The organism is Enterobacter ludwigii, assembly GCF_001750725.1.
Taxonomy (GTDB): Bacteria; Pseudomonadota; Gammaproteobacteria; order Enterobacterales; family Enterobacteriaceae; genus Enterobacter; species Enterobacter ludwigii.
In genome coordinates this window covers 975,097-1,031,475 of record NZ_CP017279.1, presented here as the reverse complement: position 1 = coordinate 1,031,475, position 56,379 = coordinate 975,097, and the positions used below count along the sequence as shown (strand labels likewise).

At 50.0% G+C, this 56,379-nt stretch carries 61 protein-coding genes (2 of these 61 cut by a window edge); 26 read left to right on the top strand and 35 right to left on the bottom strand.

All coding sequences use genetic code 11. The features are described from left to right. The 6 genes from BH714_RS04890 to BH714_RS04865 form a co-directional block, all read right to left on the bottom strand. Window positions 1-599, bottom strand: the start of a protein-coding gene (locus tag BH714_RS04890) for a phage terminase large subunit family protein (protein ID WP_040017187.1). The gene continues 1,324 nt to the left of window position 1, outside the view; 599 of the gene's 1,923 nt are visible here — the first part of the coding sequence; it begins with the start codon at window positions 597-599; its stop codon lies beyond the left edge, outside the window. Further along, the gene (locus tag BH714_RS04885) at window positions 574-1,119 is read right to left on the bottom strand and encodes a terminase small subunit (protein WP_040017186.1); all 546 of its coding nucleotides are present in this window, start codon (window positions 1,117-1,119) and stop codon (window positions 574-576) included. The genes BH714_RS04890 and BH714_RS04885 overlap by 26 nt, the downstream gene beginning before the upstream one ends. Window positions 1,120-1,476: 357 nt before the next feature. Continuing rightward, window positions 1,477-1,890, bottom strand: a complete 414-nt coding sequence (locus BH714_RS04880) for a hypothetical protein (RefSeq protein ID WP_040017185.1) — start codon at window positions 1,888-1,890, stop codon at window positions 1,477-1,479. A gap of 43 nt (window positions 1,891-1,933) precedes the next feature. After that, window positions 1,934-2,467, bottom strand: coding sequence for a hypothetical protein (locus BH714_RS04875; protein ID WP_040017184.1), 534 nt, complete (start codon window positions 2,465-2,467; stop codon window positions 1,934-1,936). Then, window positions 2,464-3,000 carry a lysozyme gene (locus BH714_RS04870; RefSeq protein WP_040017183.1) on the bottom strand — a complete coding sequence of 179 codons (537 nt, stop codon included), beginning with the start codon at window positions 2,998-3,000 and terminating at the stop codon, window positions 2,464-2,466. Before BH714_RS04870 ends, BH714_RS04875 begins: the two co-directional genes overlap by 4 nt. Next, entirely contained in the window at window positions 3,000-3,215 is a 216-nt protein-coding gene (locus tag BH714_RS04865; RefSeq protein WP_040017182.1) for a class II holin family protein, read from the bottom strand. The genes BH714_RS04870 and BH714_RS04865 overlap by 1 nt, the downstream gene beginning before the upstream one ends. A 103-nt stretch (window positions 3,216-3,318) precedes the next feature. Between BH714_RS04865 and BH714_RS04860 the strand changes: the two genes are divergently transcribed. Further along, the gene (locus BH714_RS04860; RefSeq protein WP_040017181.1) at window positions 3,319-3,909 is read left to right on the top strand and encodes a hypothetical protein; all 591 of its coding nucleotides are present in this window, start codon (window positions 3,319-3,321) and stop codon (window positions 3,907-3,909) included. 294 nt (window positions 3,910-4,203) lie between these two features. Here BH714_RS04860 and BH714_RS04855 read toward each other — a convergent pair whose 3' ends face one another. Genes BH714_RS04855 through BH714_RS04840 form a run of 4 tightly spaced genes read right to left on the bottom strand, consistent with a single transcriptional unit; the run spans window position 4,204 to window position 6,400 of the window. Next, window positions 4,204-4,809, bottom strand: a complete 606-nt coding sequence (locus BH714_RS04855) for a hypothetical protein (RefSeq protein WP_040017180.1) — start codon at window positions 4,807-4,809, stop codon at window positions 4,204-4,206. Window positions 4,810-4,821: 12 nt separating this feature from the next. Then, entirely contained in the window at window positions 4,822-5,841 is a 1,020-nt protein-coding gene (locus tag BH714_RS04850; RefSeq protein WP_040017178.1) for a DUF968 domain-containing protein, read from the bottom strand. Beyond that, a complete protein-coding gene (locus BH714_RS04845) occupies window positions 5,841-6,209 on the bottom strand; it encodes a RusA family crossover junction endodeoxyribonuclease (RefSeq protein WP_040017177.1) in 369 nt (122 codons plus the stop codon). The genes BH714_RS04850 and BH714_RS04845 overlap by 1 nt, the downstream gene beginning before the upstream one ends. Next, window positions 6,200-6,400 (bottom strand): hypothetical protein, encoded by a 201-nt coding sequence (locus BH714_RS04840; RefSeq protein WP_040017176.1) that lies wholly within the window; start codon window positions 6,398-6,400, stop codon window positions 6,200-6,202. The genes BH714_RS04845 and BH714_RS04840 overlap by 10 nt, the downstream gene beginning before the upstream one ends. Window positions 6,401-6,733: 333 nt before the next feature. Between BH714_RS04840 and BH714_RS04835 the strand changes: the two genes are divergently transcribed. After that, the gene (locus BH714_RS04835; RefSeq protein WP_040017175.1) at window positions 6,734-8,626 is read left to right on the top strand and encodes an AAA family ATPase; all 1,893 of its coding nucleotides are present in this window, start codon (window positions 6,734-6,736) and stop codon (window positions 8,624-8,626) included. Between the two features lie 81 nt (window positions 8,627-8,707). On the opposite strand, the gene BH714_RS23460 is transcribed toward BH714_RS04835, so the two are convergent. The 9 genes from BH714_RS23460 to BH714_RS23455 form a co-directional block, all read right to left on the bottom strand. Continuing rightward, complete coding sequence (locus BH714_RS23460; RefSeq protein WP_080765197.1) at window positions 8,708-8,935, bottom strand: hypothetical protein; 228 nt, start codon at window positions 8,933-8,935, stop codon at window positions 8,708-8,710. A 24-nt stretch (window positions 8,936-8,959) separates the two neighbouring features. After that, the gene (locus BH714_RS04830) at window positions 8,960-9,208 is read right to left on the bottom strand and encodes a DinI-like family protein (protein ID WP_040017173.1); all 249 of its coding nucleotides are present in this window, start codon (window positions 9,206-9,208) and stop codon (window positions 8,960-8,962) included. A gap of 190 nt (window positions 9,209-9,398) precedes the next feature. Next, window positions 9,399-9,827, bottom strand: a complete 429-nt coding sequence (locus tag BH714_RS04825) for a DUF2513 domain-containing protein (RefSeq protein WP_040017172.1) — start codon at window positions 9,825-9,827, stop codon at window positions 9,399-9,401. A gap of 133 nt (window positions 9,828-9,960) precedes the next feature. Continuing rightward, window positions 9,961-10,272, bottom strand: coding sequence for a hypothetical protein (locus tag BH714_RS04820; protein ID WP_069973197.1), 312 nt, complete (start codon window positions 10,270-10,272; stop codon window positions 9,961-9,963). A gap of 2 nt (window positions 10,273-10,274) precedes the next feature. Continuing rightward, on the bottom strand, window positions 10,275-10,694 hold the full coding sequence (locus BH714_RS04815) for a PerC family transcriptional regulator (protein ID WP_040017171.1): 420 nt from the start codon (window positions 10,692-10,694) through the stop codon (window positions 10,275-10,277). A gap of 14 nt (window positions 10,695-10,708) precedes the next feature. Further along, window positions 10,709-11,254, bottom strand: a complete 546-nt coding sequence (locus tag BH714_RS04810) for a replication protein P (RefSeq protein ID WP_080765196.1) — start codon at window positions 11,252-11,254, stop codon at window positions 10,709-10,711. Continuing rightward, complete coding sequence (locus BH714_RS24260) at window positions 11,166-12,224, bottom strand: DnaT-like ssDNA-binding domain-containing protein (RefSeq protein WP_040017168.1); 1,059 nt, start codon at window positions 12,222-12,224, stop codon at window positions 11,166-11,168. The genes BH714_RS04810 and BH714_RS24260 overlap by 89 nt, the downstream gene beginning before the upstream one ends. Window positions 12,225-12,260: 36 nt before the next feature. Continuing rightward, entirely contained in the window at window positions 12,261-12,815 is a 555-nt protein-coding gene (locus BH714_RS04800) for a toxin YdaT family protein (RefSeq protein ID WP_040017167.1), read from the bottom strand. 2 nt (window positions 12,816-12,817) lie between these two features. Beyond that, window positions 12,818-13,048 (bottom strand): transcriptional regulator, encoded by a 231-nt coding sequence (locus BH714_RS23455; protein ID WP_040017166.1) that lies wholly within the window; start codon window positions 13,046-13,048, stop codon window positions 12,818-12,820. 89 nt (window positions 13,049-13,137) lie between these two features. On the opposite strand from BH714_RS23455, the gene BH714_RS04795 reads away from it, so the two are divergent. From BH714_RS04795 to BH714_RS04780, 6 genes are all read left to right on the top strand, one after another. Next, a complete protein-coding gene (locus tag BH714_RS04795; RefSeq protein WP_080317437.1) occupies window positions 13,138-13,575 on the top strand; it encodes a helix-turn-helix domain-containing protein in 438 nt (145 codons plus the stop codon). Window positions 13,576-13,779: 204 nt separating this feature from the next. Next, on the top strand, window positions 13,780-13,902 hold the full coding sequence (locus tag BH714_RS24420) for a hypothetical protein (protein WP_254915531.1): 123 nt from the start codon (window positions 13,780-13,782) through the stop codon (window positions 13,900-13,902). Between the two features lie 70 nt (window positions 13,903-13,972). After that, window positions 13,973-14,155, top strand: coding sequence for a DUF1482 family protein (locus BH714_RS04790; RefSeq protein WP_040017165.1), 183 nt, complete (start codon window positions 13,973-13,975; stop codon window positions 14,153-14,155). A 176-nt stretch (window positions 14,156-14,331) separates the two neighbouring features. Then, complete coding sequence (locus BH714_RS23450; RefSeq protein WP_052445444.1) at window positions 14,332-16,812, top strand: 3'-5' exonuclease; 2,481 nt, start codon at window positions 14,332-14,334, stop codon at window positions 16,810-16,812. A gap of 52 nt (window positions 16,813-16,864) precedes the next feature. Then, window positions 16,865-17,110, top strand: a complete 246-nt coding sequence (locus BH714_RS23445) for an excisionase (RefSeq protein WP_071785721.1) — start codon at window positions 16,865-16,867, stop codon at window positions 17,108-17,110. Further along, window positions 17,091-18,218 carry a site-specific integrase gene (locus BH714_RS04780; RefSeq protein ID WP_040017164.1) on the top strand — a complete coding sequence of 376 codons (1,128 nt, stop codon included), beginning with the start codon at window positions 17,091-17,093 and terminating at the stop codon, window positions 18,216-18,218. Before BH714_RS23445 ends, BH714_RS04780 begins: the two co-directional genes overlap by 20 nt. Before the next feature lie 156 nt (window positions 18,219-18,374). Here BH714_RS04780 and BH714_RS04775 read toward each other — a convergent pair whose 3' ends face one another. After that, on the bottom strand, window positions 18,375-19,676 hold the full coding sequence (locus BH714_RS04775; RefSeq protein ID WP_236918386.1) for an MATE family efflux transporter: 1,302 nt from the start codon (window positions 19,674-19,676) through the stop codon (window positions 18,375-18,377). Window positions 19,677-20,245: 569 nt separating this feature from the next. On the opposite strand from BH714_RS04775, the gene BH714_RS04770 reads away from it, so the two are divergent. Beyond that, the gene (locus BH714_RS04770) at window positions 20,246-20,845 is read left to right on the top strand and encodes a helix-turn-helix domain-containing protein (RefSeq protein WP_052445443.1); all 600 of its coding nucleotides are present in this window, start codon (window positions 20,246-20,248) and stop codon (window positions 20,843-20,845) included. A gap of 142 nt (window positions 20,846-20,987) precedes the next feature. On the opposite strand, the gene BH714_RS04765 is transcribed toward BH714_RS04770, so the two are convergent. The 3 genes from BH714_RS04765 to icd all read right to left on the bottom strand — a co-directional run bounded on the left by BH714_RS04765 (window position 20,988) and on the right by icd (window position 23,690). Continuing rightward, window positions 20,988-21,524 carry a helix-turn-helix transcriptional regulator gene (locus BH714_RS04765; RefSeq protein ID WP_040017163.1) on the bottom strand — a complete coding sequence of 179 codons (537 nt, stop codon included), beginning with the start codon at window positions 21,522-21,524 and terminating at the stop codon, window positions 20,988-20,990. 81 nt (window positions 21,525-21,605) lie between these two features. Next, window positions 21,606-22,025 (bottom strand): porin family protein, encoded by a 420-nt coding sequence (locus BH714_RS23975; protein ID WP_155397200.1) that lies wholly within the window; start codon window positions 22,023-22,025, stop codon window positions 21,606-21,608. Window positions 22,026-22,439: 414 nt separating this feature from the next. Further along, complete coding sequence (icd, locus tag BH714_RS04755; RefSeq protein WP_040017161.1) at window positions 22,440-23,690, bottom strand: NADP-dependent isocitrate dehydrogenase; 1,251 nt, start codon at window positions 23,688-23,690, stop codon at window positions 22,440-22,442. A 117-nt stretch (window positions 23,691-23,807) separates the two neighbouring features. Here icd and rluE point away from each other — a divergent pair, with 117 nt between their 5' ends. The 8 genes from rluE to BH714_RS04715 all read left to right on the top strand — a co-directional run bounded on the left by rluE (window position 23,808) and on the right by BH714_RS04715 (window position 31,615). After that, window positions 23,808-24,461 carry a 23S rRNA pseudouridine(2457) synthase RluE gene (gene rluE, locus BH714_RS04750; RefSeq protein ID WP_032681233.1) on the top strand — a complete coding sequence of 218 codons (654 nt, stop codon included), beginning with the start codon at window positions 23,808-23,810 and terminating at the stop codon, window positions 24,459-24,461. Window positions 24,462-24,470: 9 nt separating this feature from the next. Continuing rightward, window positions 24,471-24,944, top strand: a complete 474-nt coding sequence (locus BH714_RS04745; RefSeq protein WP_020884456.1) for an NUDIX hydrolase — start codon at window positions 24,471-24,473, stop codon at window positions 24,942-24,944. Window positions 24,945-24,984: 40 nt separating this feature from the next. After that, entirely contained in the window at window positions 24,985-26,097 is a 1,113-nt protein-coding gene (gene mnmA / locus BH714_RS04740) for a tRNA 2-thiouridine(34) synthase MnmA (RefSeq protein WP_032670452.1), read from the top strand. 27 nt (window positions 26,098-26,124) lie between these two features. Further along, window positions 26,125-26,754, top strand: coding sequence for a high frequency lysogenization protein HflD (gene hflD / locus BH714_RS04735; RefSeq protein WP_014169611.1), 630 nt, complete (start codon window positions 26,125-26,127; stop codon window positions 26,752-26,754). A gap of 19 nt (window positions 26,755-26,773) precedes the next feature. Next, window positions 26,774-28,144, top strand: coding sequence for an adenylosuccinate lyase (gene purB, locus BH714_RS04730; RefSeq protein ID WP_020884458.1), 1,371 nt, complete (start codon window positions 26,774-26,776; stop codon window positions 28,142-28,144). Between the two features lie 122 nt (window positions 28,145-28,266). After that, window positions 28,267-28,938 (top strand): two-component system response regulator PhoP, encoded by a 672-nt coding sequence (phoP, locus tag BH714_RS04725; RefSeq protein ID WP_032670531.1) that lies wholly within the window; start codon window positions 28,267-28,269, stop codon window positions 28,936-28,938. Further along, window positions 28,939-30,402: a two-component system sensor histidine kinase PhoQ gene (gene phoQ / locus BH714_RS04720; protein ID WP_032681238.1), complete on the top strand. Its 1,464-nt coding sequence runs from the start codon at window positions 28,939-28,941 to the stop codon at window positions 30,400-30,402. It abuts the gene before it with no gap. Window positions 30,403-30,493: 91 nt separating this feature from the next. After that, a complete protein-coding gene (locus BH714_RS04715; RefSeq protein WP_040017159.1) occupies window positions 30,494-31,615 on the top strand; it encodes a ribosomal protein uL16 3-hydroxylase in 1,122 nt (373 codons plus the stop codon). A 57-nt stretch (window positions 31,616-31,672) separates the two neighbouring features. Here the strand turns inward: BH714_RS04715 and pepT are convergent, their stop codons facing one another. After that, on the bottom strand, window positions 31,673-32,896 hold the full coding sequence (pepT, locus tag BH714_RS04710; RefSeq protein WP_040017157.1) for a peptidase T: 1,224 nt from the start codon (window positions 32,894-32,896) through the stop codon (window positions 31,673-31,675). Between the two features lie 233 nt (window positions 32,897-33,129). Here pepT and potA point away from each other — a divergent pair, with 233 nt between their 5' ends. The 4 genes from potA to potD are packed head-to-tail and all read left to right on the top strand — an operon-like array spanning window position 33,130 to window position 36,941. Beyond that, a complete protein-coding gene (gene potA, locus BH714_RS04700; RefSeq protein WP_171032980.1) occupies window positions 33,130-34,281 on the top strand; it encodes a spermidine/putrescine ABC transporter ATP-binding protein PotA in 1,152 nt (383 codons plus the stop codon). Then, window positions 34,265-35,122 (top strand): spermidine/putrescine ABC transporter permease PotB, encoded by an 858-nt coding sequence (potB, locus tag BH714_RS04695; protein ID WP_020884651.1) that lies wholly within the window; start codon window positions 34,265-34,267, stop codon window positions 35,120-35,122. The genes potA and potB overlap by 17 nt, the downstream gene beginning before the upstream one ends. After that, the gene (potC, locus tag BH714_RS04690; protein WP_014169603.1) at window positions 35,119-35,910 is read left to right on the top strand and encodes a spermidine/putrescine ABC transporter permease PotC; all 792 of its coding nucleotides are present in this window, start codon (window positions 35,119-35,121) and stop codon (window positions 35,908-35,910) included. Before potB ends, potC begins: the two co-directional genes overlap by 4 nt. Further along, window positions 35,907-36,941 (top strand): spermidine/putrescine ABC transporter substrate-binding protein PotD, encoded by a 1,035-nt coding sequence (gene potD / locus BH714_RS04685; RefSeq protein ID WP_014169602.1) that lies wholly within the window; start codon window positions 35,907-35,909, stop codon window positions 36,939-36,941. The genes potC and potD overlap by 4 nt, the downstream gene beginning before the upstream one ends. Window positions 36,942-36,988: 47 nt before the next feature. Here potD and BH714_RS04680 read toward each other — a convergent pair whose 3' ends face one another. Beyond that, a complete protein-coding gene (locus BH714_RS04680; RefSeq protein WP_032681240.1) occupies window positions 36,989-38,218 on the bottom strand; it encodes an EAL and HDOD domain-containing protein in 1,230 nt (409 codons plus the stop codon). A gap of 237 nt (window positions 38,219-38,455) precedes the next feature. Between BH714_RS04680 and BH714_RS04675 the strand changes: the two genes are divergently transcribed. After that, window positions 38,456-40,387: a methyl-accepting chemotaxis protein gene (locus tag BH714_RS04675; protein WP_040017156.1), complete on the top strand. Its 1,932-nt coding sequence runs from the start codon at window positions 38,456-38,458 to the stop codon at window positions 40,385-40,387. A gap of 46 nt (window positions 40,388-40,433) precedes the next feature. Here BH714_RS04675 and cobB read toward each other — a convergent pair whose 3' ends face one another. The 5 genes from cobB to lolC are packed head-to-tail and all read right to left on the bottom strand — an operon-like array spanning window position 40,434 to window position 45,373. After that, window positions 40,434-41,255 (bottom strand): Sir2 family NAD+-dependent deacetylase, encoded by an 822-nt coding sequence (cobB, locus tag BH714_RS04670; RefSeq protein ID WP_014169599.1) that lies wholly within the window; start codon window positions 41,253-41,255, stop codon window positions 40,434-40,436. A 14-nt stretch (window positions 41,256-41,269) separates the two neighbouring features. Beyond that, window positions 41,270-42,181, bottom strand: coding sequence for an N-acetylglucosamine kinase (gene nagK / locus BH714_RS04665; RefSeq protein WP_040017155.1), 912 nt, complete (start codon window positions 42,179-42,181; stop codon window positions 41,270-41,272). Between the two features lie 54 nt (window positions 42,182-42,235). Continuing rightward, window positions 42,236-43,480 carry a lipoprotein-releasing ABC transporter permease subunit LolE gene (gene lolE / locus BH714_RS04660; protein WP_014169597.1) on the bottom strand — a complete coding sequence of 415 codons (1,245 nt, stop codon included), beginning with the start codon at window positions 43,478-43,480 and terminating at the stop codon, window positions 42,236-42,238. Further along, window positions 43,480-44,181, bottom strand: a complete 702-nt coding sequence (gene lolD / locus BH714_RS04655) for a lipoprotein-releasing ABC transporter ATP-binding protein LolD (protein ID WP_025204445.1) — start codon at window positions 44,179-44,181, stop codon at window positions 43,480-43,482. The genes lolE and lolD overlap by 1 nt, the downstream gene beginning before the upstream one ends. Further along, a complete protein-coding gene (gene lolC / locus BH714_RS04650; protein WP_032681244.1) occupies window positions 44,174-45,373 on the bottom strand; it encodes a lipoprotein-releasing ABC transporter permease subunit LolC in 1,200 nt (399 codons plus the stop codon). The genes lolD and lolC overlap by 8 nt, the downstream gene beginning before the upstream one ends. A gap of 256 nt (window positions 45,374-45,629) precedes the next feature. Here lolC and BH714_RS04645 point away from each other — a divergent pair, with 256 nt between their 5' ends. The 3 genes from BH714_RS04645 (at window position 45,630) to ldtC (ending at window position 51,413) form a co-directional block, all read left to right on the top strand. Beyond that, window positions 45,630-46,703, top strand: coding sequence for an acyltransferase family protein (locus BH714_RS04645; protein WP_040017154.1), 1,074 nt, complete (start codon window positions 45,630-45,632; stop codon window positions 46,701-46,703). Window positions 46,704-46,851: 148 nt separating this feature from the next. After that, window positions 46,852-50,298 (top strand): transcription-repair coupling factor, encoded by a 3,447-nt coding sequence (mfd, locus tag BH714_RS04640; protein WP_020884658.1) that lies wholly within the window; start codon window positions 46,852-46,854, stop codon window positions 50,296-50,298. Window positions 50,299-50,447: 149 nt separating this feature from the next. Then, a complete protein-coding gene (gene ldtC / locus BH714_RS04635; protein ID WP_040017153.1) occupies window positions 50,448-51,413 on the top strand; it encodes a L,D-transpeptidase LdtC in 966 nt (321 codons plus the stop codon). Window positions 51,414-51,492: 79 nt separating this feature from the next. Here ldtC and bhsA read toward each other — a convergent pair whose 3' ends face one another. Then, window positions 51,493-51,750: a multiple stress resistance protein BhsA gene (gene bhsA, locus BH714_RS04630; RefSeq protein WP_013097102.1), complete on the bottom strand. Its 258-nt coding sequence runs from the start codon at window positions 51,748-51,750 to the stop codon at window positions 51,493-51,495. A gap of 244 nt (window positions 51,751-51,994) precedes the next feature. Between bhsA and comR the strand changes: the two genes are divergently transcribed. Next, the gene (comR, locus tag BH714_RS04625) at window positions 51,995-52,630 is read left to right on the top strand and encodes a TetR family copper-responsive transcriptional repressor ComR (RefSeq protein ID WP_040017152.1); all 636 of its coding nucleotides are present in this window, start codon (window positions 51,995-51,997) and stop codon (window positions 52,628-52,630) included. A 60-nt stretch (window positions 52,631-52,690) separates the two neighbouring features. On the opposite strand, the gene BH714_RS04620 is transcribed toward comR, so the two are convergent. From BH714_RS04620 to nagZ, 4 genes are all read right to left on the bottom strand, one after another. After that, window positions 52,691-53,230 carry a glycine zipper 2TM domain-containing protein gene (locus BH714_RS04620; RefSeq protein ID WP_008500779.1) on the bottom strand — a complete coding sequence of 180 codons (540 nt, stop codon included), beginning with the start codon at window positions 53,228-53,230 and terminating at the stop codon, window positions 52,691-52,693. A 192-nt stretch (window positions 53,231-53,422) separates the two neighbouring features. After that, the gene (locus BH714_RS04615) at window positions 53,423-54,727 is read right to left on the bottom strand and encodes an NAD(P)/FAD-dependent oxidoreductase (protein ID WP_025204449.1); all 1,305 of its coding nucleotides are present in this window, start codon (window positions 54,725-54,727) and stop codon (window positions 53,423-53,425) included. A 236-nt stretch (window positions 54,728-54,963) separates the two neighbouring features. Continuing rightward, on the bottom strand, window positions 54,964-55,506 hold the full coding sequence (gene ycfP / locus BH714_RS04610) for an alpha/beta hydrolase YcfP (protein WP_013097106.1): 543 nt from the start codon (window positions 55,504-55,506) through the stop codon (window positions 54,964-54,966). A gap of 34 nt (window positions 55,507-55,540) precedes the next feature. Next, on the bottom strand, window positions 55,541-56,379 hold the 3' portion of the coding sequence (gene nagZ / locus BH714_RS04605) for a beta-N-acetylhexosaminidase (protein ID WP_040017151.1). 187 nt of this gene lie beyond the right edge of the window; only the last 839 of its 1,026 coding nucleotides appear in the window; the start codon falls outside the window, past its right edge; its stop codon occupies window positions 55,541-55,543.

The following is a 56,379-nucleotide window of genomic DNA, read 5'->3' as shown; positions in this document are numbered from 1 at the left end:
CGTTTATCACCCAGAAACGTTGGAGAGCCCTCTTTCTCGATATCCTCGTCAAATGCCGCCAGCTCGTCATAACCCGCCACATCAACAGATTTTTCACGGTAGTTTTTTGCAGCTTTACCACCGAGGCACCAGAAACCGCGACCATTCGAGAAACGTTTCATGCTCAACGTGTTGTCCCGGTGTTTTTTACCGTACCAGGGTGCCAGCGCCAATAGCGTGGGGATATCCCTGATTGTCGGTTCGACATGGGACTTCATGAAGTTCTCTGCATCACCGTCGGTAGGTAACCAGATAAGTGAGTTACGTTGTTTATGCTGGATGAAATACGCATACACGCCGAGCAGCATTTTTGAATAGCCTACACGGGCAGACTTAACGACATTGACCTCACGGATATAGTCATTACCCATCGCATTCATTATCGCACGCTGAAACGGCAGCGTTTCCCAGCGCCCTTCCTGATAAGCAGACTCTTTCGGGAGGTAATAATTTTCGTCTGCCCACTCTACCGCCGTTTGCGGCTCTGGCCGGTACAGCGAACGGAGCCCCGAGCGCGCGGAGTGCTGTAGCCCCTTAACCTGACTGTTCGATATATTCACTCAGCAACCCCGGTATCATTTCATCCAGCGCAGCTGCTTTGTTCATGGCTTTTATGATGTCCTTCTTGAGGAAATCAATATGTCGATTTTCCAGTTCCGGAAAGCGCCGCTGAACCGACAGAGGTATTCCATCAAGGATACTGGCAATTTCTCCGGCTATCCGCGACAGCACGAACGTGCAGAATGCGGTCTCCACCACCTCAGCGGACTCTTTTGCATTTTTTAGTTCCTGAGCATCAGCCTGGGCTCGGGTAAGCCGATGGCGCTCATAATCAATCGTGCCAGGCTGGAGGTCTGATTCTGAATCAACTCTCAGCTGTTCAACCTCTTTGCGCAGCTTTTCGTTTTCTATCGCTGCGTCCCGGCCGGAATACCATTCAATTGCGGCGGCAGAGTCATAAAGCACTTCATTCCCTTTACCGCCACCTCGCACAACTGGCATTCCCTGATCCTGCCAGTTCTGGATCGTGCGGATGCTGACACCAAAAATCTCTGAAAGGCGTTTTTTATTGACCTCCATGACGAACTCCAGGCGAAAAACAGGGTAAGGAAACCATGCCGGGTAAAATGACTACTACCAGGCTTTAACACTTCCTTTCTTTTGGTTGGTTATACCCATCAAATACAATTACTTACAAAGAAGAAGAACGGAAACGGCAAAATCCTGAAAATTTTCATAAATAGCGAGAACCTGCGAGGTCGCCGCCCCGTAACCGAGCAGATTGCCGGAAAGGACCCGTGAAGCCCTAAACGCCCGTAGGTACGGGCGTCACAATCCAATGGTTAAGTGCGGGGTTCAGATATTATCTCTGGGACATAAGCTGCCTTATCTCCTTGTGATATAAGCCCTTCCGGTCGGAAGGTGAACTAATAACTTTTATTTTTTAAACACAAATTTCTCGTTTGCAATTCCCATACAGGCTGCTCCCAATTCTTCACTATGTAATTTTCCGTTTAAATATTTATTTGTGTTGTTATAAATAATTCCCCAGCATTCATTTACTACTGGGTTCGTTATCAACCCTTCGGTGTTAAACCAAGCGTAGCTACATATCCCAAGCAGATCCCTTAGTTTTTTACAATCAGCATCGTATTTTTGCAATTCATGAATAAACATTATTTCAGGCATTTGTGTTAGTTGATAAGCGTAATCGCCGACCGCCTTTTTGAATTCTAACTTCACCTTCAATTCATCTTGCTTTTTCCATCGAAATATTGCCCAAGCTGCAATTACTGCCGTGATGGCAGTAAAGATTGCTGAGACCCCAGACCAAAATGTTTGCCATTCCATAATCTACCCTCGCAATTAATTTGGGTGATTATACTATGAAATATTACCCTTGACCTTTTCTCTCAGCTCTATCTACTTCGATTTGCTTAATCCCGTGAAGTTGATTGTTGCCTTTCTCAATGACTGCGAGCAGTGGTCTAATCCAGAGTATGGCCTGGCAGTACGTCATTGAGCTGGCGGCAGCGGTACTATCATCGGCTGCGTCAGTTCCGTCGGTATCGGCGTACATGGCGCTGGAACGTAAACGGTACGCGTATTCGAGCAGCCCACCAGCAATGTCAGCAGGAACAGGCAAATCACAGGTTTTTTCACGTCGGAGTATCTCCCGGTATTCAATTACGGTATCTTCGGTGCTGGTGTCGATAAGGGAGTTAAGCCTGTTGACATGTTCAGCAACCTGATTGAATCGATGGAAGTTGAATGCCTGGGTGGCGATCACCAGCCCCTGCAATGAGTTGTCACTTCGCAGAACGTCGTTATCGCTCTGAAGGCTACTGGCTTCGGAGCAACTCTTAAGGAGAGCGACCGAAAGGCCAGCAATAACGACAACGCCGATAAGACCCGGATTAATTTTCATTGGTCCAGCCCCCAGCACGCCAGCGCGCTTTCCTGGTCCCGTCGCTCAACCTGGCCATAGCAGCCATTCTTCTGGCCTTTGGTTAGACGACAATCACGGCCACCGTCTTTAATCCACCAGCGAATTGCCTCGCATGCACCTATGCGGTCACCTGCATTGATGCGCCGATAGAATGTCGAAGGGAAGCATTTACCGGGACCAATGTTGTACGGGCAGAAGGATGCGATACCCACCTTCTGTGGCTCTGTCAGAAGCACTTTGATATTGCGATCAACCCAGGCTAATGCCTTATCGCGTTCGATAGCGTTAACCTTCCGGCATTGCTCCTCACTGGCCGTCATGCCTTTAACAACACGCCTGCCATCGATAACGGTCACGCCGTGACATAAAGACCAGACCCCACCCGGATCAACAACGGCCACCAGCGCATTGCCTTCTTTCTCGCTGATGAATTGGTCGAAAATGAGTGGAGCAGATGCCCCTGACGCGATTAGCGCCAGCACTGCTGCGCTGAGCTTTGCTTTGTTCGACATCATTCACCCCGCGCAGCTTTGCGGCGATCCGCTTTGATTTGGAAGTACAGACTCGTTAACCAGGTCAGCAAACCAAACATGAGGCTACCGAGCACACCAATGGCCGCCCATTGAGATGGGGAGACTTTATCGAGGAGCTGAAGCAACCAGTATCCAGTCCCCCCTCCAGATGCTCCGTATGCTATTCCCGTCGTAATTTTTTCCATTGGATACATACTCCACCTCCGTTCTGTCGAGGCGTTTGGTAAAATAGCCAAGTAATTAGCTATATAATTAGATATATTACCCACACAGTGTCCCATGCATGGAGATTTCGATATGGCCGTTGTTAACCCGCTTGATAAGATAATTGATGATATTGAACAAACTAAGAATGATGGATACAAAAATTTAGACATTGAAAAAATGCTTATGTATCTTGAGAATTTAAAGCAAGAAAATGTTTATGATCATGATGTTCAGATGGAATTACTTAAGAGCAGCAATACAAGTCAAATTGAAATTGCCAAAATGAACCATGCTGCAAGCCTGGAGGCTTTTCGTTCAGTAATAACTGTCGGAGCAAATGCTGCCAGAGCGTTTATGATTATAAATGGCGGAGCAGCAATAGCTCTACTCGCTTTTTTAGGTAATGTTTGGAATAAAGATTCAAGTCCAGATGTATTGTCATCAATCTTAGGATCACTTTTAATTTTCTGTATCGGCGTTCTGTGTTCCGGTGTTTGCTCAGGGTTTACTTATCTTGCGCAATATTGTTATGCAACTTCGGAATTAGGGTCAGACAGCAAATGGAAGATGGGAGGCGATGTTAACAATATCATCGCAATTTTGTCAGGAGTTTCTTCTTTGATTCTTTTTGGCGTTGGTGCTTATGTAACTTATGCCTCTATGGGTAATCAATTTGGTTGAAGTTGCCATCATTTTGGTTAATTAACTTTTTGCCTTTAATCTTACGTTTCAAATAGAATTATGCGACGACGCTAAGACAGGGGTACTGATGCAATGCACCTTCGCGAATACCCCTGTCGTATCGCCGTAAAGCAAAAGCCCCGACTGGCGGGGCTCTCGTTATATTCAAATTGTCGCTTAAGTTTGCTGCCATCGCGGCGCAGCTCTGCCAAGCATGAATGAATTATCTAAATTCCTGGCTCGTTATCAATACATAAATTGAAATTGAGCACTAAAAGCTAAAAAACTAATAACTCATCTCAGTTCAGCCAGGAGTTTCCGCGTAGATAAAAAGACCTTCGCCCTGAATATTTCCAGGCACCAGCGTACACGTTTTCTCGCCTCCCAGTCCGTTAACCACGGCGCGACCGACTGTAATTCCCGCGTAATATCTGAGATTTTTTTGCGTGTGGTGTAGTACTGCAGGCCGACGATATAAACCGGATCATTTACATCAAGCGCCTGCAGAACTGACTGCTCGACAAAATCAACGTCATCATTATGCATTGCTTCATCAATGATGCTGGTGGCTGGCTGCGGCCAAAGGATAGCGTGAGCACGATTAAGCGCCTGCGGACCTCTGAATCCTTCACCCCGAGCTTGTTCGAGTGCAGCTGTAAAGCGAGACAATGCCTTGTCGGACCATCGACCGCCCTTGAGGACATCCCAGCAGGCATGTGCACGGGGTAGACGTGGAGCAGTTCCACCGCGTACACCTTCTCCCCATGTTGTAAGCAATGACTTAATCCAGGCCGCCTGAATATCGGTCAGGAGCATGCTTTTACCCAGCCAGCTTTTTCGCGGCGCAGTCGCTGCTTTACCCAGCGCTTCGATATGATTACGGCGTTGACGTGGTGTCATCCTGTTCGCTCCTTACGCCAGAACGCCGAGCGCGTAGGCCCGGTCCAGCACTCTAATGATCATTTCCAGCTGCGAGCCATATTTACGCTCGAATGCCAGGCGGTCGTTATGCAGTTCGGTATGATGTTTTCGGCAAAGTGGAATGGAGAAGATGTCGTGCGCTTTTGTAGCAATGCCACCCTGCCCCCATCCGATTAAATGATGCGGGTCGTCTGATTGCTGCTGGCAGCATTCGCAAGGCTGTGTTTTCATCCAGTTCAGATAATCGCGGCTTTCCCAGCGCAGACGCTTTGGACGACGCATGAAAGACTGAGGCGGCGCGGGATCCACCACCACATCCATCAGCGGTTCTGTCAGCGCATCAGGCAGGTCAAACGCTGAAACTAAATCCCCAAGGATGCTGGTGGCCGGTACTGCAGGCGTAATATCGCTTTCGCGCCCAATCTCGCTTTCTTCGGGTAAACGAAGCACTTCCCGAGCACAACATTCTGGTAAAGCATCCGTTACTGACTTACGAACAGCCCACCAGCTGAGTTCCGCGAGGGAAATCTCGCGACTTTTGTCGATACCGAGAGAAACACGAATAGAATCCAGAATAAAGGCAATTACGTTTCTGCGTGCCAGTTCTGCCAGCGCCTCGGTATGCTGCTCTCGCAGTTGGTTGTCGCAATAGCCACAAAGCAGGATAGACCCTGGCTCATGGTGCATGATGGTTAGTTCGTGATAGTGGTAATCACTGTAAGCGTACTGGCAATTTCCGCCGCCGTACTTCAGCAACCAGTAATCAAGCCCGCTTATTCCACCGGCTGCAATCAGGACCTTTTCATTCAAGAAGAAGCTTCGCAGCTGCTCGTTGTCTTCCAGTGGCTGCCGCGCATCCGGAACACGACCAGTTTGATACCCGGCCATACTTTCTGGCTGGCGCTCGATCAGGATTCTGCCTGCTGTGAATAACTCCATCAGCTCCCTGCCCGGCTTCAACAGCACGACACCAAGTTCTCTCGCAATCACAGGTTGAAGAAGCGCACGCATCACTCGCTCTCCCTGATAATGATCTGCCCGTTCTCGCCCCAGAGCTTTGTTATCCTTGAATCCCAGATATGTGTGTCGTCTTCGAAGAGTGCATCCATCAAAGACTTCATCAGGTTATCAAGATCGGGTTTACCCTGATGGGGCTTCCCGTTCATCTCTGCGCGCTTTTTCTTGCTCCAGCTCCTCGGCATTGGAAGAACGAAGGTAACGTGTGAATTCGAGTCGGGCATGCAAATGCCCAGGAGCCGAACGTGATCGCAAAAGGCCCGATAACGCATAACTTCAGGGCGCTTCTTCCATTTGTCGGCACGCGTCATGCGTGGCTTACCCATCGGGAGGATGTTGTAGACTGTCACGATCACCCCCATGCCCGGGAACGCATACTTTGCGCTGTCTTAGCTGAGGATTTTTGCTGAGGTAGTAATGCGCTGACTATCCAAAAACGAGGGTCAATATCGAGACTTTTCTCGACGGGGACGCCTTTAGACTTATAGCGCGCCACCAGCTCATTGGCTTCTTCGGTTGTCAGCCCGGTATGAGTGAACCAACTTTTCTTCATGCCGCCTCCTGAAGGAGTGACATCAAAAGAAAATTGCTGGCCCTTTGAAGGGTCAGTAAGGATTTATTCTTGTTTGGTGTTTGCGCCATGGTATCTCTCCAGTGGCGCAGCAGGTATAGGGTGTTCAAGCCTATGACTGGAATATAACACAACTAGTAAGGGACGTTACCCTCTCCCAGCATAAATGTGTTAAAAACTAATAAGAAAAGCTCTAATAAATGACCCTATTTCGCCTTAAACACACAAAACTTCATGGACGGTAAGTTGCCAACAATTTATAGTTTGGATTCATCTTGAAACGTTCATTAATAATGATGATATTGGATTATTAGCATGCAAATAATTTCATTTAAAGTATCACAATTTCGTTCTATCTCTGGTGAAATAACCACTGATGGGCTAAATGGCATAACTATTGTTGGTAAAAACAATAGTGGAAAATCTAACCTACTACATGCAATGAGGGTTTTTTTTGAAGGAAAATATAAAAGTCACTTATATAATTACGACAGTGATATCCCCGATAATCTAAAATCAGGTCAAACAAGCTTTGCTGTTAAATTTCTATTTGAAGATAATGAACTAAATGACGTATCAGACCATTTAATAGATCAAGATGACTCAGATGATGAAGATGATAGTTTAATTGAAGAAAACACTTCAGAAAACAGCTTATCGCTTGATAAGCCTGATATTGAAATCGCTGATGAACAAGAATTAAATCAACCACAAAGGGGAAGAAGAACATTAAGTTTACGAGATAGATACCTGCAATTATTTGATATGATTGAAGACTCTAGGCTATCAACACCACAAAATGAAGTAACCGTTCACTTAACAATAACAAATAAAAATAATTTCTATTATAGCGTTTTTAAAGGATATAAAAGAAAGCAAGACATTACATCTAGCAAATATACTTCTAAGGAACGAATCTTTGTTGATAAACTCCTAAAGTCATTTGGCTGTATATATATCCCATCTTCTAAAAGCATTGAAGACATTTACAATACGCTTCTAGAACCTTACATTAGAACTGAAGTATCATCAGCAATTGCTCCATCTATCGAACTCATTAAAGCAAAATTATCTGAAATATCTCAAGAAATCACCACCGAGATGGTAAACAGTGGAATTCATGATTGTCAATTATATATAAAACCACCAAAAGAAATAGATTCGCTTTTTGGTAATTTCAGTTTGCAGATGAAAGACACTGTAGAAAATACTTTATCTAGCAAAGGAACAGGGATACAATGCCTTTCATTATTCTCTGCTTTCAAATCAATTTCTAAAAAGAAACTTGAAAAAGGGATTCAAACAATTTGGATGATTGAGGAACCTGAGTCATTTCTACATCCTTCGCTTGGTGTTTCTTGCTCAAAGATAATTGAATCATTACAATTAGTAGCATATGTTGTTACCACAACACATGCCCTGTCATTTGTAAGCAATGACGTAACCAAAATTATTGAATTGGTAAAAGAAAACGGTGTAACAAAGGACAAGAAACATCTTAAAAAATTTGACGCGGTTTCGAGCATACGTGAAAATTTGGGCGTTAAATTTTCTGACTTCTTCAATCTTTCTGGTGCAGCTATATTCGTTGAAGGAATTACAGACAAATTATATATATCACAAATCCTCAAGATTTTATCTGTAGATGATTATGCTCAAAATTGGCCACTATTGAGATCTGCTCAGATAGAAGAGTTTGGTGGAGTTTCAGCCTTAGGAGGTTTTCTAAGAGGGTGTTATAAGTTCTTATACGATCAAGCACAAATTGTAACTATATTTGATGGTGATGACGCTGGCATCAAAGAAAGAAAAGCGCTGCAAGGTTTCTTTGGAAACCAAGGTATTAGATTTGAAGCAAATAAAGATTACGTTTCTATTAGAAGTGGGCATTCGATTGAGGGTTTATTTCCTGACTCATTTATAACCTCACTGATGCAGGATCATCCATCCTGGTTCGTTGGCCAGGGGCTATCTGTTGATGCTGCTGGGGTTGTAGAGTCATTTAGTTTAGTTGATACAAAGAAAACCAATGCCTACAACTATCTAATCGAAAAATGTAAATCTACACCTATCCAATCATGGGTCGAACGTTGGGAAATTGCATTCAATGCGATAGAATCAGCGCTGGCTGTTAAAGAAGTTGAACTTCATAGTAAATCGTTTAAAACTCATACTGAAGATTCATTACAAGAAACAGCAATGAGCTAAAACTCGTATTCAAGTAGTAATCGAGAGCATGAGATGACATGATTAACATGGCGTCTCATGCTTGTTAATATCTAATCAATGCTATTGCCGTTTTGAACAGTAACCCGCTTTTTCCAGCATTTCATTAAAGAGTGTTGGTGTACCTACAATCTCATCCCCCTTTAGCGGTATGAAAGATACTTCATCGCCCCGCCTGTACATCAAAGCGCGATCACATTCTGGAAATGAGGGCAGTCGTGCAACGATAACCCCATCGTGGCATCTGATGACCGCGTAACCTTTGCTCGGTAATTCTTCTTTTTGTTTCACCAATCCCCCCTCCACACTGGAAAGTTATTGCATGCTGTCTTTATAAAACCACTCGTCAGCGCTCTCCCAGGTTTCCTGCAGGATTTCTTCAAAACGCTTTTTTTCCGTATTTTCTCCGCCAACAATGTTTAACCCGTCAGAACCGGCCCGGCGAACGACCAGTTTGCAGTCGGTGTAGCTCTGAGTGATTCGCTTCAGAAGCTCCTGCTCAAGTGCCGGAATAGCAACGTCGGGTAGCTTTTTGGTTCGGTCGATGGTGACTTCGATTTTCATAACTTCCCTTTCGAAGATTTACTGGATAAATAAACAGTATACTCATCTGAGAAAATGATCAATCCTTTAAAAGCACTTTTTGCGAAGGCTACTGCTATGTTTCTTAGAGTATTTTTTCCCATTGGTGAGAAAACGCCCGCACGCAGCGGGCTTAGGGATATATCAAATTTTTGAGGTTACGAGGATTTCTTCACTCAATGTCTAGGCCAATCAGGTCTTTTACTTTCTTCTTGGCAAAACCCATCGCCAGTGATTTTGATAGGCCCATTAGTGTGCTTATTCCTTCATCTTTAAAATTTGTTTTTATGGTTTGCCATACCTCTTTCTGACGCAGGTCAGCGATAAAATCATGCCCTCTTGCCGTCAGCCTGAGCGGAGTATCAAGCCAGTAATAGCTAACCCCTTCTCCCAAAGATCTGGACATCTCGTGCCCAAACCCAGATTTCCCATCAGTCCTAACAATCAGCCCATTGTCATAAAGCAAACGCATATGGAAAATAAAATCCGAGTCGTCTTGGTGAAACCCTGATTCACCAAGCTCACTTAGCATTGTGTCAGGGCCTTGAGTTTCCTCGAAAGCTATTAGTAAATCCTTGAGGTATTGATGGTTTATTTTCATAACTTTCTCCGTGACATGTCACAGTCTTTTATATCACCAATTTAGTTTCGTGCCATCCTCGCATCTCCGGCAATTTTTGTGTAAGTTGCGGCTTCCCTTAACGCGCGTTTGTCGATGTTGCTAAATAAATCGCTCATACTCGCGCGCTCCCGAAAATTTTGTGAATCATATAGCCTTGCCAGTTCTGGCGGCAAACTTCGGTGATACCGGACTTCTTGCGAATCACCGGTAATGGCTTAATGCATGTTTCCCCGCCTGGCTGCATCACGTACACCGGGTGGTGTCGCTGACCGATGTTCTTCACGGCACCAGCAGAAACGAGATGCTCCAGCAGGCGACAGGCCTTTTTGCTGTCGCAGCTCAGCAACTGGCGAACTTGCCGCGGGGTGATCTCGCCACCGTGCTGAATAGTGCGAATGAGTGTCCAGAGGTTTTTGCTTGCCATAGTCATACCCTCCCCGCCTGGCGCAGACAGTCTTTACGGCGCTTGGCAATACGGGCTACTTCAACAGCGCTACCGGCGATACCAAACATGTCCGAATATACTGCTGCTGCTCTTCGCCAAAGCCCCTTCTCCTCCAGCTCCTTCGCTTTCTGCTCGGCAGCCTGCATCCTGAGCGGATCACTTTTTTCAACCATGCACGGGAGGATTACGTCTGGAATTTCTGCGTGCGGTACCGCCCGGTATGTGTACTGAACGCTGTCACGTGAGCGAATAATCACGCCTTCGTCACTGAGTTCGCGCAGCAGCCTTCCGGCTGTACCTCCAGCCATGTCCAGCGCTTCGGAAACATCGCCAACGGTGCAGTTCGGTCGGTAGCGCACAAATACCGCCACCTGCTCTTTTTGTGTTAATGCTTTGGTCATTGGTCAATACTCGATTAGTTGGTTAAACCTGCCGCTTTGAGGCGTTGGTATTCTTCCATCAGTAGCTGTGCCGGAGTTGGCCCTGCCGGATGCTGCGGTGCAGCTAGCTGTCGACGGATTGGTGGAACTGAAAGCCCGTTGCTTACGTGCTTCGTCCATTTGATTAATAATTTCTCTGCCAGTTTTTTAAGTTCCCCCTCGGTCATCTGACGCTCAATACCAGTTCTGCGCATTTCTATGCAGATGTGATACAGCACCGGCTGCGGCCACGGATATTTGTCGCTACCCGAAAAACGATACGACTCGTTACGCCAGCGACGGTATTCACTCATCACCCGGTCAGATGTCAGCCCGAACGGATTGGCACCACTCTCTGAAGTCAGCGAAACGAACTCAGCAAGATCCGGGGGCCATGTATTTCCTACTGCGCAACGGTCCATGCATTGCCGACAAACCAGTTTGATCTGGCCCTCAGTCATCGAACCTATCTGAGCTATCCACAGGGCCGTGGGTTCTGCCCCATTCTTCTGCGTCCAGCGGTTCGAGAAGATTTCCCCCATCACCTGCCATAGCCGCCACGCCGTCTCCGTCGCCATCAAGTCCGTTCCGGCGTCGCCACTCTGCGTGTGCTGATTGTATTTGCTGAACAGCTCGGGATGCTGCTGGCTGTGGTCTAACTGATGCATTCTCGTTACCTCCCGTTTGTGGTGCTTTCAGAACCTTTGCGCGATCCAGGTGGCGAGCGAACTTCTGCTCCCACTGAATTTGATGAAACACTTTCCCTTCGGCTTGCCAGTAAGCGATGAAACTGCTCAGCTCGGCTTCGATATTTATGCCTGCCTTGAGCGGCATGCCCCACAGGTTTGCCTGTCGTGCAAAGTCGGCTGTTGGCTTCCAGTCTTTAAACATCAGGAATTTGCCGAATGGCTGCTGTTGCCCAATTCCGATACCTGGCTGATCCGGATAATCAGGAATAACAGGTTCGACCAGTTCTCTATGTGTGGGGTTTAGATCTTTATGGTTCCTTGGTAGATTCCGTGTCCCGTTTTTGGGACTGTTTAAAGGGAAAAACGGCACTCTTTGGTTAAAATATGAACTGTTAACAATCCCGTTTTTGGTACCCTTATTACCTGAAATAGTCCCGTTAATGGCACTGTTTGTATTAACAGTTCCGTTTTCGGTACGGTTCAAATTAACCGTCCCGTTTTTGGGATCCTTTAAAGAGTTCCGGTTTTGGATCTGTTCGGCATCGGGTATGCTTTCCTCAACACCGACCAGCTTGTACACAGGAATTTGCTTTGTCCTGCCGCGCCGTTCACCTGTGTCGACAACCAGGCCGATTTCCTGCAGATGCTGCAAGCCTGCAAGCACCGTCTTTCTGTCCATCTCAGTAGCCTCTGCAAGCGCAGCGACGGACGGGTAAGCGCACAAGTCAGCGCCGCACATATCAGCCAGCCAGGTCAGGATCGCCTTACTGGAGGATTTTCCGGTCTTAACTTTCTTGGCCCACCGCATTGCATCAATGCTCATGAAGCCTCCGGGTTGAATTCATTGGTCAAAACTCGATTAAAAAAATTGCGGCGCTACGGCGCTGATGCTCGCCAGTAGTGGTCCCGCCGCGTCAGCAGGTAACATGTTGAATAAAGCGATTGCCGCTTCGCGGATCTCCTTCTCAAGCTTTTGCAGCGGTGCGCCCAGCAACTTCGCCTGATGTGCCTCACTGCATTCTTTGATAGCGCTCGCCACCAGCTCGGCTTCCGTTCTGGCGTTACTGAGTCCATGCTTTCTGGCGATCTCAATGGGCATAGCGGCGACGATTGCCCCCGACAGTTGCATGATGTATGCGGTGTATTTTTCCGAACCACCTTCGTTTTTCAGATACCGGAATAAATTCTGCTTGTTGACCGCGATACCGCGGCCCCCTTCCTTCGCCCACTGCTCAGCCACCATCTGAGCGATTTTCTCCTGCGCCTGGCCGGGCAAAGTGGATTCCCACTCCCGAACTGCAACCTGTATTGAACGGTGCTTAAAGCTATCTCTCCGATGCGCCATAAATTGATTTTGAGTTTTCAGCGGTCCGGCAAAGCGTTGGTTATGATGTTGATATGTAGCTGACTGCATGATTAAGCCTCCTTCTGAGGTAAACCATCTGTTGCGTTGGGATAGAGGTCTGGACGTAATTCATGCGGGGTGACTTCCCAATCCAAAGCTCTGCATGCGTTTAAAACCTCTGTGCTTGCTACCTGAGTACGAAACCAGACAGATACAGTCTGCGAGTTTTTACCTAAGCGGCGTGCCAGTTCTGATTGGCTGCCACACAGCGAAATAATTTTTTGTTGAATGTGTTCTTTCATGCTTCCTCCCAATTTATGAATCATATGATTGATAAGTAATTTGTCAATGTCAATAAACTTAATCAATCACATCTGATAAGAAAGTTTGTATGCTTGCTTATGGGTTTGATTTGGATACGAACATGAACTTCGAAGAAAGACTGTTACGAGCTCTTGATGAAGCCGGGATATCTCAATCTGAGCTGGGCCGCAGAGTGGGGGTAAACTCACAAACGGTTAGTAACTGGTGCAATACAGGTAATTTCCCTCGCAAGGAAAAGTTGGCTTTATTCCCGGAAGCATTAGGTAAGCCACTGTATTGGTTCTTTTTATCTGATGAAGAAGAGGCGCATCTTAAGGCAACCAGCGAAAGCAAAACGGTATTGAACGAGAAACAAGCTGCGTTGTTGGAAGTTTTTGATCAGTTACCTGAAGTTGAACAAACCAGGTTCATACAGCTGGCCAGCGACCGCCTCGAAGAGCTCGATAAATTTATGGCTGAATTTCTCAGCAAACGGAAGATTGAGCCCGCTCCAACCAAAGACTGATAAAGAACACTCTAAAGGCCGCATTTTGCGGCCTTTTTTTTGCCTCTAGTATCTCCTCAGCCCTCCTCTAAAAATCATCAGTGCAATTATTTATGTCAATTAAGTATTGACCTATGACATATTTATTTGTAGCCTGATTTTAGAAAATCAGTCATCAAGGCAGGACGCCCACGAAGTAGCTGCCGGTGGCATACGAAACACCGGATGAGATGGCAAGACAATCGCGCAGCAGGTTTACCGTTCCGCCAGCCTGGCGTTAAAGGCACACAGGAGTTAACCATGATCGATTTCGCACGCAAAAAGCTGGCTGCCAAGCCGTTCGCTTAAATCTATTTGAAGTTCTGGTTCGTAAGCTTTGCTACTTACTGGCCCAAAAAGGCAATCCAGAGCTAAAAGCATGAGCTCGTTCTTTGCCCTGATCGTTACCGTCTGTGCCCTCACCGGGGAATGCTCAGACATCATGCTCGGTGTATACAAAACCGAATCTGGCTGTGATGCAGCTGCCAAAGAGCAGCACATTAAAGGAGAGTGTTACCCGTACAAATCGGCTGACGACCAACAGCCAGCTTTCAAATTTTAATCGAGTTGTGACTAATGGCTGCTACCAGCCCCTAAAAGCACAAAACCCGCGCAAGGCGGGTTAAGTACCCGGTCAGCCGACCAAAGCTTTCCGGAATCGAGTTTTGACCAATGACCACTACCCAAGGCGGCAATCACTAGCTGCGGGTATCTTACAACCAAAATTAAGGACCCGATATGGAATTCTTTCATTTAATCAAGGCAACGCAGAAATCCGGCAAAGAAGATGCCGTTATCTGGTTCACGGCTAAATCAGAAGCACGAGCCAATTTGCAGCTAGATGTAGAGCTGGAAGATGCTGGTATTGAAACCGGCCGGGGCAAGGATTATAGCAAGCCTGTACGTACCGATTTTCCGGTTTATGACGACCTGCCTGAAGAAAGTACAGTTGATTACTCATGGTGCAAACGCTACGAACTGCTGGACGATGGTCGCACCTGGCTGCCAAAGGCTGGTGCTGAGTCAACTGGAGCCCTGGACAACACTACCGCACCGGAACCTATCGTTAAAGTCGAAACTACCATCGAGAGTGTTCCTCTTGAAAACCGCACTCCAGCGGTGCGTTTTGCCGTCCACCTGACCAACGACAAATACCAGTCACATATCACTAAAGAGCAGCAGCTGGCTGCCAGCGAAATGTCACTGGATGAAGGCAATACCTATCTTCAGAACATGCTGCTGGCGAAGAACGACAACCCTGAAGTTACCGAACTCAGCCTGAACGCTGAGTGGAAACTCGTTCAGGCGATTAAGCAGGTATTCGCGCCAGATGAAGCGCACGAAACTGAAGATATCGCTGCATTCATGGCTGACTGGGCTAAAGCAGATGCCAGCGATCGCAACCAATTAGTTGAAGACTGGCGCAGTGGCAAATTTACTCCTCTGAAATCTGAAAGCACCAGTGACACCGGCGTTAAAGCAGATCAGGGTCTTGAACCTGATAACGGTATCCAGATTGACGAGTATGATGACGAAACCACACGTTATCCAGTCGTTCGCATGCCCTTCCGCAAGCAGCTACTCGCCCAGTTCACCTCCGACGAACTGCGCCACCACATTACACGCGATGAATACGAAGGTATCAGCGCACTGGAGATGGACACTGACAATAGCTATGTCCAGAACCTGCTGCTGGCGGCAGAAAACTGCGAACAGGTTAAGGGTTACGATGCTAAAGACCTTTGGCGCTATACCGACGCCATTCGCAAAGTGTTTAGCCAGGAAAAGCGTCACGAACTCGCTTTGGTTCTCCGATTCACCAGAATCTGGGCGGCGACTGATTACATTGACCGCGGCCTGCTGGTAAAAGAATGGGCCAAAGGCAGTCGCGTTGCAGAAATACAGCGTACTGAAAGCGGTACGAATGCTGGCGGAGGCAACAAGACCGACAGAAACCCTGACCTTAAACATGATCTAGACACTCTCGATTTAGAGATTGCGCTGGCCACGTTACCAATGGATTTCAACATTTATGATATCCCTGGTGGTGTTTTCCGTCGGGCAAAAGAGATCGTGAGTAAAAAAGAATGTCCATTCAAAGAATGGTCTAAAGCTCTTCGTGCAACTCCGGGAGTTTTGGATTACTCGCGTGCAGCTATTTTTGCACTTATCCGCAGCGCTCACCCAGAGCATTACCTGTATCCGGCACGTCTCAGCGGATTCATTAACGCGAACCTGACTGAAAGCGATCATTCTGCTCCATCAGACGAAACTCTTGCGGCTGCGCGCCATAACCCTGAGGTGAGCTGGACAAACGAGGTAACTAATGACTCTGCTGTTGAAACTGGCGGCCAGAATGAGTGGACTCAGGTCGACGGCGACACGCAGCCGGTTCTCGAAAAAGTTGGTAATGGTCTTTTTTCTATTGAAGGGTTGGCCACTAGCAACGCTGAAATCGACCAACAAGATACCGCAGCGGAGTACGTCGATAATGTGCAGATGGAAGAAACTGGTAATGATGAAACCCCGAACTGTGCTGCGTTATCAGAAGTCACGGAAGAAACTATCTCAGGCGCAAGCACTACTGAAACTTATAACAGCACAGCTGCTATAAATAATGATTCCGGTCATCATAATCATGCCGAGCCTGAAATGCTCTATACACACCTTATGGTCGACATTGAAGCGTTTGGTAAAAAGGCTGATTCGCCAGTCGTATCTATCGGAGCTGTGTTCTTTGATCCATCTACAGGTAATACCGGATCGGAATTTTACAAAGTGATTAGCCTGGAATCTTCAATGGCCAGCGGCGGGGTTCCGGATGCATCTACGATAATATTCTGGCTCAAAGCTTCACCTGAAGCTCGTTCAGAGTTAGTGATGGATGATGCTATTCCGCTCGATGATGCATTACTGCAGCTAAATGAGTTTATAGGCGAGAATGCGGTTAACGGCCCTGATTCTGTTCAGGTCTGGGGTAATGGTGCCACTTATGACAATGTCCTGCTTGAGGCATCTTACGACCGGACGGGGATCCCCTGCCCATGGAAGTTCTGGAATAACCGGGATGTAAGAACAATTGTCGAGTTGGGTAAAGCCGTTGGCTGCAAGCCTCGCTATGAGATCCCATTTGAGGGAGAACCTCACAAGGCTATTTCGGATGCTCATCATCAGATCAAATACGTGTCTGCAATCTGGCAGCGTCTGACTGAACACTGATTTTTTAATTTCAGAAAATGGCTCTGATATGGGCCATTATGAGGTAAATCATATGCTTCAAATGCTGACTTTAGAAGAATGGGCTGCGGAAAAATACCGGAGTAATCCCCCAAGTCTGAATACTTTACGCCGATACGCTAAAGAGAGCATGTTCACTCCCCCGGCCACCAAAGAAGGAAGATACTGGCGGGTAAGAGAAGATGCCGAGATTACAGGTAATTTAACCCAGCCCGTTATTAAAAAATCTGATTCTCCTATGCTTCAAAGGATACTGTCTGATGGCTGCCCGACCACGTAAAAACAACGTTAAGATACCTAATCTTTATCCGCTCTACAGTCGTAAGGTAAATAAAATCTACTGGCGTTATAAGCATCCTATTACTGGTAAATTTCACAGCCTCGGAACTAACGAGGCTGAAGCAACAGCAATAGCAATCGAAGCTAATGAGCGACTAGCTGAACAGCGCACTAGGCAGGTTTTGGCTCTCAGTGACAAGATCGCCACCAGCAAAGAAAAGGCGATAACAACAAATACGTGGTTAGATCGTTATTGGAAAATTCAGGATGAAAGACTGGAGAATGGTGATATCAAGCCGAACACTCATAAACAAAAGGCTAAACCAGTAGCCCTACTTCGTGAGAGCGTGGGAATGAAATTGATTTCATCCGTCGATGTTCGGGATGTTGCCCAGATACTGGAGTCCTATGTTGCAGAAGGTCAACCGAGGATGGCCCAGGTAATCCGCTCTGTTTTGATCGATGTTTTCAAGGAAGCACAGCATTATGGCGAGGTACCGCCGGGTTATAACCCGGCTCTTGCTACAAAACAACCACGCCGACGGATTACCCGACAGCGTCTTAACCTTGACGAATGGCAAAAGATTTTCGAGATAGCTGATGCCCGCCATCAATACATGGGTAATGCAATGCTATTGGCACTCGTTACTGGTCAACGCCTTGGGGATATCTCCAACATGAAGTTTAGCGATATTTGGGATGACCATCTGCATGTCGTTCAGGAGAAAACAGGGAGCAAGCTAGCGATCCCTCTATCCCTAAGGCTTAACGCGATTGACTGGAGTTTGAGGGATGTAGTTGCACGTTGCCGTGACTATGCAGTGAGTCCATACCTAATCCACTTCTTTCGGGCAACCTCAATGGCAGAACGAGGTGCTCAGGTAAAGTCGAACACAATAACAATGAACTTCAGTAAGGCTCGTGATAAATCAGACATAAATTGGGGGAATGGCACGCCAGCTACTTTCCATGAACAACGCTCGTTAGCGGAAAGACTATATGAGATTCAAGGGATAGATACTCAGAAGTTGCTAGGTCATAAGTCACCGAATCAAACGGCTCGATATCATGATGATCGGGGTAAAGATTGGATTAAAATATTTATATAAAGGAGTATACACTCCTTTATATTAATTTTTAAAACCCCACCGGACTGCAAAACGCCTTACCAATTTAATTAAACATAACAATTAATATCTTTTATTAAGAATGAATTTTAGACGTAAACTTTTATCTTAACCTATTCAGATAAAGATTTCTCTTTGCTAATCTTTATCGAGCGCTTTTATTTTAAATAACTTTTGAACGCACCCGCAAATAACCTTTATTATTTCGATATGCACTAACAATATAAAACCTTGCATGAACAAGTAGTTAAAAATTGTTAGAGAAAAAATTTCAGTGATGATAACCGCTAAGGCAGCACCAATTAACCCGAACCTTAGAGAAAACAAATAAGAAAGCACCAAACTAAAAACCAAAACAAATATAGTTTTATATAGCAAAAATCTATATCCAGAAAACTTAACAATTATTTTTGATGAAGCCATTCCAAGTGTAGATAATAATGTTGCAAAACATAATAAAATGCAAGGCGCTATAGATTCATTATACTCACCCCCATATATGTAGAAAATTATATAGTTTATCAAAAACGTCATCAGCAATATTACTGGAATTGACAGTAAAATGATATTCAAATGCAGTCTTGCACCAAGATTTATTATTTTTGATTTACTTTTCTCTCGAAATATTGCTGGTAAACAAGAGGTTAGCAATGATAGCAAAATGAAATTCCAACTAGTAGCAAGAGTTTGAGAAACTGAATATATGCCGACATCATGATCACCATACAAACATGATATTACAAGTAAATTCAACCTCGGATAGATTGATGCAATAACAGAAGGAATAACGAGAATACTACCCGCATAACTCAGGTGAAAAAATCTTTTTCTTAATACTTTGTATTTTATTGACACTTTACTTTTATACTCCCTCCGGAATATAAATAACTTCAAAAAGTAAGGGGTGGCGCTTATAATTATAAGAGGCAATCCAAAAAAGATAACCGGAGCTTTATATTTAACCATTAATGCTCTGACTACTAAACCGAAAATAAGTCCGGTTACGTTTGCAAGAGCATTCATTCTAGAGTTCAGTAATGACTCATTAAGGCTGGTATATGTATCAATTGTGTAAAAGTAATATGCCAAACATATTGACAGCACTAACACCATACCTGTTAAATCCATTTGCACATTTAAAATCATGATGCAAGCACATGCAAAAAATATAAATACCGCACTCCTCAATATGAATACAGGCAACATTAATTGAATGCCGCCCAGTAAATTTGTGGTTATTCTTTTATAGAAAATACTATCGCTACCAAAAACCGCGGCAACTTGGATAATTTGAAAAATCGCAGTTGCGATTGCTATTTGCCCAATTACTACAGGCCCCAAGTATTTAGCTACTAAAGCGTTTATAAAGAAAAGACCAATTACGCCTATTGATTTTTCTGTAATCATCCAAATGATATTTTTTTGAGTTTTAGTTAACACCTATCCAACCTCTTTTAAATATTTATTTCTCTTCATCATCTTTATATAGTAAATCTATGAATTGCGTTATATCCATGCTATTTTTATTCAATAGCATAACGTAAACAACAGCAACTATCAGTATCAATAAGACAATACATGAAAGTAGAAATAACATATTCAATCCTCTTTCTAACATTAAATTCAAAACCAATATAATTCAAAACAGAATGAGTAGACTAGTAAAAATATCGCAAAAAAAATAGAATTGCAGAAGTGTTTTTAGCAATACTCAAGCATGGAAAACATTAGTATGCACGCTATATATTATAAATAGTTATAATATATATTATTAGCACCCTACCAAACAATCAACTAACACAAAATACACATCCAAACGACTATTGAGAATGATAGATTGATATTTTTTGACGAACCCAGAACTGCCTGCTGGTAATTTAACTAATAGATAAATTATGTATAATTACACAAGAACATATTTAAATTTAAACTTGCCATCCCCTAAAAAGATCATATGATTGCCTAACATCAAACTTTAAGAATGAAAATAATAGCAGAGGCATTAAATCATGTTTGACCATATCTTAGAGATTGTTGAAGCTTCTAACAAATTTATACGCATTTATGCGTCAAATGGACAGCAGATACACAGCACACTCAATAATAAACCACATGTTTACTTTCTCACCGAAGGTAGAGTAGATATTTATAGGAAAACAGACGATATTTTAATTTTCACTGTATATGCACCTCATATTTTAGGGTTATTTTTTATGTTCGAAAAGAATGATTATCATTATTTCAGAGCTTCAACGGATGCAACCTTTACAGCAATTCCAACTATAGAACTGAACTGCCTGGCTGATAGTAATGATTTGTGGAAACATTTTTTCTTAATGACTTGTGAAATCGCTTCAAACTTTTTCAAAAGGGATCAAAGATTTTCATCAAAAAATGCCTACGATATTATAAAAAACAACTTAGAAGCTATATGGGAATTACCAGAAAATGAAAGATCTCAAATTTCAGTTTTCAAATTCATTTTATCTAGAAGTACAATATCTCGTAGCTCCTTAAATAAAGTTCTAAAAGACCTCAATGATGGGGGGTATATTAAAATTCACAGAGGAAAACTTTTAAACATTAAAAACCTACCGCTAAAATATTAATCACTTAGGCGGCAGAAAAATCTTTCTCCATAATGGTGTTGTTTCTGATGTAATACTCTTCTTTTCGTTTATGCGATAATTAGCATAAAGACAATAGATTGAGAATGGAATCAATACCATTATCGATACAATAGATATTATATTATACATGCTCATAAACCCCTTCCTTTGTTGCCAGAGCATACATATAAAGTTCATGTCTATTTTTTAAATTTAATTTTTGCAAAATATTACGCCGATGTGTGCTTATTGTCTTTTTTGTTATGTTAAGAATAATTGCAATGTTGTCATCTGTTGTTCCTTCAGAAAACAAAGTGAACAAAAGAGCCTCTTTTGATGATAGTTTTTTAAAATGAAGCATATCATGAAAGTCATTTTGGTCTGTTAAATCATTAAAACACTCAATGTATTTATCCAAGTCGTAATTACATGGTAAAATCAAAGTTTTTTCTGGTCTGTATTTTGAAACTGCATAACAATGTAAAAAGTTATCTGTAATAATAATATCTTGAGTATGATACTTATGATAAAAAATAAGTGTTGGAAGCTTTGTTGTTTGCTCAACGTTATATGTATAAGATTCAAAAACTTTTGAATCTTCAATAAGTTCCCTGATGCCGTGATATAAAAAATAATTGTCAGTAATAACGTATATTCTTAATAATTTTTTAGAGATCATTTTATTCACCTTCAAAATCAAAACAAATATCCTATCCCAATGATGAAAGTATTTATTTCTTTGTTATCAATAATACCCAATTCATATCCTGAATTTAATTGAATGTTGTCTGTTAAATTGTAAAAAAAAACCAGCACCAAAAGCGGCTCCATAAACCTCATGTGTTTGATTAGGTTGCATTTTTGAACCAGAAGCAAGACCAGCAAGCCCATATAATTTTAAATCTTGCGTAATGTTAAATGCTATACCCGGCATAATAGATGCATATTTATTCTTTAAATAAGAATATCCAGATCCGCTGGTGTTCTGTATATAAGTGCCTGATGCGACCAGTGCGAAATTATTCATATCGTGTCTAAACATGATATTCATTCCATGCATATTTTCTGCCCCATTTTTCTTGCCTATGGCATAATTCATAGACATTGAATTACTAGCAGATACAGTCGTGTTAAAAACGCAAATAAAAAGAAACAGCACTGCAAGCTTAATTTTATGCATAAATCCTCCAAAAATTTCTCTTAAATATACAGAGATAAAATTGTGTTACCAGCATATAAATACGCAAGAAAAAGTTATAATCACACAATGAAATGTATATTTTTGTATATTGACTAAGGAAATCAACAGGAACCAGTGATTCCCAGATAAAATAGCAAAAGGATATGAGAACCGACGTTGTATACATTTCTGATAGTTTGGAAACTACAACGCCCGAATACATATTATATGCTTATAGTAACCTGTATGCCGTCTGGTAAATTGTTTTGGAAAATGCGGAAATAATAGGGAAAAACATCTGATTAAGAGAGGATTTTGATAATCTATTTTGATAAATTGTTGATAACCGTTCGAAAACTAATAATAAAAACGGGAACCAATCGGCTCCCGCTCTTGTTTAACCCAGAATCTGGATTACATGTTCGCGATAATCGCGTCGCCAAACTCTGAGCATTTCAGCAGCTTAGCGCCTTCCATCAGACGTTCGAAGTCATAGGTTACGGTTTTCGCGTTGATCGCGCCTTCCATACCTTTAACAATCAGGTCTGCGGCTTCGAACCATTCCATATGACGGAGCATCATTTCTGCAGACAGGATGATAGAACCTGGGTTCACTTTATCCTGGCCGGCATATTTTGGTGCCGTACCGTGGGTCGCTTCGAACAGTGCGCACTCGTCACCGATGTTCGCACCAGGGGCGATACCAATACCGCCAACCTGCGCCGCCAGGGCGTCGGAGATGTAGTCACCGTTCAGGTTCATACAGGCGATAACGTCATATTCAGCAGGACGCAGCAGGATCTGCTGCAGGAACGCATCGGCGATCACATCTTTAATGATGATCTCTTTGCCGGTGTTCGTGTTCTTGATCTTCTGCCATGGACCACCGTCAATCAGCTCACCACCGAACTCTTCCATCGCCAGCTGGTAGCCCCAGTCTTTGAATGCGCCTTCGGTGAACTTCATGATGTTGCCTTTGTGAACCAGCGTCACAGAGTCACGGTCGTTGGTGATCGCGTATTCAATGGCCGCACGCACCAGACGTTTAGTCCCTTCTTCGGAGCAAGGCTTGATACCGATACCGCAATGCTCAGGGAAGCGAATTTTCTTCACGCCCATCTCTTCGCGCAGGAATTTAATCACTTTCTCTGCGTCAGCAGAGTCCGCTTTCCACTCGATGCCCGCGTAGATGTCTTCTGAGTTTTCGCGGAAGATAACCATGTCGGTCAGTTCAGGGTGCTTAACCGGGCTTGGGGTGCCCTGATAGTAACGAACCGGACGCAGACACACGTACAGGTCCAGCTCCTGACGCAGCGCAACGTTCAGGGAACGAATACCGCCACCGACTGGAGTTGTCAGAGGGCCTTTAATAGCAACGCGGTAGTCGCGGATCAGGTCCAGCGTTTCAGCTGGCAGCCAAACGTCCTGGCCATAAACTTGAGTAGATTTTTCACCGGTGTAAATTTCCATCCAGGAAATTTTACGCTCGCCTTTGTAGGCTTTCTCAACAGCGGCATCAACCACTTTCAGCATTGCCGGGGTAACGTCTACACCGATACCGTCACCTTCGATGAACGGGATAATCGGATTGTGAGGAACGTTAATCTTGCCGTTTTGCAGGGTGATCTTTTTACCTTCCGCCGGAACAACTACTTTGCTTTCCATTAACCTCTCCTTCGAGCGCTTCTGGTTGTTACTGATCTTATGTTAATAAATTGTAATGAGCCCTTCGATAGTACCTGATTGTCCGACGCCATGAAAGGTCTTCGTTAATAGGCTATAATGCGGCAATTGATAACGTCTGAAAATACCATGAAGAAAACTTCTTTTACAAAACACCGGGTTGAGCGATTCAGCTCACGACAAGCCGCCAGAAGACCACAAGAATCCCAGCCAAAGCGGGTGATTTTGTTCAATAAACCCTACGATGTTTTGCCGCAGTTTACTGACGAAGCCGGACGCAGCACGCTGAAGGATTACATTCCTGTTCAGGGTGTCTACGCCGCCGGCCGTCTGGACCGGGATAGCGAAGGACTTCTGGTCTTAACCAACGATGGTGCCTTACAGGCCAGGCTCACTCAGCCGGGCAAACGCACGGGAAAGATTTACTTCGTCCAGGTTGAAGGTGAACCGGATGAAGAGACGCTGGCGACATTACGCCGCGGCGTGACGTTAAACGATGGTCCTACCTTGCCTGCAGGTATTGAGCTCGTCAGCGAGCCGGAATGGCTGTGGCCACGCACGCCGCCGATCCGCGAGCGCAAATCCATCCCGACGAGCTGGCTCAAGATCACCCTTTATGAAGGCCGTAATCGCCAGGTTCGTCGGATGACCGCACACGTGGGCTTCCCTACCCTGCGACTTATTCGCTACGCCATGGGCAACTACACCCTGGATTCACTGGCAAACGGTGAATGGCGGGACGTTACCCCTTAAGGAGTCACTATGTTTAAACCACATGTCACGGTCGCCTGCGTGGTTCACGCGCAGGGTAAGTTTTTGGTCGTAGAAGAGAGTATTAACGGCAAGGCGCTGTGGAACCAGCCTGCCGGGCACCTAGAAGCCAATGAAACCTTACTGCAGGCCGCTAAACGCGAACTGTGGGAAGAGACAGGTATCCACGCGGAGCCGCAGCACTTCATCCGTATGCACCAGTGGATTGCCCCTGATCACACCCCGTTCCTGCGCTTTTTATTTGCCGTCGAGCTTAGCGAAACGTGCGCCACAGAGCCGCAGGACGATGATATCGATCGCTGCCTGTGGGTCACTGCCGAAGAGATCCTGAACGCGCCAAACCTGCGCTCGCCGCTGGTTGCCGAGAGTATCCGCTGCTGGCAGTCTGCTGGTCGCCTGCCGCTTGAGGTGATTGGAGAATTTAACTGGCCGTTTACAGAGGGTGCCAATGGTGGGGGGGCGTGATAGAATACGCCGCCTTGAAGTTCAATGTCGTGAGTATTCCATGTCAGATAACAGCCAGAAAAAAGTGATCGTCGGCATGTCCGGCGGTGTCGATTCCTCCGTTTCCGCCTACCTGTTGCAACAACAGGGCTATAAGGTGGAGGGCCTGTTCATGAAGAACTGGGAGGAAGATGATGGCGAGGAATATTGCACTGCTGCTGCGGATCTCGCCGATGCGCAGGCGGTGTGCGATAAGCTGGGCATTGAACTGCACACCGTTAACTTTGCCGCAGAATACTGGGACAACGTCTTCGAGCTTTTCCTGGAAGAGTACAAAGCCGGTCGTACCCCGAACCCGGACATTCTGTGCAACAAAGAGATCAAATTTAAAGCCTTCCTGGAATTCGCCGCAGAAGATCTGGGCGCAGACTATATTGCGACCGGGCACTACGTGCGTCGTGCCGATGTGAATGGCAAAAGCCAGCTGCTGCGCGGTCTGGATGGCAACAAAGATCAAAGCTACTTCCTTTATACACTCAGCCACGAACAGATTGCGCAAAGCCTGTTCCCGGTAGGCGAGCTTGAAAAGCCGCAGGTGCGTAAAATCGCCGAAGAGCTGGATCTGATCACCGCGAAGAAAAAAGACTCTACCGGTATCTGTTTTATCGGCGAGCGTAAATTCCGCGATTTCCTTGGTCGTTACCTGCCGGCACAGCCGGGCAAAATCGTTACCGTCGACGGTGATGAGATTGGTCAACATCAGGGGCTGATGTACCACACGCTGGGCCAGCGTAAAGGGCTGGGTATTGGCGGCACCAAAGAAGGCAGCGAAGATCCGTGGTACGTCGTAGATAAAGATGTCGAAAACAATATTCTGGTTGTTGCTCAGGGCCACGACCATCCGCGTCTGATGTCCGTCGGCCTCATCGCACAACAGCTGCACTGGGTCGATCGTGAGCCGCTGAAGGGTACGCTGCGCTGCACGGTAAAAACACGCTATCGCCAGACCGATATCCCTTGTACTGTCACCGCGCTGGATGATGAACGCATTGATGTGCGTTTCGACGAGCCGGTTGCGGCGGTCACCCCAGGCCAGTCCGCCGTATTCTACAGCGGCGAAATCTGTCTGGGCGGCGGGATCATTGAACAGCGCCTGCCGCTGCCGGCCGTTTAACACGATTGCACACATAAAGGAGAACGTGTGGCGAAGAACTATTATGACATCACCCTGGCACTGGCTGGAATTTGCCAGTCTGCCCGTCTGGTGCAACAGCTGGCGCATCAGGGTCATTGCGATGCTGACGCGCTGCACGTTTCACTCAACAGCGTTATCGACCTCAACCCCGGTTCGACTCTGGGTGTCTTCGGTGGGAGTGAAACCAATCTTCGTCTCGGTCTTGAAACTTTGCTTGGCGTGCTTAACGCCAGTAGCCGTCAGGGGTTGAACGCGGAGCTGACCCGCTACACGTTAAGCCTGATGGTACTGGAGCGTAAGCTCAGTGCGGCCAAAGGCGCGCTTGATACGCTCGGTGACCGCATTGCCGGGCTGCAGCGCCAGCTCGACCATTTTGATCTGCAGTCCGAAACGCTGCTCAGTGCCATGGCCGGCATTTATGTTGACGTCATCAGCCCGCTGGGCCCACGTATTCAGGTCACCGGCTCTCCTGCCGTGCTGCAAAGCCCGCAGGTTCAGGCAAAAGTCCGCGCCTCCCTGCTGGCGGGTATTCGTGCCGCCGTGCTGTGGCATCAGGTTGGCGGTGGCCGCCTGCAGTTAATGTTTTCTCGTAATCGCCTGACGACTCAGGCAAAACAAATTCTTGCTCATTGTTAACCTCCCGGAGTTGCGAATTATGGAATTATCCTCACTGACCGCCGTATCCCCTGTAGATGGACGCTACGGCGATAAAGTCAGCGCGCTGCGCGGGATCTTCAGCGAATATGGTTTGCTGAAGTTCCGTGTTCAGGTTGAAGTACGCTGGCTGCAAAAGCTGGCCGCCCAGGCAGCAATCAAGGAAGTTCCTGCTTTTGACGCCCAGGCAAACGATTACCTCGATAAAATCGTTGCTGACTTCAACGAAGAAGATGCTGCGCGCATTAAAACTATTGAGCGCACCACCAACCATGACGTAAAAGCGGTTGAGTATTTCCTGAAAGAGAAAGTGGCAAGCGTGCCTGCGCTGCATGCCGTGTCTGAATTCATTCACTTCGCCTGTACCTCAGAAGACATTAATAACCTGTCTCATGCGCTGATGCTCTCCACCGCGCGTAAAGACGTGGTGCTGCCTTACTGGCGTAAAATCATCGACGCGGTAAAAGCACTGTCTGTCGAATATCGTGATATTCCGCTGCTGTCCCGTACCCACGGTCAGCCGGCCACTCCCTCCACGATGGGTAAAGAGATGGCAAACGTGGCGTACCGTATGGAACGTCAGTATCGTCAGCTGGAGCAGGTCGAGATTCTGGGTAAAATCAACGGTGCGGTAGGTAACTACAACGCCCACATCGCTGCCTACCCGGAAGTGGACTGGCATCAGTTCAGCGAAGCGTTCGTGACCTCTCTGGGTATTCAGTGGAACCCGTACACCACCCAGATTGAGCCGCACGACTATATCGCGGAACTGTTTGACTGCATCGCTCGCTTCAACACCATTCTGATCGATTTCGATCGTGACGTGTGGGGTTACATCGCGCTGAACCACTTCAAACAGAAGACCATCGCCGGTGAAATTGGCTCCTCAACCATGCCGCACAAAGTCAACCCAATCGACTTCGAAAACTCCGAAGGCAACCTGGGCCTGGCGAATGCGGTGCTGCAGCACATGGCGAGCAAACTGCCGGTTTCCCGCTGGCAGCGCGACCTGACTGACTCCACCGTGCTGCGTAACCTGGGCGTGGGTATTGGCTACGCGCTGATCGCGTATCAGTCCACCCTGAAAGGTGTAAGCAAACTGGAAGTGAACCGCGACCGTCTGCTGGACGAGCTGGATCACAACTGGGAAGTGCTGGCAGAGCCCATTCAGACCGTCATGCGCCGTTATGGCATTGAAAAACCGTACGAGAAACTGAAAGAGCTGACGCGCGGCAAACGCGTAGACGCCGAAGGCATGAAACAGTTTATCGACAGTCTGGAACTGCCGGAAGACGAGAAAACCCGCCTGAAAGCGATGACCCCGGCAAACTATATCGGCCGTGCCATCACCATGGTTGACGAGCTGAAGTAACCTCCCTTCCCCCTTTCCGCCTGGAAAGGGGGCTGCTTTTCCCCGGTTTACTTAATGTTTATCCCCACAACAACATAATCAGCGTTAAACTATTCATACCATTCATATAGGGAGAAAAGATGATGCGCGTACTGGTTGTTGAGGATAACGCATTGCTACGCCATCACCTGAAGGTTCAGCTTCAGGAGATGGGACATCAGGTGGACGATGCCGAAGATGCAAAAGAAGCCGATTATTATCTCAATGAGCACCTGCCGGACATCGCCATCGTCGATCTCGGATTGCCTGATGAAGACGGTTTGTCGTTGATTCGTCGCTGGCGCAGCCATGATGTCTCCCTTCCGGTTCTGGTATTGACCGCACGTGAAGGCTGGCAGGACAAGGTTGAAGTGCTCAGCGCGGGCGCCGATGATTACGTCACCAAGCCGTTTCACATCGAAGAAGTGGCGGCACGCATGCAGGCACTGCTGCGCCGCAACAGCGGCCTGGCCTCCCAGGTGATTTCGATTCCCCCTTTCCAGGTTGATCTCTCCCGTCGTGAATTCTCGATTAATAATGAAGTCATTAAGCTGACCGCGTTTGAATACACCATCATGGAAACGTTAATCCGCAACAGCGGTAAAGTGGTGAGCAAAGACTCCTTAATGCTTCAGCTTTATCCGGATGCCGAGCTGCGTGAGAGCCACACGATTGATGTGTTGATGGGACGTCTGCGCAAGAAAATTCAGGCGGAGTACCCGCAGGACGTGATCACGACCGTCCGTGGTCAGGGTTATCTGTTCGAAATACGCTAAATGAAAGGGATCTTGCGTCATATTCTGCCCCTCTCGCTGCGGGTTCGCTTTTTACTGGCAACAGCCGCCGTCGTGCTGGTGTTATCCCTCTCCTACGGCATGGTGGCTCTGGTGGGCTACAGCGTCAGTTTTGATAAAACAACTTTTCGACTGTTGCGTGGTGAAAGTAACCTGTTTTATACCCTGGCGAAATGGGAAAACAACACGATCACCGTCGAAATGCCGGAAAACCTTAACCAGCAAAGCCCGACGCTGGCCCTGATTTATAACGAAAAGGGAAAACTACTTTGGGCACAACGCGATATCCCATGGCTGGTTAAAAGTATTCGTCCGGAATGGCTTAAGACCAATGGTTTCCACGAACTTGAAGCCGATCTGAACACCACCAGCTCGCTGCTGCGCGAGGACCGCTCCCTGCAGCAAAAGCTGAATGAGATCCGCGCAGACGATGCCGAAACAGAAATGACGCACTCCGTGGCGATTAACCTCTACCCGGCCACGATGAACATGCCGCAGTTAACCATCGTGGTGGTCGATACCATCCCGGTCGAGCTTAAACGTTCTTATATGGTATGGAACTGGTTCGTCTATGTTCTGGCCGCGAATCTGCTGCTGGTAATCCCGCTGCTGTGGCTCGCCGCGTGGTGGAGTTTACGCCCCATCGAATCGCTGGCGAGAGAGGTGCGCGAGCTGGAAGAACATCATCGTGAGAAGCTCAACCCGGAGACTACCCGCGAGCTGACAAGCCTGGTGCGTAACCTCAACCGTCTGCTGAAAAGCGAACGTGAGCGCTATGATAAATACCGCACCACCCTCACCGACCTCACGCATAGCCTGAAAACGCCGCTGGCGGTGATGCAAAGTACCCTGCGTTCGATGCGCAGCTCAAAGCTGAGCGTTGATGATGCCGAGCCGGTGATGCTGGAACAGATCAGCCGTATTTCTCAGCAAATTGGTTACTATCTGCACCGTGCCAGCATGCGTTCCGGCAGCGCGTTATTGAGTCGCGAACTGCATCCTGTGGCACCGCTTCTGGATAACCTCACCTCCGCGCTCAACAAGGTTTACCAGCGCAAAGGGGTCAATATCAGCCTCGATATCTCTCCCGAAATCAGCTTTGTTGGTGAAAAAAATGATTTCATGGAAGTGATGGGCAATCTGCTGGATAACGCCTGTAAATATTGCCTGGAATTCGTAGAAGTTTCCGCGCGTCAGACGGATAACGAATTGCATATTATCGTTGAGGATGATGGTCCGGGGATCCCGCGCAATAAACGTGATGTGGTATTCGACCGCGGTCAGCGTGCGGATACGTTGCGCCCCGGCCAGGGGGTTGGGTTAGCGGTGGCACGCGAAATCGTCGACCAGTACGACGGAAAAATTGAAACCGAAGACAGTTTACTCGGAGGCGCCAGAATGGAGGTCATTTTCGGTCGCCAGCAGCCCACATCGAACGATAGTTAACCCGTTATGTGAAAAATGCGAGGATCTCGCACCCAGGCTCCTGTGCTTCCGTTATAATCCGAGTCAGTAAGAGCCTGCGGAATAAAAAAATATGGATTATCACTTAACACTTAACTGGCCCGAATTTATTGAACGTTACTGGCAGAAACGCCCGGTCGTTCTTAAACGCGGGTTCAGCAATTTTGTCGATCCCCTCTCCCCTGACGAACTGGCCGGTCTGGCCATGGAGAGCGAAGTCGACAGCCGCCTGGTAAGCCACCAGGACGGGAAATGGCAGGTCAGCCACGGTCCTTTCGAAAGCTACGATCACCTCGGTGAAAACAACTGGTCATTACTGGTTCAGGCGGTTAACCACTGGCATGAACCGACTGCGGCGTTAATGCGTCCCTTCCGCGCCCTGCCCGACTGGCGAATGGACGATCTGATGATCTCCTTCTCCGTGCCAGGAGGGGGCGTTGGGCCGCATCTGGACCAGTACGACGTGTTTATCATTCAGGGTACAGGCCGCCGGCGCTGGCGCGTGGGCGACAAAGTGCCGATGAAACAGCACTGCCCGCATCCGGACCTGCTTCAGGTCGATCCGTTTGAAGGGATTATCGATGAAGAGCTGGAGCCGGGTGATATTCTCTATATCCCACCAGGGTTCCCGCACGAAGGGTATTCGCTGGAAAACTCGCTGAACTACTCCGTCGGATTCCGCGCACCAAGCGGTCGCGAAATGATCAGCGGCTTTGCTGACTACGTGCTGCAACGTGAACTGGGCAGCCATCGTTACAGCGATCCGGATGTGCCTGCACGCGAGCACCCGGCCGATATTGTGCCAGCCGAACTGGACAAGCTTCGCGGTATGATGCTGGATTTGATCAATGAACCGGCGCATTTCAGCCAGTGGTTTGGTGAGTTTATCAGCCAGTCACGCCATGAGCTGGATGTGGCACCGCCAGAGCCGCCATACCAGGCCGACGAGATTTATGACGCATTGCAGCAGGGCGACAAACTGGTTCGTCTGGGCGGGTTGCGCGTACTGCGCATCGGTGAAGATGTTTTCGTTAACGGCGAGAAGCTGGACTCCCCTCACCGTCCGGCGCTGGAGGCTATTGCCAGCCACTTGACCTTAACGGCCAATACCTTTGGCGATGCGCTGGAAGATCCCTCTTTCCTCGCGATGCTCGCCGCGCTGGTGAACAGCGGGTACTGGTTCTTTGAGGACTAAACCGTAAAGTAAAGCGTGCCGGGTGGCGGCTTCGCCTGACCCGGCCTTTTTTTGTCATTACCGCGCCGCGGTCAGCTCCGCAATTCGCACAATCACCTTCACCGCTTTTTCCATTCCTTCCAGCGTCACGAACTCGTGCTTGCCGTGATAGTTGTAGCCACCGGTAAACAGATTCGGGCAAGGCAGCCCCATGAACGACAGCTGCGAACCGTCTGTGCCGCCACGAATCGGTTTTAACAGCGGTTCAATATCACAGTCACGCATTGCCTGCTGCGCGATATCAAGGATATGCGGATGCGCCATCACTTTCTCGCGCATATTGTAGTAGCTGTCTTCAATAATAAGCTCGATATAGCAATCCGGATGCAGGCCCTTACCGACCTTTTTGGCTATCTCCATCATCTTACGTTTACGCGCTTCAAATGCTTTACGGTCAAAGTCGCGAATGATGTAGTGCATCTGCGCACTGTCTACGGTGCCCTTAATGCTGGTCAGGTGATAAAAACCTTCATAACCGTCGGTCTGTTCCGGGCTCTCTTCTGGCGGAACTTCCGCATGAATACGCGCCGCAAGCGACAACGCATTCACCATGACCCCTTTGGCGGAGCCAGGATGAACGTTGTTTCCGACGATTTTGATTGTCACGGACGCGGCGTTGAAATTCTCGAACTCCAGTTCCCCTACGCCGCCACCGTCGACGGTATAGGCCCACTTCGCGTTAAAGGCATCTACGTCGAAGTGTTTTGCCCCCTTGCCGACCTCTTCATCCGGCGTAAAGGCGACACGGATATCCCCGTGCGGGATATTTTTCTCTTTCAGCACCGCCAGCGCCGTCATGATCTCGGCAATCCCCGCTTTGTCATCGGCACCCAGCAGCGTTTTGCCGTCGGTGGTGATGAGCGTCTGACCAAGCAGCTGGTGCAGCACCGGGAACATCACCGGCGACAGTACTTCGTCACCAATCCCCAGCGCAATGTCGCCGCCGCGGTAGTTTTCAACAATCTGCGGGTTCACATGTTTACCGCTAAAATCCGGAGAGGTGTCGACATGGGAGATAAAGCCAATCGCCGGGATATCACCGGAGACATTCGCAGGCAGCGTTCCCATCACAGTGCCTTTCTCGCTTAACGTGACGTTAACCAGCCCCATGGCGTCGAGCTGCTCTTTGAGCAGGTTTAATAACTTCCACTGGCCTTCGGTGCTTGGCACCTGGCGGACACCCGGTTTAGATTGGGTATCCAGCGAAACGTACTGTAAAAAACGCTCAAGTAATTTATCCATGCAGTCACCCTCACTTTTTGTGACAACATTATCAATAAGCATCAAAAGGCAAATATTGCGTCAGGTCACTTTTATCCCGCAAACGAGAATATTTTCCGTTTATATCGTATCCGTTAGTAAATGTAGCTTATGAATCAGTGACAAGGATTGGCGATTACAGTGGTTTGCCGTAGAATGTCCGCCCTCATTACGAGTCACCAAGGTGGTTACACACAAACCCCGCTTCGGTCTGCATCCCGGAGCGTCTATATGGGACAGCGCAAAAATTGAATACACAATCCCGTTCACGTTCACCGCTGGTGCAACTGGAACGAATTCGTAAAAGTTTTGATGGTAAAGATGTTATTTCCGGGCTCAACCTGACCATCAATGACGGTGAGTTCCTCACGCTGCTTGGCCCCTCTGGCTGCGGCAAGACAACCGTACTGCGCCTTATCGCCGGACTGGAAAACGTCGATAGCGGTCACATCCACCTTGAAAACCAGGATATCACCCAGGTCCCCGCCGAAGAGCGGCACGTGAATACCGTCTTTCAGAGCTATGCCCTGTTTCCGCACATGACCGTGTTCGAGAACGTCGCATTTGGCCTGCGGATGCAAAAAACCCCGGCCAGCGAGATCCCTGCTCGCGTTACCGACGCGCTGCGCATGGTGCAACTGGAAGAATTTGCCCAGCGTAAGCCACACCAGCTTTCCGGCGGCCAGCAGCAGCGCGTTGCTATCGCCCGCGCTGTGGTCAATAAACCGCGTCTGCTCCTGCTGGATGAGTCACTTTCCGCGCTGGACTATAAACTGCGCAAGCAGATGCAGAACGAGCTTAAAGCCCTGCAGCGCAAGCTCGGCATTACCTTTGTCTTCGTTACCCACGATCAGGAAGAGGCACTCACCATGTCGGACCGTATCGTGGTGATGCGTGACGGCAAAATCGAGCAGGACGGCACGCCACGTGAAATCTATGAAGAGCCGAAAAACCTGTTCGTGGCCAGCTTCATTGGGGAGATCAACATTTTCAACGCCACGGTGATTGAACGCCTGGACGAACAGCGCGTGCGGGCCAACGTAGAAGGCCGCGAGTGCAATATCACCGTGAATTTTGCCGTCGAAAAAGGGCAAAAGCTCAACGTCCTGCTGCGCCCGGAGGATCTGCGCGTTGAAGAGATCCACGGCAATACTGATGCCGAGGGCCTGATTGGCTATATCCGGGAGCGCAACTATAAAGGGATGACGCTGGAGTCTGTCGTCGAACTGGAAAACGGTAAGATGGTGATGGTCAGTGAGTTCTTTAATGAGGACGACCCTGATTTCGACCACTCCCTCGACCAGAAAATGGTTATCAACTGGGTAGAAAGCTGGGAGGTTGTACTGGCTGATGAAGAACACAAGTAAATTCCAGAATGTGGTGATTGCTACTATCGTCGGTTGGCTTGTGTTGTTTGTCTTCTTACCCAACCTGATGATCATCGCCACCAGCTTCCTGACCCGCGACGATACTGACTTCGTAAAGCTGGTCTTTACGCTGGACAACTACTCGCGTCTACTCGATCCGCTCTATTTTGACGTGCTGTTGCACTCGCTTAATATGGCGCTGATCGCCACCGTTGCCTGCCTGGTGCTGGGTTATCCCTTTGCATGGTTTCTGGCACGTCTGCCGCAAAAAGTGCGTCCACTGCTGCTCTTTTTGCTGATCGTGCCTTTCTGGACCAACTCCCTGATCCGCATCTACGGGCTGAAAATTTTCCTCAGCACCAAAGGCTATCTGAACGAGTTCCTGTTGTGGCTGGGCGTGATTGATACGCCAGTGCGCATCATGTTTACGCCGGGTGCGGTCATTGTGGGTCTGGTCTATATCCTGCTGCCCTTTATGGTGATGCCGCTCTATTCCAGCATTGAGAAGCTGGATAAACCGCTGCTGGAAGCTGCGAGAGACCTGGGCGCCAGCAAACTGCAGACCTTTATCCGGATTATCATTCCGTTGACCATGCCTGGCATCATTGCAGGTTGTCTGCTGGTAATGCTGCCGGCAATGGGCTTGTTCTACGTGTCCGACCTGATGGGCGGCGCGAAAAACCTGCTTATCGGCAACGTGATTAAGAGTCAGTTCCTGAACATTCGCGACTGGCCGTTCGGTTCCGCTACCAGCATTACGCTCACGGTGGTGATGGGCCTGATGCTGTTGATCTACTGGCGTGCTTCACGATTACTGAATAAAAAGGTGGAACTCGAATGATCGGTCGACTGCTTCGCGGCGGTTTTATGACCGCCATCTATGCCTATCTTTATATTCCGATCATTATTTTGATCGTGAACTCGTTTAACAGCTCGCGTTTCGGCATCAACTGGCAAGGTTTCACTACCAACTGGTACAGCCTGCTGATGAACAACGACAGCCTGCTGCAGGCTGCTCAGCACTCCCTGACGATGGCGATTTTCTCCGCCACCTTCGCCACGCTGATTGGTTCGCTTACCGCCGTGGCGCTCTATCGCTATCGCTTCCGGGGTAAACCGTTCGTCAGCGGGATGCTGTTTGTGGTGATGATGTCGCCGGATATCGTCATGGCGATTTCGCTGCTGGTGCTGTTTATGCTGCTGGGCGTCCAGTTGGGCTTCTGGTCACTGCTGTTCTCCCACATCACTTTCTGCCTGCCGTTTGTGGTGGTCACCGTCTTCGCACGCCTGAAAGGGTTTGACGTACGCATGCTGGAAGCCGCAAAAGATCTGGGTGCCAGTGAGATGACGATCCTGCGCAAAATCATCCTGCCGCTGGCGATGCCCGCCGTTGCTGCCGGATGGCTGCTGAGTTTTACCCTGTCGATGGACGATGTGGTGGTCTCCTCCTTCGTCACCGGCCCGAGTTATGAAATTCTGCCATTGAAGATCTATTCAATGGTGAAAGTCGGCGTCTCGCCCGAGGTGAACGCGCTGGCGACCATACTGTTAGTGTTCTCGCTGGTGCTGGTGATTGCCAGCCAGGTTATTGCTCGTGATAAAACAAAATCTCAGGGGACAATGAAATGAAAAAAATGCTTGCCGCTGCGGCACTGGTGCTCGGAATGGGTGCCGCGCACGCTGATGACAGCAAAACGCTCTATTTCTATAACTGGACCGAGTATGTGCCACCTGGCCTGCTCGAGCAGTTCACGAAAGAGACGGGCATCAAGGTTATCTATTCTACCTATGAGTCGAATGAAACCATGTACGCCAAGCTCAAAACTTACAAAGAAGGCGCGTACGATCTGGTCGTCCCGTCGACCTATTTCGTCGATAAAATGCGCAAAGAGGGCATGATTCAGAAGATCGATAAAACGAAGCTCACTCACTTCAACAATCTCGATCCGGAGATGCTCAATAAGCCGTTTGACCCGAATAATGACTACTCCATTCCTTACATCTGGGGCGCAACCGCCATTGGGGTCAACAGCGAGGCTATCGATCCGAAAACCGTTACAAGCTGGGCCGATCTGTGGAAACCGGAATACAAAGGCAGCCTGCTGTTAACCGACGACGCGCGCGAAGTGTTCCAGGTAGCGCTGCGTAAGCTCGGCTACTCAGGCAATACGACGGACCCGAAAGAGATTGAAGCGGCCTATAACGAGCTGAAAAAGCTGATGCCTAACGTGGCGGCATTTAACTCTGATAACCCGGCAAACCCGTATATGGAAGGCGAAGTGAATCTGGGTATGGTGTGGAACGGCTCCGCGTATGTTGCCCGTCAGGCCGGTACGCCGCTGGAGGTAGTGTGGCCGAAAGAAGGCGGGATCTTCTGGATGGATAGCCTCTCTATTCCTGCAAACGCGAAGAACGTTGACGGTGCCCTGAAGCTGATTAACTTCCTGCTGCGCCCGGACGTCGCGAAACAGGTTGCGGAGACCATTGGTTATCCCACCCCGAACCTCGCCGCGCGCAAGCTGCTCAGCCCGGCCGTCGCGAACGACAAATCGCTCTATCCGGATGCGCAAACCATCAGTAAAGGCGAGTGGCAAAACGATGTCGGTGACGCAAGCCGCATCTACGAAGAGTATTACCAGAAATTAAAAGCGGGCCGGTAAGCGGCCAGGCTTTCTTCCTCACTCCGTCTTAGCGGAGTGAGGAACGATTAACTGACGGCGTTCTCCCCGGCCCAGATCGTGGCCTTCCTCATCGCCTCTACGATCTCTTCCTCTGCCAGCCCCAGCGCGTGACTTATTCTGCTTGCCTCATCCCACTGCTGTTGCTCGTAAAAATGGCAGAGGCGAACCATGTCTGCTAACTGTCCTTCCTGATGGCACAACGCATTACTCACGCTCTGCGGGACAGCAATTTGCGTCATCAGCTCTGCCATCGGCAGCTCAAGCAGGGTATCAAGCAGTGAGAACAGACCGCACATGAACGCATTCTCAGCCAGCATCGGCTCGTTCAATTTTTCGGCAATCAGTTCACAGAATTTCCCGCGCATCATACTCATCGGGTAAAGCTCGGTGACGGTGTCGTTGGCTGCACTTGCCAGCACTACAACGGCTACAAACCTTCTGAGCTGATTTTCTCCAAGATACCTCAGCACTTCACTCAGGGTTAACTTGCTGAAATTACAGGCCCCCATGTGTTTAAAAGCGGTGTGCTTCATATAGCGCATGATTTTATAGGACAGCGTGAGGTCGCTTTTGATTAACGCCTCGATGATTCGAAAGTCAGGTTTATTGCGCCCTACTTCCATTTGCAGACGGAAAATTGCAAGCTGATTTTGCGATAGCCGTTTATATTTAATCACCTCCGGACGACAGAAAAAATATCCCTGAAAAAGAGAAAATCCGGCATCGCTGTATTGTTTGAATTCCTCTTTAGTCTCAATTTTTTCAGCCAGATATTTAATATGCCCGGTCAGGCTTTTACGCTCACTCAGGTAATTTTTAATTTGCGCTAAGGTGTAATTCTGGACATCGAATTTGATGATGGAAATAAAGGGCAAGAAAACATCCCATTCCGGTGCGAGAGTGAAATCATCGAGCGCAAAGCAGTACCCGTGCTCATACATTTCTCTCACGGCCTGCAAAAGCGCCTCACCCGGGTCAGCATCTTCCAGGATCTCAATGACCACGTTGTTTTTGTCCAGCGCCTCAGCGCTGCGGTCGATGATCATCCGGGAAGGAAAATTGATAAACGACGTATGTTCCCCGGCGATGCGCTGGGACGGCACGGATAAGAACTGGTCTGATATCATTCTGGACGTGGCATATTCCGCCGACACATCGGGGAAACGGTTGGTCATTCCGTCTCTGAAAAGCAGCTCATAGGCCACGGTATTCATATCGAGGTTAAAAATGGGTTGTCTCGCGATAAATCCATACATATCCCATCCTCCTGAACGTCTTTATATTTATTAGCATCCCCTATCTGCACAACGATAACGAGCATTATCGAACACTAATTTGATTGAATGCACAAAATAAAAGCATCCACACTAATTAACGGGAATTAGCGATCAAAAATTTAAATTAAATATACCCGGTGCTCTACAGAAACATGGCGAAATATCCGATAAGTGATCTGTGCCTGCCCGACATGCACGTCATTACGGGAGTTGAGAATGAAAGACGCCATGGTCCGAAAACAAAAAATAAGAGTCAAGACGTTGATGCTATTGTCCATTTTCCTCACCGTGACGGTGGGCTTTACGGCAACGATCGGTTTTATGATGTGGCAGTGGATGGATCAGCAAGAAGTGCTGGCTAAAAAACACATCCGTCAGATTGCTGAAGTGCAGTCTTTGCAGGTCAGTAAACAGATGGATTCCGCCCTGGCGGCCGCGCGTGACATGGGAAATAGCGCTCAGGCACTGCGCGACGCGGGCATCGCTGATCGACAGGGACTCAACCAGCTGCTAATCCATTATCTCTCAGCGCACCCTCAGTTTCTTTCAATGTCGATGGCCTTTGAACCTGATGCTTTCGATGGCAATGATGCCACCTTTGCCGGTCAGAGCGGTGAAGATCCCGCCGGACGTTACGCCCGCTACGTTGACCGCGACGCCACAGGCAAACCGGCATTACATCTGCTGACGGACATCGAAACGCCCGGCAGCGGCGATTATTATCTGCTGCCGAAGCAACGGCAAAAAGATGTCATCATCGAACCCTATATTTATCCCTACAATGGGGTGGACGTAATGCTCACCTCGATTGCCGCCCCCATCATGCGTGAGGGTCAGTTCCTGGGGTCCGTCACGTCGGATTTCTCACTCGCCACCCTGCAATCGATGATCGGGGCGATTAAACCGTGGAACGGTACAGGCTACGCCCTGCTTCTGTCGGCGGGCAACAGCGTGGTTTCCAGCCCGGATAAACGTGCCGCAGGCAAGCCTTACACCGGAACTGTCACAGGGGATGAGGTGATACGTACAAACGATTCTCAACTGAAGGAAGAGGCGTTTATCACCTGGCAGGCGATTACCATCGGCAACAGTCAGACGCCCTGGAAGCTGGCTATTGTCACCCCGGTCAGCGAAGTGATGGCCGAGGCAAGACAATTTTTACTGAAAGCCATCCTCCTGATGGTGTTAAGCATTGTGGTTGTCAGCCTGGTCATGGCGCAAATCTTTACCCGTAAAGTGGACCGCCCGGTGGGGGGCGAACCGTCAGATGCCGCCGGGATCGCGCTGGCCGTGGCCGGAGGCGACCTGAACAACGCTATCCCGGTGCGTCCCGGGGATACCAGCAGTATTTTTTACGCCCTGCACACCATGCAGATGCAGCTCAAGCGCATCGTGGGTAACATCAGCGAAGCCAGCCACTCCGTTCACGGTGGCACCAGTGAAATTTCGGCAGGCAATCTCGATCTGGCCTCACGCACCGAAGAACAGGCAGCGGCGATTGTCGAAACCGCAGCCAGCATGGAAGAGATTTCGGTCACGGTGAAAAATAACGCCGACAATGCGCACAAAGCTACCACCCTTACCGATCGCGCCGCGACCCTTGCCGGACATGGCGAGACGCTGGTCAACGATGTCGTGGTGGTGATCGGGGAAATTGACGAAAGCGCCCGTAAGATTGGAGAGATCAACAGCATTGTGGACGGTATCGCCTTCCAGACCAATATTCTGGCGCTGAATGCCGCCGTAGAAGCGGCGCGCGCGGGCGAACAGGGGCGCGGTTTTGCAGTGGTGGCGGGTGAAGTGCGCAACCTTGCCCAGCGAAGCGCCAACGCGGCAAAAGAGATCTCCCAGCTGATAGCCGAGTCTTCAGGCCGTGTCAGCAAAGGCGTTGAGCTGGTTAATGAAACCGGCGTCATGATGAAGCAGGTCATTGAGGCCGTGTCACATGTGCATCTGGTGATTAACGATATTGTTCAGGCTCTGGATGAGCAGAATCGGGGAATTAGCCAGGTCAGCATTGCCGTCAATCAGATGGACAGCACGACCCAGCAAAACGCGTCCCTGGTACAACAGATCTCGGCAGCGGCCCTGTCACTGGACGAACAGGCAAAATCGCTGGAGAAAACGCTGGCGTACTTTACGCCATAAACAAAAAAGGCACCCGCAGGACGGGTGCCTTTTCAGGCTATCGCGATTACAGCCCTTTCAGGAGCTTATCGACAAACTCCGGTACGACGGTACTGGCCAGGCCATAGTGCTTCTCTTCGAACTCGCTGCCCACCTGGCTCGGCTCAAGATTCAGCTCAACCGTATGCGCGCCGTGCAGCCGCGCTTCGTGAACAAACCCGGCCGCCGGATAGACATGGCCAGACGTGCCAATGGCGATAAAGACATCCGCCATGGCCAGCGCGCTGTAGATGTCATCCATACCAAGCGGCATTTCACCAAACCAGACCACATGCGGACGCAGGCGCGACGGAAACTGGCAGCAGTGGCACTTATCTTCAGGCAGCACGTCCTCTTTCCAGTCCAGCACCTGACCGCTCCAGGCGCAGCGAACTTTCAGCAGTTCACCGTGCATATGGATGATGTTTTTGTTACCGGCCCGTTCATGCAGATTGTCGATATTCTGCGTAACCAACAAAAAACGATCGCCAAGTGCCTCTTCCAGCTTCGCCAGCGCCAGGTGCGCCGGGTTAGGCACAACCTCTGGCTGCTGCAGTTGACGACGGCGGGCGTTATAAAACGCCTGCACAAGATCCGGATCGCGAGCAAAGCCTTCCGGCGTCGCCACATCCTCAACACGGTGCTCTTCCCATAACCCGTCCGCAGCGCGGAAAGTGCGAATACCTGACTCTGCGGAGATCCCCGCCCCGGTCAGCACCACCACTCTGGGTTTATCCATCGCTTCTGGCATCATTCTGTCTCTGAAAAAGATCCGCTGGCGCAAGCGCTCACGTAAGCGGCGTTTATTTTTGCGAAAACGGCTGAGTCGACCTAAGCGACGCGACAGCATAAAAACCTCGTAAACTAATCGGTGAGATGAAGGAATGCGGCTCCGCGCATTCCTCCTGCGTCCCCGTGTCGCGCACGTTCAATACGCGGCACGCGGGCAACCGGCAATAAATGTCGGGGCAAACGCCCGGACAGCTGTTCCGTTAACGCGCTAAAGTTTGAAAGCCCTCCACCAATCACCAGCAGATCCGGGTCGACGATGGTGAGAATATTTCCCAGACACACCGCCAGCAGATCCAGATAGCGCTCAACGTGCTCTCGCGCCTGCGCATCCCCCTGCTCCCACAAGGTAATGATTTGAGGGGCTTCAAGTTTCTGATGATAGAAGTGTTCGTAAAGCCATGCAAACCCACGTCCGGAGAGGTAGTTCTCAATACAGCCATGCTGACCGCAACCGCAGCGGGTCAGCGGGAAGTCGCGCCCGACGACCGCCAGGGCATCAACCGGCAGGCGGATATGGCCGAACTCTCCCGTAATGTAACTGCGCCCGGTAATCGGCTTACCGTTGATGACGATCCCTCCCCCTACGCCCGTGCCGAGGATCAGCCCCATCACCAGCGGATAGCGCTGAAACTCAGCGTCCCAGGCTTCGGAGAGTGCAAAACAGTTGGCATCATTATCTAAACGCACGTCGCGTTCAAGCAGAGCGGAGAGATCGGCGCGCAGCGGTTTACCGCTGGCAGCAGGAACGTTGGCCGCATACAGCGTACCATCGTCAGTTTCGGGCATCCCCGGAATACCAATGCCGACGCTGCCTTTCACGCCAAAACGTGAATCAGCTTGCGCCACCAGCGCGGCAATGGCAGTTAAAAATTCATCATAGCTTTCGCGTGGTGTGGGAACGCGGGTTTCCCACTGCAGTTTGAGGTTTTTATCAAACACGCCCAGCGCAATTTTGGTGCCGCCAATATCAAATCCATAATACATCACGCATTCCTCTTTTTGATTTGGCGGCCTGACGACCGCTAAATCATGACGTAATTACTGGCCACTTAATACCCTCGCCGGATCAATTCGGCTTGCGCGACGCGCCGGATACCAGCTTGCCAGCAGACTCAGTAAAAGTGCCGTTACCAGCACATAAAAAACGTCCAGCCAGTGCAATTCAGACGGCAGGAAGTCAATAAAATAGATATCACCTGACAGGAACTGGTGGCCAATAAGCGCCTCGATGCCATTGATAATTGGCGTCAGCTGCAGAGAAACCACCACGCCAATCACCACGCCGCAGAGGCTCCCGAACAGCCCAGCCAGCAGACCGTACCAGACAAAGATGGCGCGAATAAGACCGTCTTTTGCCCCCAGGGTACGCAGGACGGCGATGTCGCCGCTCTTGTCTTTGACCGCCATCACCAGCGTCGAAACGATATTAAAGCACGCGACCCCAATCACCAGCACCATCGCCAGATACATAATGGCGCGGATCATCTGGATATCACGGTACATATAACCGTAAGTGCCAATCCAGCTTTTGATGTAGACATAGTTATTGGTCACGCTGCCGGCATCACGCACCAGCTTATTGGCGTTGAAGACGTCGTTGACCTTAATGGCAATACCCGTCACGCTGTCGGCCATGTCGAGATACTGGCGCGCGTCTTCCATCGGCACCATCGCAAAGCTGTGATCGAGCTGGCCGCTTAACTGAAGAATACCGGTGACGTGCAGACGTACGCGTTTAGGCTGCTGCAGCTTGTGGTCGGCACTGGCGTTCGGGATCATGATAGAGACCCAGTCGCCCTGCTTAACCTTCAGGGCCTCGGCAACGCCTTTGCCCATAATAATTTGCTGTTCACCGGCCTTAAAGTTTGCCCACGCGCCGTTTTGCACATATTTCGGCAACGCGCTGAGGCGCTCTTCCTGCACCGGGTTCACCCCTTTGACCTGAATGGCGCGCAGGTTAACGCCGCTCTCGACCAGCCCGGTAAAGTTAATGTAAGGTGCGGCCGCCACGATGCCTGGCACTTTTTCGATTTTGCTCAGGGCATCGCTCCAGTGCGTCCACGGCTGATTCACCGGTTCGATTTCACCGTGCGGGACCACCGCCAGGATGCGGTTATTCAGTTCACGCTCAAAGCCGTTCATGGCGCTAAGGCCCACGATCAGCACCGCCACTCCCAGCGCAATACCGATGGTGGAGATCACCGAGATCAGTGACACCATGCCGCCGCGACGACGTCCGCGGCTAAAACGCAACCCTATGAGTAACGATAACGGTGAAGCCATTACTCCGCCCCCATCAGGGTCAGTTCTGGGTTCAGATGACCGTCGCGCATCTCAAGCTGACGTCCCATCCGTTTTGCCAGCTGGAGATCGTGGGTTACCACCAGAAACGCGGTTCCCTGCGAGGCATTCAACTCACCCAGCAGCTGGAAAATACTGTCCGCGTTGCGGGCGTCCAGGTTACCCGTTGGCTCATCCGCCAGTACCAGGCGCGGATTGTTGACCAGCGCACGCGCAATGGCCACACGCTGGCGTTCACCGCCGGAAAGTTCAGAAGGACGATGGTTACCGCGATGCCCAAGCCCAACCGCTTTCAGCATATCGCTGGCGCGGGTAGTAATTTCTGCGGGTTTCTTTTTACCAATCAGCAGCGGCATCGCCACGTTTTCCAGCGCCGTGAAATCCGGCAGCAGGTGGTGAAACTGGTAGATAAAGCCCAGCTCGCGGTTACGCAGCTCCGCTTTTGCCGCAGATGACATTTTGCTCATCGGCTGGCCGGAGAAAATCACGTCACCGCTGGTGGGTGTATCCAGCCCACCGAGCAGGTGTAATAACGTACTTTTCCCGGAGCCGGAACTGCCCACAATCGCCATCATCTCACCTTCGCCCACGCTGAAGCTCACATTGTGCAACACGTCAGTCTGCACAGTGCCTTCCTGATAGCGTTTGGACAGGTTGTCGCATTGCAACAGGATCTTATTCATAACGTAAAGCCTCAGCGGGTTGAGTGGCGGCAGCGCGCCAGGAAGGATAAAGCGTAGAAAGCAGCGCAATGGCCATCGCAGCCAGCGCAATTCCAATCACCTGTAACGGTTCGATAGCCACGGGCAGCGCCGCACCATCAAGCAGAGCGCCGATGATCGGCATTAAATTGTTAAGCTGGCTGGCGAGCAGCGCCCCCAGCGCCGCACCGAGTAGCGCACCGATAATCCCGGCACTGGCACCCTGCACCATAAATACCGCCATGATCTGGCGCGGCGTTAGCCCCTGAGTCTGCAGAATGGCGACCTCACCCTGCTTTTCCATCACCATCAACCCCAGTGAGGTGATGATGTTGAAGGCCGCGACCGCCACGATCAGGCTCAGCAGCAGCCCCATCATATTTTTTTCCATCCGCACGGCCTGGAACAGCTCGCCCTTGCGTTCACGCCAGTCCTGCCATTTGGTCCCTTCCGGCAACGTTTGCTGGCTGAGGGTATCCACTTTTAGCGGGGCGTCGAGCCACAGGCGCCAGCCGGTGATATTCCCCGCCGGATAGCGCATCAGACGTGACGCGTCCTGAATATTCACCAGCATCTGATAACCATCGACTTCGCTGTTGGCGGCAAACGTGCCAACCACCGTGAACAAGCGCTGGCTTGGCAAACGTCCCATCGGCGTAAACTGACTGGCCGACGGTACCATTACGCGCAGCTGGTCGCCACGGTTGACGCCAAGCTGCCCGGCCAGTTGCTCGCCGAGGATCACGTTATATTTGCCGGCTTCCAGGTCGGTCTGCTTCACGTTCACGAGGAACGGCGTCAGCGGGTCGTTTTGCGCCGGGTCAATGCCCAGCATCACGCCGACCGCCACGCTACGGGCGCTTTGCAGCACCACATCGCCCGTGGTTAACGGCGCAACGCGCGTGACACCCTGTAACTTCGCCGCGCTTTCCGGGAGCTGTTGTGGGTTAACGGAACCGTTGGTTGAGGAGAGGATAGCCTGCGGCATCAGCCCCAGGATGTTGTTTTGCAGCTCGCGCTCAAAGCCGTTCATGACGGAGAGAACCGTCACCAGAGCCATTACGCCAAGCGTAATGCCAATAGTCGAAAGCCAGGAGACAAAACGACCGAAGCGGTCCGCGGCGCGCCCACGCATGTAACGTAAGCCTATGAAGAGTGCGACAGGTTGGTACATGAAATCCGTCTGTTTGCTGATAGCAGACCCACGAGTATATAAGCGAATCCCTTAAGCGTAAATGACTGAAACCGTAAGCTTTGGTAATCATTTTTCTGAAAAATTCAGATAAATCAGGGTACTACTCTCTGAAACCTCCCTGTACGACCTCCACCTTTTCCGAAAAACCTCCTGATACAGACTGTTACCCATTACATCACGGTTTTGTTTAACAACAATTGTTCGTTCGTTTATGGCAAAAAGGTAGTCGCGAACAATGAAGCAAAAAGCATTATGGATTAACCAGATAAAAGGGCTGTGTATCTGCCTGGTGGTTATCTACCATTCAGTCATCACCTTTTATCCCCATCTCAATGGGTTACAACATCCGTTATCCGGTCTTCTCGCCAAATGTTGGGTCTATTTTAATCTCTATCTTGCTCCCTTCCGCATGCCGGTGTTTTTCTTCATTTCCGGCTATCTGATTCGACGTTACATCGATGAGGTGGACTGGCGTACCAGTCTCGATAAACGGATCTGGAGCATTGTCTGGGTGCTGGCGCTGTGGGGCGTTCTGCAATGGCAGGCGCTGAGCCACCTCAACGCCTGGCTTGCTCCCGAGCGTGAACTGGCCACTTCCTCCAATGCGGCCTATGCCGATTCCCTTTCCGGGTTTGTGAAGGGAATGCTCACCGCCAGCACCAGTCTCTGGTATCTGTATGCCCTGGTGGTCTATTTCACGCTGTGTAAACTGCTGAGCCGCTGGAAGCTGCCGGTACTGGGGCTGCTGGCACTGGCGAGCGTCGCGATAAACTTCCTGCCGCTGCCGTGGTGGGGAATGAACAGCGTGGTGCGCAACATGATCTACTACAGCCTCGGCGCGTGGTATGGCGCTGAGCTGATGGCGTGGATGAAAGGGTTCAATCTTCGTCGCGCCTGGCTGGCGTTAGGCGCCTTCGCTGCCGTCTCTGTGGTGCTGTGGTTTGCTAACGTCCCGCTGCTGCTCTCCCTGCTGTCGATTGTGTTGATCATGAAGCTTTTCTACAGCATTGAGCAACGTTATGCCGTCCATCCTAATAATCTGCTTAACGTGATCGGTTCTAATACCATCGCGATTTATACCACCCATCGCATCCTGATTGAGGCCTTTAGCCTGTTCCTGATTGGTGAGATGAATGCCGCATACTGGCCGGTCTGGGCGGAGCTGACGTTGATTCTGGTCTACCCGTTTGCCAGCCTGTTGCTCTGCACCGTTGCCGGGCTTGGGGTGCGAAAGGTCTCCACCGCACTGTTTGGTGATGTGTTCTTCTCCCCGCCTTCCACGCTTTCTCCGTCATCGGCCAGCCGCTGATGCGCTTTTCGCCCCCTTTTGGGGGCGAATTTCCTCCCTGTGCGGTTCCGGTTTGATTATGTAAAACGATCGAGGATAATAAAGACATTGCGTATCAGTGATATGCCCCAATACTGTTGGTATATCCCCAAGAGACTCTGACATAGCCATGCCTGAACACTATCGATATTCCTTGCCTGTCAAAGCGGGCGATCAGCGCCAGCTGGGCGAACTTACTGGCGCGGCGTGCGCCACGCTGGTGGCAGAAATCGCTGAGCGACACCCGGGTCCGGTGGTACTGGTTGCCCCGGATATGCAAAATGCCCTGCGCCTGCATGATGAAATCCGCCAGTTCACTGACAATCTGGTGTTCAGTCTGGCCGACTGGGAAACGCTGCCATATGACAGTTTCTCGCCGCACCAGGAGATCATCTCCTCTCGTCTGTCGACCCTGTATCAGTTACCGACGATGCAGCGCGGCGTGCTGATCGTCCCCGTAAACACCCTTATGCAGCGCGTCTGTCCGCACAGCTATCTTCATGGCCATGCGCTGGTGATGAAAAAAGGCCAGCGCCTGTCCCGGGACGCCCTGCGCGCGCAGCTCGACAGCGCCGGTTATCGCCATGTCGATCAGGTGATGGAGCACGGGGAATATGCCACGCGTGGTGCACTGCTCGATCTTTACCCGATGGGCAGCGACCAGCCGTATCGTCTGGATTTCTTCGATGATGAAATCGACAGCCTGCGCGTATTCGACGCCGACACGCAGCGCACGCTGGAAGAAGTGGACTCCATCAATTTACTACCCGCACATGAGTTCCCGACAGACAAAACCGCAATCGAGCTGTTCCGCAGCCAGTGGCGCGACAGATTCGACGTCAAACGCGATGCCGAACATATCTATCAGCAGGTCAGCAAAGGGACGCTGCCGGCGGGTATTGAATACTGGCAGCCGCTGTTCTTTAACGAGCCTCTGCCCGCGCTGTTCAGCTATTTCCCGGCCAATACGCTGATTGTTAACACCGGTGATATCGACGCCAGCGCCAGCCGTTTTGAGAGCGAAACCCGCGCCCGCTTTGAAAACCGGGGCGTGGACCCGATGCGTCCGCTGTTGCCACCGGAGGTGCTGTGGCTGCGCACTGATGAGCTGAACGCCGAGCTGAAACGCTGGCCGCGTATGCAGCTCAAAACCGATTCGCTCGCCGACAAGGCCGCCAATACCAACCTCGCCTTCCGCACGCTACCGGATTTATCCGTTCAGGCGCAGCAGAAGTCGCCGCTGGATAATCTGCGCAAGTTCCTCGAATCCTTTACCGGGCCGGTCGTGTTCTCCGTTGAAAGCGAAGGCCGCCGGGAAGCGCTGGGTGAACTGCTGGGGCGGATCAAAATTGCCCCGAAACGTATTTTGCGCCTGAGTGAAGCCACCGGTAATGGCCGTTATCTGATGATTGGCTCCGCCGAGCACGGGTTTGTGGATACCCTCAACAATCTGGCGCTGATTTGCGAAAGCGACCTGCTGGGGGAACGCGTGGCGCGCCGCCGTCAGGACAGCCGTCGCACCATTAATCCGGACACGTTGATCCGTAACCTCGCCGAACTGCACCCCGGCCAGCCGATTGTTCACCTCGAGCACGGGGTTGGCCGTTATCAGGGCATGACGACGCTGGAAGCCGGTGGCATCAAGGGCGAATACCTGATGCTGACCTACGCCAATGACGCCAAACTCTATGTGCCGGTCTCCTCACTGCATCTCATCAGCCGCTATGCTGGCGGTGCAGAAGATCATGCGCCATTACATAAACTGGGCGGCGACGCCTGGGCGCGCGCGCGGCAGAAAGCCGCGGAAAAAGTGCGTGATGTGGCGGCAGAACTGCTGGATATCTACGCCCAACGCGCGGCCAAAGAAGGCTTTGCCTTCAGGCATGATAAACAACAGTACCAGATGTTCTGCGATAGCTTCCCGTTTGAAACCACGCCGGATCAGGCCCAGGCCATTAATGCTGTGCTGAGCGACATGTGCCAGCCGCTGGCGATGGACAGGCTGGTTTGCGGCGATGTCGGCTTCGGCAAAACCGAAGTGGCGATGCGCGCCGCCTTCCTCGCGGTAGAAAACAACAAACAGGTCGCGGTGCTGGTGCCTACCACCCTGCTCGCCCAGCAGCATTTTGACAACTTCCGTGACCGTTTCGCCAACTGGCCGGTTCGTATTGAGATGCTGTCACGTTTTCGCAGTACCAAAGAGCAGTCGCAGATTCTGGAACAGGCCAGCGAGGGTAAGATCGATATTCTGATCGGCACCCACAAGCTGCTGCAGAGTGATGTGAAGTGGAAAGATCTGGGGCTGTTGATCGTCGATGAAGAACACCGCTTCGGGGTCCGTCATAAAGAGCGTATTAAAGCGATGCGTGCCGACGTCGATATCCTCACCCTGACCGCCACACCGATTCCGCGAACGCTGAATATGGCGATGAGCGGCATGCGCGACCTGTCGATTATCGCCACGCCGCCGGCACGTCGTCTGGCGGTAAAAACCTTTGTTCGTGAGTACGACAACCTGGTCGTCCGCGAGGCTATTCTGCGTGAAGTACTGCGCGGGGGACAGGTCTATTATCTCTATAACGACGTGGAGAATATCCAGAAAGCGGCGGACAGGCTGGCAGAACTGGTGCCGGAAGCGCGCATCGCTATCGGTCACGGTCAAATGCGCGAGCGCGAGCTGGAGCGGGTGATGAACGATTTCCACCACCAGCGCTTTAACGTCCTGGTGTGTACCACCATCATTGAGACCGGGATCGATATTCCAACGGCCAATACCATCATTATTGAGCGCGCGGATCACTTTGGACTGGCGCAGCTTCACCAGCTGCGTGGCCGCGTTGGCCGCTCGCACCATCAGGCCTACGCCTGGCTGCTGACCCCGCATCCGAAAGCGATGACCACCGATGCGCAAAAACGTCTGGAGGCTATCGCATCGCTGGAAGATCTGGGCGCGGGCTTCGCGCTGGCGACACACGACCTTGAGATCCGCGGTGCAGGTGAACTTCTGGGCGAAGACCAGAGCGGCTCGATGGAAACCATCGGCTTCTCGCTCTATATGGAGCTGCTGGAAAATGCGGTCGATGCCCTGAAGGCCGGACGTGAGCCATCGCTGGAAGATCTGACCAGCCAGCAGACTGAGGTGGAACTGCGCATGCCTTCCCTGCTACCGGATGATTTTATTCCGGATGTGAACACGCGTCTGTCGTTCTACAAACGTATCGCCAGTGCGAAAAATGAGAACGAACTGGATGAAATTAAGGTAGAGCTGATCGATCGCTTTGGCCTGTTGCCGGATGCCGCGAGAAACCTGCTGGATATTGCGAGGCTGCGCCAGCAGGCACAGAAGCTGGGCATTCGTAAGCTCGAAGGCAATGAAAAAGGTGGCGTGATTGAATTTGCCGAGAAGAATCACGTTAATCCGATGTGGCTAATCGGTCTGCTCCAGAAACAGCCGCAGCATTTCCGTCTGGATGGTCCAACGCGTCTGAAATTTACGCAGGAGCTGACGGATCGTAAAAACCGGATGGAGTGGGTTCGTCACTTTATGCGTCAGCTGGAAGAGAACGCTGTCGCATAATTCCCCTTCCCCCCGTTGGCGCAATGCTTACGGGGGGACAATTTACAAACTCTTTGCACTTCACCTGGATTTCCCGACATACCCATTCGCCATAATTATCGTTAACGCCTTATAAAACAATAACCTTATTATTTATATGGATTATGGTGATGATGACCTCTTCGCGTTTTACCCGCTGGATAACCGTGTTTGCGCTGGCAGCAACGGTCGCTGTTGCGCTTCCTGCACGCGCAAATACCTGGCCACTTCCCCCTGCTGGCAGCAAGGTCGTGGGCGAAAACCGTTTTCATGTGGTTGAAAATAATGGGGGATCGCTCGAAGCGATTGCCAAAAAATATAACGTAGGCTTTCTGGCTCTGCTGCAGGCTAACCCTGGCGTCGACCCCTATGTGCCACGCGCTGGCAGCGTCCTGACCATCCCGTTGCAGACCCTTCTCCCGGATGTCGCGCGCGAAGGGATCGTGATAAACCTTGCCGAGCTGCGTCTTTACTATTACCCACCGGGTAAAAATGAAGTCACCGTTTATCCAATCGGTATTGGCCAGCTGGGCGGCGACACGCTGACCCCAACAATGGTCACCACCGTATCGGATAAACGTGCCAACCCAACCTGGACGCCAACGGCTAATATTCGTGCTCGCTATAAAGCACAGGGGATTGATTTGCCGGCTGTGGTGCCAGCGGGTCCGGAGAATCCGATGGGTCACCACGCGATCCGTCTTGCGGCCTATGGTGGCGTTTACCTTCTGCATGGAACAAATGCGGATTTCGGTATCGGGATGCGCGTCAGTTCCGGCTGTATTCGTCTGCGCGATGATGATATCAAGACGCTCTATAGCGTGATCACCCCTGGTACCCGAGTGAATATTATTAATACGCCCATTAAGGTTTCTGAGGAGCCGGGTGGCGTAAGACTGGTTGAAATTCACCAGCCGTTATCGAAAAACATTGGCGACGATCCGCAGACACTGCCAATTAATCTGAATGCCGCGATGGTGAGCTTTAAAACGAATGTCCGCACGGATGGCATCGTGATGGAGCGTGCGATGGAGGCGCGTTCCGGGATGCCCACCGATGTCACCCGGCATCAGGATGTCACCCAGCAGTCGATGTGATCCCCAATAAAAAAAGCCCTGCTGAGCAGGGCTTTTTTACAGTGGCATCGCAGTGGCATAAATGAGGGTTTAGCCAGGCTTATTTGTAGATAACAGCGGTGCCGTGCAGGGTGTTAGGACCGGTCACTGAGGTGATGCGGAAAGATTTTGCACCCATCTCGTCAGCTTTCTGCGCCAGCTGATCTTCCAGTGAGCCCAGGTTAGTCCCGGCAGAAGCAGAGATAGTCCCGACTTTATGCTGGTCAGCAGGGGTTGATTGCACTTCAACAGCAGCGAAGCTTGCGAAAGAAAGTGAACTCAGAACAGCAGCAGCGATGAGGGTTTTTACGTTTTTCATGATTTTTACCTTTGGGCAGATGATTTGGAGGTCGTTAGCTATTTAGTTAACGATCGATAGGTAAATCATAAATGTGATCCAGCTCACGCGTCAACATCTTTTTATAACGAACATTAATTAAATTTTAAATTCGTTATTTTTCATACCCATATGATTAATTTATTTTTCTCTCATCAGTGCTGGTGGTCATCCGCGATTATTTTTATAATGATTATTCAACAAACCAACAGAGGACCAACGGCAAATGACAACCGACGTGACGAGTTGCACGAAGAAAAGCCGTGGCCGACCAAAAGTGTTCGACAGGGATGCTGCGCTTGATAAGGCCATGACTCTCTTCTGGCAACATGGGTATGAAGCGACCTCGCTTTCCGATCTGGTGGAAGCTACCGGTGCCAAAGCACCCACGCTGTATGCTGAATTCACCAATAAAGAGGGGCTGTTCAGGGCAGTACTGGACAGATACATTTCGCGCTTTGCGGCGAAACACGAAGCCCAGCTGTTTTGTGAAGAGAAAAGCGTCGAACAGGCGCTACGGGACTATTTCACCACCGTCGCGACCTGCTTCACCAGTAAAGATACCCCTGCGGGCTGCTTTATGATTAACACCTCTGCCACCCTTGCGGCCTCCTCAAAAGAGATTGCCAACACGGTGAAATCGCGCCATGCCATGCAGGAAGAGACGCTAAGCGCGTTCCTGTCTCAGCGCCAACAACGAGGTGAAATTCCTGCGCATTGTAATCCACAGATGCTGGCGCAATACCTGAACTGTATTTTGCAGGGTATGTCGATAAGCGCTCGTGAAGGGGCTACGCTGGAAAAACTGCAAACCATTACCGCGACCACGCTGAAACTGTGGCCTGAACTGCTCAAAATCTGACGCAAAAAAAAAGCTCCTCAGCCTGAGCGCTTGAGGAGCTAAGTTCAGAGAACATCTTTTTTACACTTTGTTATTCAGTACCAGCTGACCGTTTCCATCCAGCGGAATTTGAGTGCCCGGGTCTTTATCCATACGGATCTTGCCCTGCTGATCGCCAATTTTGTACGTCACGTCGTAACCCAGCATTTTCTCCGACTTGTCATAGACGGTTTTGCAGCGCTGCTGAGTCGTCGTGTACGTGTCGTTATCCTGCATAGCGCCCTGCACCTGGTTACCGGCATAGCCGCCGCCCAGTGCGCCGACCACGGTCGCCACATCTTTACCACGACCACCACCAAACTGATGGCCAATCACACCACCGGCAACCGCACCCAGTACTGAACCGGCGATACGGTTTTCATCCTGTACCGGACGGCGATGGGTCACGGAGACGTTGCGGCACTCCTGACGAGGCGTTTTCACGGTTTCTTTAATCGGGGTAGCAGACACGACCTGTGCGTATTGTGGGCCGCGATCCAGTACGTTGAGACTGGCAACGGCAGCCACACCTAACGCAGCAGCGACGCCAATCCCTATACCCGCCAACATTGATTTATTCACGGGACTTCCTCCTTTGTTGCTATTGGTAACAATTTTGCAATGCAGGTCGCGCTTCGCCAATAAGACAAAGGATCAAAAAGTGGACGTGGAGGAGAGATATATCGTGTTTAGGAGAACTCTTAAGCACTCAATGTACGATGAGCAGCATGATATGCTAAAAATTCCCTCCGGAGGCCCCGGAGGGAGAGAATATTAGTGCAGCTTCAGGCGTGGTCGAATAACGCGGTTGATTCGTCCCACCAGCATCATCAGCCCGGTTTTGAAGTAACCGTGCAGGGCAATCTGGTGCATACGATAGAGCGAGATATAGACAAAGCGTGCAATACGCCCTTCCACCATCATAGAGCCGCGCATCAGGTTACCCATCAGGCTGCCGACGGTAGAGAAGTTCGAGAGCGATACCAGAGAACCATGGTCTTTATAGACATAAGCTTTCATCGGCTTACCTTTGTACTGCGCCAGAATATTGTGCAGTACCAGGCTTGCCATCTGGTGCGCTGCCTGAGCACGCGGAGGTACAAAACCGCCCTCCGGACGCGCGCAGGAAGCACAGTCGCCGATGGCGAAAATATCCGGATCGCGTGTGGTTTGCAGGGTCGGCTCGGTCACCAGCTGGTTAATACGGTTCGTTTCCAGCCCGCCAATCTCTTTCATAAAATCAGGCGCTTTGATGCCAGCAGCCCAGACCATCAGGTCTGCTTTGATGTACTCGCCATCTTTGGTGTGCAGGCCGCCGTCGTCCGCGCTGGTCACCATGGTTTGGGTCAGAACCCGCACGCCCAGCTTGGTCAGTTCATTATGCGCCGCACCGGAAATGCGTGGAGGCAGCGCCGGCAGGATACGTTCACCCGCTTCAACCAGCGTCACGTTCAGCGCGTCATTGGTTAAGCCTTTATAACCGTAGCTGTGCAGCTGTTTCACCGCGTTGTGCAGTTCAGCAGAAAGCTCGACGCCCGTCGCCCCCCCACCAACAATCGCGATATTAACTTTCCCGTTCGCACCCATATTGCTGGTGTACTTCAGGAACAGGTTCAGCATTTCCTGGTGGAAACGACGTGCCTGATGTGGGTTATCGAGGAAGATACAGTGCTCTTTTACACCTGGTGTGTTGAAGTCATTGGAGGTACTGCCCAGCGCCATGACCAGCGTGTCATACGGCAGTTTGCGCTCAGGAACCAGCAGTTCCCCTTTTTCATCGCGCAGCTCTGCCAGGGTAATGGTTTTGCTCTCACGATTGATATCCACCACGGAGCCCAGCTGGAACTGGAAATGGTGATTGCGCGCATGTGCCAGATAGCTCAGCGCGTCCACGCCCTCATCCAGTGAACCGGTCGCCACTTCGTGCAACAGCGGTTTCCACAGATGGCTATGGTTGCGATCCACCAGCGTAATTTTGGCTTTTTTGCCGCGACCGAGCTTCTTGCCTAACTGTGTAGCCAGCTCCAGCCCGCCAGCACCACCGCCGACAATCACTATCTTTTTCAATGGCGTAGTCAACGTGACCCCCTCAAATTATTAACCAATTGTTAATTAAAAGTTATAAAAATAACCCTTAATTAACAACAGGTTACAGCACTGAAACCATTCAGGTGCATTGAGAATACCACGTCAGGCGCATTGGTCATACCAAAATTGATATGCATCAAGTTTTGATGGCTTAAAAGTAGACAATTCTGGACAAAAAGAAAGCCCGGCGCTTTCGCGGCCGGGCCTGGCAGGTCGTACGCAGTGGCTTAGCCCAGGGTTTTGAAGGCTTTGATCCGCTGCAAATGCGGGGAGATGTTCTTGAATTTGTGGGTCTGTTCTTCATCCCAGACAATTTCGTAGTAATGATGCAGCAGCTCAGCCGCCCGGTGGCTGTTAAGGGCTTCATCATTACGCGACAGGATCACCAGACAACGGTCGCGGTTTTTCTCCCGAAAATTACTGACGCACTTGGTGGCAATATCGACATACTCTTCAGGGCGGTCAATTTTACCTTCCATGTTCTCATTCGGGAAAAGATTAGGATTGAACACCACCTGGCGGATATCGCACAGGAATCCAATTCGCTCTGCCCAGTAACCACCTAATCCCACGCCACAAATCAGTGGACGGTCATCGATGTTGAGCTGCAACATCTTGTCCACCTCTTTGAGCAGGTGCTGCATATCATGCTTTGGATGGCGCGTGCTGTAACTGATCAGCCGGACATCCGGATCGATAAACTGCAGTTGCAGGACCTTCTCATGATTACCAGGACTGTTTGAGTCAAAACCGTGTAAATAGATGATCATTGTCTTCTCACCACGCTACGCCTTCCGGGAGGATTTACAGGCTGGCTTTATGTGCCTGCCAGCGTTCATTCAGGGCTTCAAGCTGCGCGTTGACCGTCTTCCAGCGCGCCGAGTCCATCAGCTCCTGACGGCTAAATGAACCTTTATGATACAATTGTGTAACACGCTGTGCATTGATCGGCGACAGGTTATCCAGCACGCTGACGGCACCTTTACGATTATTGCAGACGAGGATCATATCGCAACCTGCGTCCAGCGACGCCTGACCGCGCTCCGCGTAGCTGCCCATAATCGCCGCCCCTTCCATCGACAAATCGTCAGAGAAAATCACGCCATTAAACCCCAGTTCCTGACGCAAAACGGTTTTCAGCCAGTGCGCGGACCCGCTTGCAGGACGCGGGTCGACGTCGCTGTAAATCACGTGCGCTGGCATGATAGCGTCCAGCTTGTTATCGGTAATCAGGGAGCGGAACACCGACATATCTTTGGCACGAATGTCAGCTTCCGGACGCGGATCGCGCGGCGTCTCTTTGTGCGAGTCGGCGGTCACCGCACCGTGTCCCGGGAAATGTTTCCCGGTGGTTTTCATTCCCGCATCGTGCATACCGTCAATGAAACAGCTCGCTATCGCCAGCGCAATACGCGGATCTTCATGGTATGAGCGTTCGCCAATGGCGGCGCTGATATGCCCCACGTCCAGAACCGGCGCAAAACTGATGTCGATATCCATGGCAATCATCTCGCTGGCCATCAGCCAGCCGGCCTCTTGCGCCAGTTTGCCATCCTCTTCCGTGCCCAGTAATGCCGCAAAAGATTGGGCGGCAGGCAGGCGAGTAAAGCCTTCGCGGAAACGCTGTACGCGTCCGCCTTCCT

Bases quoted from the DNA above. Each gene is read 5' to 3' on its own strand.
- BH714_RS04885 (WP_040017186.1), bottom strand. From the start codon at position 1,119: ATGGAGGTCAATAAAAAACGCCTTTCAGAGATTTTTGGTGTCAGCATC.
- BH714_RS04880 (WP_040017185.1), bottom strand. From the start codon at position 1,890: ATGGAATGGCAAACATTTTGGTCTGGGGTCTCAGCAATCTTTACTGCC.
- BH714_RS04875 (WP_040017184.1), bottom strand. From the start codon at position 2,467: ATGAAAATTAATCCGGGTCTTATCGGCGTTGTCGTTATTGCTGGCCTT.
- BH714_RS04870 (WP_040017183.1), bottom strand. From the start codon at position 3,000: ATGTCGAACAAAGCAAAGCTCAGCGCAGCAGTGCTGGCGCTAATCGCG.
- BH714_RS04865 (WP_040017182.1), bottom strand. From the start codon at position 3,215: ATGTATCCAATGGAAAAAATTACGACGGGAATAGCATACGGAGCATCT.
- BH714_RS04860 (WP_040017181.1), top strand. From the start codon at position 3,319: ATGGCCGTTGTTAACCCGCTTGATAAGATAATTGATGATATTGAACAA.
- BH714_RS04855 (WP_040017180.1), bottom strand. From the start codon at position 4,809: ATGACACCACGTCAACGCCGTAATCATATCGAAGCGCTGGGTAAAGCA.
- BH714_RS04850 (WP_040017178.1), bottom strand. From the start codon at position 5,841: ATGCGTGCGCTTCTTCAACCTGTGATTGCGAGAGAACTTGGTGTCGTG.
- BH714_RS04845 (WP_040017177.1), bottom strand. From the start codon at position 6,209: ATGGGGGTGATCGTGACAGTCTACAACATCCTCCCGATGGGTAAGCCA.
- BH714_RS04840 (WP_040017176.1), bottom strand. From the start codon at position 6,400: ATGAAGAAAAGTTGGTTCACTCATACCGGGCTGACAACCGAAGAAGCC.
- BH714_RS04835 (WP_040017175.1), top strand. From the start codon at position 6,734: ATGCAAATAATTTCATTTAAAGTATCACAATTTCGTTCTATCTCTGGT.
- BH714_RS04830 (WP_040017173.1), bottom strand. From the start codon at position 9,208: ATGAAAATCGAAGTCACCATCGACCGAACCAAAAAGCTACCCGACGTT.
- BH714_RS04825 (WP_040017172.1), bottom strand. From the start codon at position 9,827: ATGAAAATAAACCATCAATACCTCAAGGATTTACTAATAGCTTTCGAG.
- BH714_RS04820 (WP_069973197.1), bottom strand. From the start codon at position 10,272: ATGGCAAGCAAAAACCTCTGGACACTCATTCGCACTATTCAGCACGGT.
- BH714_RS04815 (WP_040017171.1), bottom strand. From the start codon at position 10,694: ATGACCAAAGCATTAACACAAAAAGAGCAGGTGGCGGTATTTGTGCGC.
- BH714_RS04810 (WP_080765196.1), bottom strand. From the start codon at position 11,254: ATGGGGGAAATCTTCTCGAACCGCTGGACGCAGAAGAATGGGGCAGAA.
- BH714_RS24260 (WP_040017168.1), bottom strand. From the start codon at position 12,224: ATGAGCATTGATGCAATGCGGTGGGCCAAGAAAGTTAAGACCGGAAAA.
- BH714_RS04800 (WP_040017167.1), bottom strand. From the start codon at position 12,815: ATGCAGTCAGCTACATATCAACATCATAACCAACGCTTTGCCGGACCG.
- BH714_RS23455 (WP_040017166.1), bottom strand. From the start codon at position 13,048: ATGAAAGAACACATTCAACAAAAAATTATTTCGCTGTGTGGCAGCCAA.
- BH714_RS04795 (WP_080317437.1), top strand. From the start codon at position 13,138: ATGCTTGCTTATGGGTTTGATTTGGATACGAACATGAACTTCGAAGAA.
- BH714_RS24420 (WP_254915531.1), top strand. From the start codon at position 13,780: ATGAGATGGCAAGACAATCGCGCAGCAGGTTTACCGTTCCGCCAGCCT.
- BH714_RS04790 (WP_040017165.1), top strand. From the start codon at position 13,973: ATGAGCTCGTTCTTTGCCCTGATCGTTACCGTCTGTGCCCTCACCGGG.
- BH714_RS23450 (WP_052445444.1), top strand. From the start codon at position 14,332: ATGGAATTCTTTCATTTAATCAAGGCAACGCAGAAATCCGGCAAAGAA.
- BH714_RS23445 (WP_071785721.1), top strand. From the start codon at position 16,865: ATGCTTCAAATGCTGACTTTAGAAGAATGGGCTGCGGAAAAATACCGG.
- BH714_RS04780 (WP_040017164.1), top strand. From the start codon at position 17,091: ATGGCTGCCCGACCACGTAAAAACAACGTTAAGATACCTAATCTTTAT.
- BH714_RS04770 (WP_052445443.1), top strand. From the start codon at position 20,246: ATGTTTGACCATATCTTAGAGATTGTTGAAGCTTCTAACAAATTTATA.
- BH714_RS04765 (WP_040017163.1), bottom strand. From the start codon at position 21,524: ATGATCTCTAAAAAATTATTAAGAATATACGTTATTACTGACAATTAT.
- BH714_RS23975 (WP_155397200.1), bottom strand. From the start codon at position 22,025: ATGCATAAAATTAAGCTTGCAGTGCTGTTTCTTTTTATTTGCGTTTTT.
- icd (WP_040017161.1), bottom strand. From the start codon at position 23,690: ATGGAAAGCAAAGTAGTTGTTCCGGCGGAAGGTAAAAAGATCACCCTG.
- rluE (WP_032681233.1), top strand. From the start codon at position 23,808: ATGCGGCAATTGATAACGTCTGAAAATACCATGAAGAAAACTTCTTTT.
- BH714_RS04745 (WP_020884456.1), top strand. From the start codon at position 24,471: ATGTTTAAACCACATGTCACGGTCGCCTGCGTGGTTCACGCGCAGGGT.
- mnmA (WP_032670452.1), top strand. From the start codon at position 24,985: ATGTCAGATAACAGCCAGAAAAAAGTGATCGTCGGCATGTCCGGCGGT.
- purB (WP_020884458.1), top strand. From the start codon at position 26,774: ATGGAATTATCCTCACTGACCGCCGTATCCCCTGTAGATGGACGCTAC.
- phoP (WP_032670531.1), top strand. From the start codon at position 28,267: ATGCGCGTACTGGTTGTTGAGGATAACGCATTGCTACGCCATCACCTG.
- phoQ (WP_032681238.1), top strand. From the start codon at position 28,939: ATGAAAGGGATCTTGCGTCATATTCTGCCCCTCTCGCTGCGGGTTCGC.
- BH714_RS04715 (WP_040017159.1), top strand. From the start codon at position 30,494: ATGGATTATCACTTAACACTTAACTGGCCCGAATTTATTGAACGTTAC.
- pepT (WP_040017157.1), bottom strand. From the start codon at position 32,896: ATGGATAAATTACTTGAGCGTTTTTTACAGTACGTTTCGCTGGATACC.
- potB (WP_020884651.1), top strand. From the start codon at position 34,265: ATGAAGAACACAAGTAAATTCCAGAATGTGGTGATTGCTACTATCGTC.
- potC (WP_014169603.1), top strand. From the start codon at position 35,119: ATGATCGGTCGACTGCTTCGCGGCGGTTTTATGACCGCCATCTATGCC.
- potD (WP_014169602.1), top strand. From the start codon at position 35,907: ATGAAAAAAATGCTTGCCGCTGCGGCACTGGTGCTCGGAATGGGTGCC.
- BH714_RS04680 (WP_032681240.1), bottom strand. From the start codon at position 38,218: ATGTATGGATTTATCGCGAGACAACCCATTTTTAACCTCGATATGAAT.
- BH714_RS04675 (WP_040017156.1), top strand. From the start codon at position 38,456: ATGAAAGACGCCATGGTCCGAAAACAAAAAATAAGAGTCAAGACGTTG.
- cobB (WP_014169599.1), bottom strand. From the start codon at position 41,255: ATGCTGTCGCGTCGCTTAGGTCGACTCAGCCGTTTTCGCAAAAATAAA.
- nagK (WP_040017155.1), bottom strand. From the start codon at position 42,181: ATGTATTATGGATTTGATATTGGCGGCACCAAAATTGCGCTGGGCGTG.
- lolE (WP_014169597.1), bottom strand. From the start codon at position 43,480: ATGGCTTCACCGTTATCGTTACTCATAGGGTTGCGTTTTAGCCGCGGA.
- lolD (WP_025204445.1), bottom strand. From the start codon at position 44,181: ATGAATAAGATCCTGTTGCAATGCGACAACCTGTCCAAACGCTATCAG.
- lolC (WP_032681244.1), bottom strand. From the start codon at position 45,373: ATGTACCAACCTGTCGCACTCTTCATAGGCTTACGTTACATGCGTGGG.
- BH714_RS04645 (WP_040017154.1), top strand. From the start codon at position 45,630: ATGAAGCAAAAAGCATTATGGATTAACCAGATAAAAGGGCTGTGTATC.
- mfd (WP_020884658.1), top strand. From the start codon at position 46,852: ATGCCTGAACACTATCGATATTCCTTGCCTGTCAAAGCGGGCGATCAG.
- ldtC (WP_040017153.1), top strand. From the start codon at position 50,448: ATGATGACCTCTTCGCGTTTTACCCGCTGGATAACCGTGTTTGCGCTG.
- bhsA (WP_013097102.1), bottom strand. From the start codon at position 51,750: ATGAAAAACGTAAAAACCCTCATCGCTGCTGCTGTTCTGAGTTCACTT.
- comR (WP_040017152.1), top strand. From the start codon at position 51,995: ATGACAACCGACGTGACGAGTTGCACGAAGAAAAGCCGTGGCCGACCA.
- ycfP (WP_013097106.1), bottom strand. From the start codon at position 55,506: ATGATCATCTATTTACACGGTTTTGACTCAAACAGTCCTGGTAATCAT.